Below are 55,272 nucleotides of genomic sequence, written 5' to 3' on the forward strand. Positions count from 1 at the left end.
GCGAGCAGGTGGCCATCGAAGCCGATGGCGTGGCCGCGGCCCTCAATGACGCTGACAGCGTGATCATCATCCCGGGCTACGGTATGGCGGTTGCGCAGGCGCAGCAGTCGGTCAGCGAACTGGTTCGCAAGCTGCGCGCCGCCGGGAAAGAGGTGCGGTTTGCAATCCACCCGGTCGCCGGTCGTTTGCCGGGGCACATGAACGTGCTGCTGGCCGAGGCCAAGGTGCCCTATGACATCGTGCTGGAGATGGACGAGATCAACGATGACTTCCCAGAAACGGATGTGGCCATCGTCATCGGCTCGAACGACATCGTGAACCCTGCGGCGCAGGAAGATCCCAACAGCCCCATTGCCGGGATGCCGGTTCTGGAATGCTGGAAGGCCAAGCAGGTTTTCGTATCCAAGCGTGGTCAGGGCACCGGGTATTCGGGCATCGAAAACCCGCTGTTCTTCAAGGAAAACACTCGCATGTTCTATGGCGATGCCAAAGCGTCGCTGGACAAGCTGCTGCCAATGATCGACTGATCTTAGGGGTACAATCAAATTGCAAAGGGCGCCTGCGGGCGCCCTTTTCTTGTTTATTGTTGGGGGGCTTCGCCCCCCATGATCCCCCCAGGATATTTTTGGCCAGATGAAGCAGACGGGGTGTGGTACATTGAGATCACACTGGAGGTCTGTGATGCAGAAGGTGAACGGAATTGGCGGAGTGTTCTTTCGCGCCAAAGACCCAGCGGCATTGAGCGCGTGGTATGAGAAACATCTGGGCGTCCATCATTATGATCCGGTGCCCTGGAAACAGCGGGAAGGGTATACGGTGTTTGCTCCGTTTGCCGAAGACACCGGGTATTTCGGGCGGGCCGAACAGCAATGGATGATTAACTTCCGCGTCGACGATCTGGCTGCCCTGACCGCGCAGCTGGAAGCCGCCGGGATTACGGTGGAAACCAATGCCGAATGGGACAGTGAGGTTGGTAAATTCGCCCGCATACACGATCCCGAGGGCAATCCCATCGAGCTCTGGCAGCCAAATCAATGAGATAGCGGGTTTGTATACCGTAGCACTCATGTAAGTATATGAAATAAAATGAGAATTGATGTATTGAACAAGTAACGTATAGTCCTTGTGGACTGTACGGAGCGATTTATGACACCTATCCAGGATCATCCCCTGCGTTTTGCGCTGGCCAATGAACTGCATGCGCGGCCGTTCCCGGTTGCGAAGGTGCCATGCACCGTGGCTTTCCTGGCGATCAAGAAACCGGATGACGCCGTTGGTCGGGATAAGGCCGAAGACATCGCTCATCTGACCGAGTTGCTCAATCGTCACGGCGCACCGCATCCGCAGCCTGCGGCCACGCATTACGCAGGCCAGATCGGACGCCACTGGCTGAAGTGGGAACAGCATACTGAGTTTGTGACCTACACGGCGATTACTCAGAACGTGAGTGACCGGCCCTTCAACCCGGCGGATTTCGAGGTCTTTCCTACCGACTGGTTGCAGAGCAGCCCTGGGCAGAGGGTGACCTCGGTCCTGATCCGTGTTGTGCCGCGCCCGGATGACGAACAGGTTGTGGCGTGCCTGTCCGACTGGTTCGAACCCGAAAGCCTGGCTGTTGCCCGTGTGCTTGATGACTCGGCCATTTGTGCAAGCGATTTTCGCATCGATCCCGCCGGGCACATGCGTTTCGCCTTGTTTGTGTCGGACGGAACCGGCGACAGGCGAACCGGGCGGATCATTCAGCGGCTGTGCGAAATTGAGATCTATAAGGCGGTGTCGATGCTCGGCTTCGCCAGGGTCAAAAGCCTGATGCCGCGCATTGGTGAGTTGGACAAAAAGCTGAGCGATCTGATGGTCGAGATGACGGATGGTGACAAACATCCCGATGATCTGCTGCTCCAGCTTTTGGCCACGTCGACGGAACTGGAAACCCTTTCGGCCCGGTGCGCATTCCGGTTTGGAGCCACCGGAGCCTATGAGGTCATCGTGAACCAACGGATCGAAGTTCTGCGCGAGGAGCGGTTTCAGGGCGGACAGACCTTTGCCGATTTCATGATGCGCCGGTACGACCCGGCCATTCGCACGGTGAAATCAACGGAAAAGCGCCTGCAGACCCTGTCGGACAGAGCGATCCGCGCGGGTGAGCTGCTTCGGACACGGGTCGATGTCGAACGCAGCGCACAAAATCAGGCGCTGCTGGAAAGCATGGACCGCCGCGCCGATCTGGCGCTGAGGCTGCAGCACACGGTTGAAGGGCTCTCGGTGGTTGCCATCAGCTACTACGCAGTGTCGCTGGTCAGTTATCTGCTGTATCCGGTGACACAGGCGGGCATCAGCAAGGGCATGTTGACCGCTTTGGTTACGCTGCCGATAGTGCTGGGCGTCTGGTTTGCAATCCGCCGTATTCGCCGCCGGTTAGAGTAGCGGCTTGCCAGCCCCGCAAAGCGGTGTAGAACGGATCGCGATCAGAGGTCGTTGAACCGGGGGTTTTCCAGTGATCGGAGTTGTTGCCGCTTGGCGCGTTGTGGCGGCCATGTTCATTCTGAACGGTGCCTTGTTTGGCATCTGGGCGTCTCGCATTCCGGCGGTGCGCGACCACCTGCACCTCAGCCACGAAGCGTTGGGCTATGGCCTTTTGTTCATGGCGGCAGGGGCGGTGATTTCGTTTCCCATCACCGGGCGGCTGACGGACCGGTTTGGCGCGGTTGCGGTGACGCGGGTGATCGCGGTTCTTTACACTTTGTCGCTGGTCCTGCTGGCGCTGGCGGACAGCTTTGCGTCCTTGGCGGTGTTTCTGTTCATCTTCGGCGCGTTTCACGGCTCGATGGATGTGGCGATGAATGCCTGGGCTGCCGAGGTTGAGCAACGTTTTGACAAGCCGCTGATGTCCTCGTTTCACGCGATGTGGAGCCTTGGGGCAGGGCTGGGCGCGGTCAGCGGCTTTGTGGCCGTACAGGTCCAACTGACCGTGTTGCAGCATTTTCTGGTGGCAGGCGGTTTTGTGGTTCTGTTTGCCTTGGCTTTGTCTTGGGTTCCGTGGACGTCGCGGCGGTCGGAGTCAGAACCGGGGTCGTTGTTTGCCTTACCCTCGGGCGCGCTGATCCTTGTCGGCGTCACCGCGCTGTGCGGCGCGTTGGGGGAAGGGGCCGTTGCGGATTGGAGCGCGGTATTCCTGCGCGACGCCATTGATGCCGCCGAAAGCGTGGCTGCGCTCGGCTATGCGGTGTTCTCGGTCGCAATGGTGGTCTGCAGGCTTGCCGGAGGGGTTGTTATCGCCCGGTTCGGCCCCGTCGCCTCGGCCCGGTTCGGAGGGGTCTGTGCGGCGTTGGGCGTGTTCTGTGTTGTGTCTGCGGGCGCGGTGCCGCTGGCTTTGCTTGGGTTTGGGATGATGGGTGTGGGCTATGCGGTGATCATGCCGCTGGCCTTCAGCCGCGCGGCCAACGACCCGAACGTGCCGCCCGGGCAGGCCATCGCCAGTGTCGCTACGCTCGGGTACGGCGGCTTGCTGATCGGGCCGCCCCTGATCGGGTTTCTGGCCGAGCTTTTGACCTTGCGACTGGCCTTTGCGGTTCTGCTGCCGCTGGCCGTTCTGATCGTAGTGTGCGTCGGCGCGCTGAGGCGCGCCGACTGAGTTTGTTTAGCGCCCGCGAATACGCGGGTCGAGCGCATCGCGCAGGCCATCGCCCAGATAGTTGACGCTCAGCACCGTCAGCGAGATCGCCAGACCGGGCCAGAACACGCGCTCGGGGTATTGCTGCAGGTAGTCGACGCCATCGAAGAGCAACCGGCCCCATGTCGGGAAGTCAGGCGGGAAGCCGAGGCCCAGGAAGGACAGCGCGCTTTCCGTGATGATCGCCGTGGCGATGCCCAGCGTGGCTGACACCATGATCGGAGACAGCACATTCGGCAGGATGTGCCGCGTGATGATCTGGCTGTTGCTGGTGCCGATGGACCGGGCGGCCAGAACAAACTCACGCTCTTTGATGGCCAGCACGTCCCCCCGCACGATCCGCGCGGTCGGCATCCACGAGGTGATGCCTATTGCGCAGACGATTAGGATGAAGATGCCGCGCTCAAGTCCGAAGGCCGCCGACAGCGGCTCGCGGAACAGCAGCATCATGACCAGCAGCAGCGGCAACAGAGGCAGCGCCAGGAACAGATCGGTCAGGCGCATCAGAGGGCCGTCCAGCCGTTTGAAGAACCCTGCCAGAACGCCGATGAACGAGCCTAGAAACAGCGCCAGCAGCATCGCGGTGATGCCAACTGAAACCGAGGTCTGACCGCCCGACATCATTCGCGCCATGATATCGCGGCCCAACTGGTCGGTGCCAAACGGGTGCGCCAGACTGGGCCCCTGATTGCGCGAGCGGATGTCGATCTGCGTCGGGTCGATGGTCCAGAGGTAGGGGCCAAGATACACGGCTGCGACGATGAAGACGAACAGGACCGCTCCGATCATCGCGCCCTTGTGGGTCTTGAACTGATCCCACACATCGCGCCACTGGCTGCGGGGCGGGGTGGTCAGTTCCTCCATCACGTCTGCTGTGGGCAATGCCGTCGAGGCCGGGGCCAGCCCTTCGTCGGGGACCAGGGTATCGGTACGATCATGATCAGTCATAGCGAATCCTCGGGTCCAGAATGCCATACAGCACGTCGGCGATCAGGTTGAACAGCACGATTAGCACGGCAAAGATGAAGGTCAGCGTCTGCACCATCGGCAGGTCGTTGGCCTGAATGGCCCCGATCAGCAACTGGCCGATGCCATTCACCTTGAATACCTGCTCGGTAATGATCGCGCCGCCGAAGATGGCCGGGATACCCAGCGCAATAACGGTGACGACAGGGATCATCGAGTTGCGCAGGACGTGGACCATGACGACGGTATATTCACTCAGACCCTTGGCGCGGGCGGTGCGAACGTAATCCTGATTGAGGTTGTCCAGCATCGAGGCGCGCATGAAGCGGCTTAGCTGCGCGGTGATCTGCAGGGCCAGAACCATGACCGGCATGATCATCTGCTTGAGCTGCACAACAAAGCTGTCCCAGCTATTCACCACATGGGTCGTGTCATAGATCGACGGGAACCAGCCCAGCTGGACCGAAAAGATCACGATCACCAGCACGCCCGAGAAGAACGGCGGAACCGAGAAGCCGACCATCGATACAAAGGTGCCCATCTGGTCGAACCACGAATACTGGCGATAGGCGGAATAGATGCCGATGGGCAGGGCGATCAGGATGGCGACCACATAGGCGGTGCCGACAACCCACAGGGTCTGCGGGATACGCTGAACGACGATGTCCATGACGGGCGAGCGGGTCTGCCACGAAATCACACGCAGGTCACCTTCGGAAAAGGTGGTGCCGAACATGGCGTCGATCAGAACCTGAGGTTCGATCCAGAAGAACTGCACGATCCATTTCCAGAACCGGATATGCATCGGCTGGCCGAGGCCAAGCGCCTCGCGCATCTTCTCTTTGACTTCGGGGGGGACGGTAAGCGGAACCTGCGCCATCGGATCGCCGGGGGCAAGCTCGAGCAGCAGGAAGATGACGAGGCTGATGAACAGCAGCGTGGGTACGGCCAGCACCAGTCGTCTGATGGTAAAATTGAGCATTAAGAGGCGCCTTTATATGCGTCTTCTTGTTGGGGTGGTGTGCAAAGGACTGCGCCCCGATATGGATCGGGGCGCAGATTTGCAAGGCTAAAGCTTAGGAACCGGTCTTGCGGTACCAGTCCGCAATGTTCCACAGCTCGCTGTCCCAAACATTCAGGACAACGCCACCCAGGGTGTTTGCGTGCGCCGACAGACGACCACGGTGAACCAACGGGATCATGCCGCCGTTCTGCACGATGATGTCGTTCAGCTTTTTCGCGATCTCGGCACGCTGCTCAAGACCTGCGGTTTCGGCCAGTTGACCGTGCAGCTTGTCGAATTCCTCGTTGCAGAAGCGGCTGATGTTTTCGCCCTGCCACTGGGATTCCGGTTTCGGAGCTTTGTCGCACAGACCGTTGCCCAGATAGGATTGCGGGTCGGTGCCGTTGAAGGTGTTGGCGTACATTTCAACGTCGGCATAGAACTTCTGGAACGTGTCGGGCGAGCCCGGATCACCACCGAAGAAGACCGATGCGTTGATGTTGCGCAGTTCCGAGTCGATGCCGATCTGGCTCCACCACTCCTTGATCAGCGCCTGGAAGTCCTGACGGACGGCGTTGGTCGAAGTCTGGTAGACCACTTTCAGCGGCACGCCGTCTTTTTCGCGGATGCCATCGCCATTGGTGTCAACGATGCCAGCTTCGTCCAGCAATGCGTTTGCGCCTGCGATATCCTGCGTGTCACAGGTCATCGAGGTCGAGTTGAACGCAGCCGGGGCCGGAACCCAGTTACAGGTCACTTTGCCTGCCTGACCATAACCGATTTCCACCAGCAGCGGACGATCGATGGCCATCGACATCGCCTTGTAAACCGCAGGGTCCGTCAGGAACGGGTGCGGATGCTTGGCCGTCGAACGCTCACCTTCCGGCAGGTCGGGCGAGGGGTTGGTCTGGTTCAGCATGATACGCTCGACCAGCGGGCCGAAGCCTGCAACCGGCGTGCCCTTGCCGCCTTCCTGCATCTGCGCGATCACTTCGGGCGCAAGCTGCAGGTTCCAGGCATAGTCAAACTCGCCGGTTTCCATAACCGCGCGGCCAGCCGCAGTCGCGTCGCCGCCGCCCTTGAAGGTCACGGTCGCAAACGCGGGTTTCGACGGGTCACGGTAGTTGTCGTTAGCCTTGAATGTGATCACGTCGTTCGGCTTGAACTCGGTGACCACAAAGGGCCCGGTGCCGATTGGGTTGAAGTTCTCGGTGGTGCATTCGGGTGCTTTTGCACCGACACAATCGGCGAACTGCGCGGCCTGAATGATCGGGCTTTCACCGCCCACAAACGGGCCGTAGGGGAACGGGGTGGGGGCGTCGAAGGTGACTTTGACGGTCAGATCGTCCACGGCCTCGACCGAGGTCACGCCTTCGAACTTGGTGACCTGCGCACAGCCGCCTTCGGGGTGCATGCAGTAATCGGCAGTGAATTTCACATCCGCCGAGGTGAACGGAGTGCCGTCTGACCAGGTGATTCCCGGCGCGATTTTCCAGGTGATCGAGGTCAGGTCTTCGCTGACGCCGCCATTCTCGACCGTCGGAATCTCGGACGCGAGGAACGGAACCATATTGCCGTCCTGGTCATAGCGGGCGAGCGGTTCAATCACCAGCGAGGCTGATTCCACATCCTTGGTGCCGCCCGACAAAAACGGGTTCAGGATCGACGGGGCCTGCCAATAAATAATGCTGACATTGCCGTCCGACCCGCGCTCGGCAAAGGCCATCGGGGCCATCGCCGTGCTTGCAATCGCACCAAGCAAAAGGGTTTTGATTTTCATCATACACTCCATGTTGGACACATCGGTGTCTCTGTATTCTCCGCGATGCCCGCGGATTTGGCGTTGCCGCTTTGGGCTTTAGGGTGTTGAAAAACAACGATAACGGCAGTCACACGAACGTGTATTCCGTCTTCTCCCCAAAACGGTTACGCGGCGTATCGAAACAGAGTTTTAGAAAATTGCAAGCCTTGCCTTCAGGAAAACCGGCAATGGGTTTGACTTTTCCCGCCCCCCCGCCTTAGCGTTTGGCACTCAAACCAAAAAGCCGCCAAGGGGAGAGCGCGCGTGCTGGATCAGCCTATTGCCCAGATCAAAAAACTGCGGGTCGAGTTTCAGACCAAGGACGGTCCGGTGGTCGGCGTCGAGGATGTCTCGTTCGAGGTGAATCCTGGCGAAACCGTATGTATCGTTGGCGAATCCGGGTCCGGCAAGTCGGTGTCCTCGCTGTCGCTGATGCGGCTGGTCGAGTTCGGCGGGGGCGAGATCGCGGGCGGGCAATTGTTGTTTGATCGCCGCGATGGCGACGAGATGAATTTGGCCGATGCCAATCAGGATCTGATGAAACAGATTCGCGGCAATGAGATCGGGATGATCTTTCAAGAGCCGATGACCGCGCTGAACCCGGTGTTCACCGTGGGTCGTCAGCTGACCGAGGGGCTGCGCATCCACAAGGATATGTCCAAGGCACAGGCCGAGGAGCGTGCGCTGGAACTGCTGCGACAGGTCCGCATCCCCGAGCCTGAGCGGCGGCTCAAGCAGTACCCGCACGAACTGTCCGGCGGGATGCGGCAGCGCGTCGTGATCGCCATGGCCATGGCCTGCGAACCGCGCCTGCTGATTGCGGATGAGCCCACAACCGCGCTGGATGTGACCATTCAGGCCGAGATTCTGGCGCTGATGGACCGTCTCAAGCGCGAAACCGGGACGGCGGTGATGTTCATCACGCACGACATGGCCGTGGTCGCGCAGATGGCCGACCGCGTGGTCGTGATGTTCCGGGGCAACAAGGTCGAAGAAGGTACCGTTAACGAAATCTTCGAAAACCCGCAGCACGATTACACCAAGGCGCTGCTGGCCGCAGTGCCCAAGCTGGGTGAAATGCAGGGCAAGGCCGCGCCCGAGCCGATGAAGCTGCTGGGCGCCGAAGGTCAGAACATCGCGCCTATTCCGGGCACCGAAGACGTGCTGTTGACCGTCAAGAACCTGACCACACGCTTCCCCGTCAAAGGCGGATTGCTGCGGCGGACCATTTCGAACGTGCACGCGGTCGAGGATGTGTCGTTCACCATCAACCGTGGTCAGACCCTCAGCCTTGTGGGTGAGTCGGGCTGCGGCAAGTCTTCGGCCGGGCGGTCGATCCTGCGGCTGGTCGAGCCGATGAAGGGTGAGGTCGATCTGGACGGCGTCGATATCATGAAGCTGGATCCGGCGGGCCTGCGTAAGGCGCGGCTGGACATGCAGATGATCTTTCAGGACCCGTTCGCCTCGCTGAACCCGCAGATGCAGCTGGTCGATCAGGTGGCGGAACCGATGCGCAACTACGGTGTCGCCTCGGGCTCGGAACTGCAGGATCGGGTGGCGCAACTGTTCGACAAAGTGCAACTGCCGCGCAACTTCATGCGCCGCTTCCCGCATGAGATGTCGGGTGGTCAGCGTCAACGGATCGCCATTGCCCGTGCGCTGGCCCTGAACCCCAAGTTGATCGTAGCGGATGAGGCGGTCTCGGCGCTGGACGTCTCGGTGCAGGCGCAGGTGCTGAATCTGATGATGGAACTGCAATCGGAACTGAGCCTCAGCTATCTGTTCATCAGCCATGACATGGCGGTGGTTGAACGGGTCAGCCACCATGTGGGCGTGATGTATCTGGGTCGGATCGTCGAATTGGGGCCCCGTGCGCGGGTGTTCGAGAACCCCCAGCATGCGTATACGCAGGCGCTGATGAAGGCGGTGCCGATTGCCGATCCGAACAAGCGCAAATCGGAAAAAGATTTGAATTTCAAGCCGATCCCGTCGCCAATTCATCCAATTGGCTACACCCCCGAACCCTCGCAATACAACGAGGTCGAACCGGGCCATTTTGTTCTGACCACCGACAGCGGGTACTAAGCCTCATGGCTGAACGCCTGTCTCCGCTTGAGATCATGACCAAGCTGATCTCATTTCCCACGGTCAGCCGCGACACCAACCTGCCGCTGGTGGATTGGGTCGAAGGCTATCTGGCCAGCCACGGGATCGAGGCGCATCGCTGGCCGGATCCCGATCAGCCCCACAAGGCCGCTTTGTTCGCGCATGTCGGTCCGTGGGACGAGGGCGCGATTGTCCTGTCCGGTCACACGGATGTGGTGCCGGTCGATGGTCAGCCGTGGGACACTGATCCCTTCGTCGTCACCGAGAAAGATGACAAGTATTTCGGGCGCGGCACCTGCGACATGAAAGGCTTTGACGCTCTGGCCATCTGGGCCCTGGTCGAGGCACATCACGCAGGCATCAAACGCCCCCTGCAACTGGCGCTGAGTTTTGACGAAGAGGTCGGCTGCACCGGTGCCCCACCGATGATCGAGGCGATGCAAGGGGTGCTGCCCAAGGGCTCTGCCGTGATTGTGGGTGAGCCGTCGGTGATGCAGGCCGTCACCGGCCACAAGGGCGGGTTCGGTTATGACACGCATATGGTTGGGTTCGAGGTGCATAGCTCGATCATGCACACCGGCGTCAACGCGATCATGGAGGCCGCGCCGCTGATCGACTGGGCCAACCGGCGCAATGCTCAGAACATGGCGGCGCAGCCTTCGGACATCGCGGCGGTGTTCGATCCGCCCTGGACGACGTGCCATGTGGGCATGATCGAAGGTGGTACCGCGCATAACATCACGGCCAAGGATTGCCGTTTCATGATGGATTTCCGCGTGGTGCCGGGCGAAAGCGCGGCCCAATGGCGCGCGGACTATCTGGAACAGGTGAAACTGGCCGAGGCCCGGATGCAGGCCGTTCACCCCGAGGCGCGCATCGATGTTACCGACCATTTCGCAGTGCCTGCCTTGGTGCCCGAGACCGAAGGTGAGGCCGAGATGCTGGTGCGCTCGCTCACCGGCGACAATGCCAGCCATGTGGTCAGCTATGGCACCGAGGCCGGGCAGTTTCAGGAGGCGGGCTATTCCGCCGTCATCTGCGGCCCCGGCGATATCGCGCAGGCCCATCAGCCAAATGAATTCATTACGATTTCTCAATTCAACGCAGGCCAAAAATTCATGGAACGTCTGGTAGAACGGCTCTGCGAATAACGCTCTGATCGGAGGTCAAAGATGCCCGTCAAGAACCGCCTCGCCGAAATGCATGGCGAGATCACCAAGTGGCGTCGTCATCTGCATATGCATCCCGAGCTGATGTATGACGTCGAAGAAACCGCGGGGTTTGTGGTCGACCGTTTGAAAGAGTTCGGCGTCGATGAGATCACGCCGGGGATCGGCAAGACAGGCGTTGTGGCGGTGATCAAGGGTCGGCAGGACACCCAAGGTAGGGTGATCGGGCTGCGGGCGGATATGGATGCGCTGCCGATCGAAGAAGCGACGGGGCTGGACTATGCCTCGACCGTTTCGGGCAAGATGCACGCCTGTGGGCATGACGGGCATACCTCGATGCTTTTGGGCGCGGCGCAATATCTGGCTGAGACGCGGAATTTCGACGGTACGGTGGTGTTGATCTTTCAACCCGCCGAAGAAGGTGGCGCAGGCGGTCTGGCCATGTGTCAGGACGGCATGATGGAGCGTTGGGGTATTCAGGAAGTCTACGGCATGCACAACATGCCGGGCCTGCCGGTCGGAGAATTTGCGATCCGGCCCGGCGCTTTGCTGGCCTCGTCCGATGAGTTTGAAATCGTCGTGACCGGCAAGGGCGGGCACGCCGCCGCACCACATGAAGCGGTCGATACCACGCTTGTGGCGTCGCATATTGTTGTGGCGCTGCAGTCGGTTGTGGCGCGTACCGTTGATCCGATCAAGCGCGTGGTGCTGACCGTTGGAACGTTCGAGACGGACAGCGTTGCCTCGAACGTGATTGCCCATACGGTACGATTGCGGGGCACTGTGCGGACGTTGGACCCGGAATACCGCAAGATTGCCGAGGACCGTGTGCGTCGGATCGCCGAGGATACGGCCTCGGCATTCGATGCCAACGCCAAGATGACATGGACGCCGGGCTATCCGGTGACGGTGAATTCGGACGACGAAACAATCTATGCCGCTGAGGCCGCGCAGGCCGTGGCGGGCAAGGTCAATGACAGCACCGATCCGATCATGCCGTCCGAAGATTTTGCCTACATGCTTGAAGAACGGCCCGGAGCCTACATCTTTATCGGAAACGGGGACACGGCCGCGTGCCATAACCCGGAATACAACTTTGACGACGACGCTATTCCCGCTGGGTGCAGCTGGTTTGCTGAACTGGTGGAACGACGATTGCCTGTCGCCTGATTTGGGAGGATCGGATGCCAATCAAGAATCGACTTGCCGAAATGCACGAGGAAATCACCGGTTGGCGGCGGGATATCCATCAACACCCCGAGATCTTGTATGAGACCCATCGCACCAGTGCTCTAGTGGCGGAAAAGCTGAAAGATTTCGGCTGCGATGAGGTTGTAACCGGCATCGGCCGCACCGGTGTTGTTGGTGTGATCAAGGGCAAGACCGACACGCAGGGCCGCGTGATCGGGTTGCGCGCTGATATGGACGCGCTGCCGATGCAGGAGCAGACGGGGCTGGACTATGCTTCCAAGACCGAAGGCGCCATGCATGCCTGCGGTCATGATGGGCATACGGCGATGGTGTTGGGCGCAGCGAAATACCTGTCCGAGACGCGGAACTTTGATGGCACGGCGATCGTGATCTTTCAGCCCGCCGAAGAGGGCGGCAATGGCGCCGAGGCGATGTGCAAGGACGGTCTAATGGATCGTTTTGGCATTCAGGAAGTCTATGCCATGCACAATGTGCCCGGTGTGCCGACCGGGCAGTTTGCCATCCGCTCTGGCCCATTGCTGGCCGCAGCGGATGAGTTCGATATTCATGTGGAAGGCCGCGGTGGTCACGCGGCCAAGCCGCAGGAGACCATTGATACAACCGTCATGCTGTCTCAGCTGATCGTCGCGCTGCAGACCATCGTGTCGCGCAACGCGGACCCGATCCTGCAGGCGGTTTTGTCGGTGACCTCTGTCGAGACCTCGTCCAAGGCGTTCAACGTGATCCCTCAGTCGGCGCAGGTGAGGGGCACGGTGCGGACCCATTCCAACGATATGCGCGACCTGATCGAAGCGCGGGTGACCGCGGTGGCCGAGGGCATCGCCGAGACATTCGGCGGCACGGTCAAAGTGACCTATACGCGCGGCGTTCCGGTGACGATCAATGCCGAGGAACAGACGGGGTATGCCGCCGAGGCCGCCGTTTCCGTGGGCGGCAACTGTGGCGAAGCGCCGATGGTGATGGGGGGCGAGGATTTCTCGTTCATGCTGGAAGAACGCCCCGGAGCCTTCATTGTGCTGGGCAATGGCGATAGCGCGGGCCTGCACCACCCCGAATACAATTTCAACGACGAGATCATCCCCATCGGATGCTCGTGGTTCGCAGAAATGGTCGAGCGCCGGATGCCGGCGGCTTGAAATAGGAGAGAGAAGAGATGCCAGTCAAAAACCGCTTTGCCGAGCTACAGGGCGAAATCACCGCGTGGCGACGGGACCTGCACGAGAACCCTGAAATTCTGTTTGAAACCCACCGCACCAGCGCGCTTGTTGCCGAGAAGCTGAAAGAGTTCGGCTGCGATGAGGTCGTCACCGGTATCGGTCGCACCGGCGTTGTGGGTGTCATCAAAGGCAAGTCGGATAGCAAGGGCAAGGTGATCGGCTTGCGTGCGGATATGGACGCGCTGCCCATCCATGAGGCGACCGGGTTGGACTATGCCTCAAAAACCGACGGAGCTATGCATGCCTGTGGGCATGACGGTCATACGGCGATGCTGTTGGGGGCGGCGAAATACCTGTCCGAGACCCGTAATTTTGACGGCACGGTTGTGGTGATATTCCAGCCCGCTGAAGAGGGCGGCGGCGGTGGTCGTGAGATGTGTGAAGACGGCATGATGGACCGCTGGGGTATTCAAGAGGTCTATGGGATGCACAACTGGCCGGGCAAACCGGTGGGCAGCTTCTCGATCCGGCCTGGCTCGTTCTTTGCCGCGACCGATCAGTTCGACATCACGTTCGAGGGGCGCGGCGGCCATGCGGCGAAACCGCATGAGACGGTGGATACCACGGTGATGACCGCGCAGGCGGTACTGGCGCTGCAAACCATCGCCTCGCGCAATGCGGATCCGATTGATCAGGTGGTGGTGTCGGTGACGTCGTTCGAGACATCCTCGAAGGCGTTCAACGTGATCCCGCAGACGGTGCAGATCAAAGGCACCGTGCGTACGCTGAGCAAGGAGATGCGCGATCTGGCTGAGCAGCGGATTAACGAGATCTGCAACGGGGTTGCCGCCACTTTCGGCGGCACGGCGGACGTCACATATATTCGCGGTTATCCGGTTATGGTGAACAGCGACGAGCAGACCGAATTTGCTGCGGGCGTGGCCCGGTCGGTGTCCGGTGACTGTGAAGAGGCGCCGCTGGTCATGGGCGGCGAGGATTTCGCCTTTATGCTGGAAGAGCGTCCGGGGGCCTATATTCTGGTTGGCAATGGCGACACCGCCATGGTGCATCATCCCGAGTACAACTTTAACGACGAGGCGATTCCAGCGGGATGCAGCTGGTGGGCTGAGATTGTGGAGCAGCTTATGCCGGCGGCTTGATCTTAGGGCAAGTGGGGGCTCTGCCCCCGCACCCCTGGGCTATTTTTAGACAGATGAAGTTGGATCCTGCGTTGGGTCGCTGAGGTCGAGCGATGTGCAGAGGGTGGTGATTACCTTGTTGAGTGCGTCTTTTTGAGTGTTGACGCAGGCGCGGGCCGCGTTGCGGGCCTGGGTGAAGGCTGTATCGTCTGATAGCCAGGTTTGAACGGTCTCTGCGAGGTCTTGCGCCGTGCGGACCTCGGTCGCGCCTCCGGTTGCGATGAGGGGGGCGAAGGTTTCGGCGAAGTTGAAGTAGCCTGTGCCGGTGATGACGGCAGCCCCGGCCTGTGCCGGTTCGAACGGGTTGTGGCCGCCGATTTCCTTTAGCGAGCCGCCCAGAAAGACGATCGGGCACAGCGCGTACCAGGTGCCGGTTTCGCCAAGCGTGTCGGCGACGTAGACTTGGGTGTCTGGCGTGATTTTGTGGCCTTCGGAACGGAAGGCCGTGGTCAGTTTGTTCTTTTTTAACAGAGCGGTGATTTCTCCGCGCCGCTCGGGATGGCGGGGGATCAGCAACAGCAGCAGGTCGGGCCAGCGTTCCAGAAGCTTGTTATGTGCTGTCAGAACGGTTTCTTCCTCGCCCGCGTGGGTGGAACTGGCGATCCAGACCGGTCTGTCGCCGATCTGCGGGCGTATGTCGTCGAGCGTGGTCTGGTCCACCGGCAAGGGGTCGGACATCGCCTTGAGGTTGGTGCCGGGTTTTACGCGCTCGGCGCGCGCGCCCATGGCCACAAGATTGGCGGCGGTTTTGTCGTTCTGAGTCAGGAACAGGCGAAAGCGGTCCAGAATGAAGCGTGCAGTTCTTGGGCGTTTCTTCCAACCTGTGACGGATTTGTCGGAAAGGCGGGCGTTCAGCAGGGCCAGCGGCACACCGCGCTTGTCGCTTTCGACGATCAGTTGCGGCCAGATCTCGCTTTCGACGAATATTCCGGCGTCCGGTTTCCAATGGTCCAGAAACCGCTGCACCGGCGCGGCAGAATCCAACGGCGGATATTGGTGGCGCGTTCGGGGCGGCAGGCGTTTTTCGATCAGCTTAGCTGACGTCGGCGTGCCCGAGGTGATCAGGAATTCGGCCTTCGGCAGGCGATCACCCAGCCGTTTGATCAGGCTCAGCACCGACAGGCTTTCGCCGACGCTGGCGGCGTGGAACCAGATCAACTGCCCATTAGGCCGCGGTGCGGTGGCGTGGCCGAGTCTTTCCCTCTGGCGTTCGGTCGATACCCCCGCGGCCAGCAGCTTGTTTCGAACGGTGCGCCATGCCAACGGTGTGGCCAGAGCCGTCAGGCCGCAATACAGATGGTAGAGCAGCGTCGGGTGACCTTGTCGGTCCGGCATCTTAGCCGCCCGTGTGACTCATGTGCCGACTCATTTTGCCGTCAACGCCCTGACGGGAATAGTCGAAGTCGTGGCCCTTGGGCTTGAGGTTGATTGCGGCGCGGATCGCATCTTCGAGCGGTTGTTCCGTCTCGGGATGATCACGCAGAGCACCGCGAAGGTCCGCCATGTCTTCCTGACCCAGGCACATAAACAGCTCACCCGTACACGTCAGGCGCACCCGGTTGCAGCTTTCGCAGAAGTTATGAGACAGCGGCGTGATGAAGCCGATCTTTTGGCCCGTCTCTTCAAGCCGAACATAGCGCGCGGGGCCGCCGGTGCGTTCGGCCAGATCGGTCACGGTATAGTGTTTTTCATACTCGGTCCGCACGTCTTCGAGAGACCAGTATTGATCCAGTCGATCCTCGTTGCCGATGTCGCCCATGGGCATGACCTCGATCCAGGTCAGGTCCATGTCGCGTTCGGCGCACCAACGGGTGATATGCGGAAGCTCTTCCTCGTTGAAGCCTTTCAGGGCGACGGCGTTGATCTTGATCCGAAGCCCGGCCTTTTGCGCCGCATCAATGCCGTTCAGTACCTGTTTCAGGCGACCCCAGCGAGTGATCTGGCTGAACTTGTTGTCATCCAACGTGTCCAGCGACACGTTCACCCGTCGCACCCCTGCGGCGTACAGGTCTTCGGAGAACCGATGAAGCTGCGAGCCATTGGTTGTCAGCGTCAGTTCTTTCAGCGCGCCGCTGTCCAGATGCCGGGTCATTGCGTTGAAAAACGTCATGATATTGCGGCGCACCAGAGGCTCTCCGCCGGTGATCCGAAGTTTTTCAACACCCATCTTCACAAAGGTCGAACACATCCGGTCCAGCTCTTCCAGCGTCAGCAGATCCTTTTTGGGAAGGAACTTCATATCCTCGGACATGCAATAGACACAGCGGAAATCACAGCGGTCCGTGACGGAGACGCGGAGATAGGTGATGGCGCGGGCGAACGGGTCGATAAGCGGAGCTGTCATGCGACATAGGTAAAGCTGGAACCCTTCTGCGGCAAGGGCGAACTGCGCTTTGGGCTGGTACAGATGCGCACAGGGCGGTAGGTTTCGGGTATGAGATATGCGCTTGTAGTTGTGTCGGTTTTCCTGGCCGGGTGTGATGCCGTGCGGTCTACAACGGATCGCGTGTTTGGTGGCGATGAGGTTGTGGTCGAGGAAACGCCGGTTGAGGCCGAAAGCACGGTTTACACCGAAACTCCGGTCGCGACGGCGAATTGGGTTGGTGCCAAGACGACCGTTGCCAGCTTGGGCGATCCGACGACACCGGGCCGCTGGATGCGGACGCCGCTGGTTGATACCGAAGTGACGGCGCGGGTTGTGGTGCCGCGGACCGGGGCGCAGGCCTATATCACTCTGGTTCCCGAACCGGGCCCCGAGGGTGGCGGCAGCCGGCTATCGCTGGACGCGATGCGGGCGCTGTTGGTACCGTTTGATGAATTGGTCGAGGTTGAGGTCTACGCCAACTGATCCTTCAGATATTTTCCGGCTTCGCGGCGGGCGAAGGGCTTCATGGCGTCTCCGTGTTCTTCCAGAAACGCAATCACGCGCGCAGGGTCATGCTTGGACAGTTCGCGCAGCCACCAAGCGATGGCTTTCTGAATGAACCATTCTCGGTCGGGGACATAGCCTGCGGCCCAACCCAAAATACGGTCACGCCGCTGCAGATCGTCGGGCTTGGGGTGGTTTTGCTTGGTCCAGGGCAGGGTGGCCACCAGCGCGGCGCGGCGGGTCCACATGTGATCGGACCCCGTCCACTGTTCGACCTGATCCAGACGCGCGGGATCGGCTGACAGCCGCTTTTGCATCGCCATGCAGGCGTGATCGGCCACGGCCCAGGCGTCGAAATCCGGCAGCCAGCTTTGCAGCAGATCCCACGCCGCCCCATCCGGTCGGATGCGCGCCTGCGTCAGCAGTTTGGCGGCAGCCACGCGGGCCTCGTGGATGTTGGTCAGCCATAGCGCGTCGGCGAGGGCCACCCGGTCAGCAATGTCCATATCCCGACGCCACGCCTTGGTCAGATCGTTCAGCACCGGGTTCGGGACGCCCAGATAAGGGCGGTCGACCTTGTGATAGGCCGCCACCTGCTCGGCGCGCTCAGCGTCGGCGTGGGCTTTGATCTGATCCAGATAGGCCTGCACGGCGGGTCACTCGACCGTCACGGATTTCGCCAGATTGCGAGGCTGATCCACATCGGTGCCCTTCGCGACCGCCGTGTGATAGGCCAGCAATTGCGCCGGGACCGAATACAGGATCGGGGCGAGGCTGGTGTGGATATGCGGCATCCGGATCGTGCTCCAGACGCCATCCTCGGCCTCTGCAATGCCGTCATCGTCTGACACAAGGATCACTTTGCCCTTGCGGGCCATCACCTCTTGCATGTTCGAAACGGTCTTGTCGAAGACCGCATCGCGCGGGGCCATGACGACAACCGGCATGTGCTTGTCGATCAGCGCGATGGGACCGTGTTTCAACTCGCCCGAGGCATAACCTTCGGCATGGATATAGCTGATTTCCTTGAGTTTCAGCGCGCCTTCCATTGCCAGCGGGTACATCAGGCCGCGTCCCAGAAACAGGACATCGCGTGCCTCGGACAGGCGCTGGGCGGCTTTGCGAATGGCGCGGTTCTGGTCCAGCGCACCGTTCAGGACCGAGGGCAGGCCGCGCAGAGCGGCGGCGTGATCGGCGATTTCTTCGTCGGTCAGCGTGCCACGCTCGGCAGCAGCCTTGAGGGCCAGCATCAGCAAAACGCTCAGCTGGCAGGTGAAGGCCTTGGTCGAAGCAACGCCAATCTCGACCCCGGCATGGATCGGCAGGGCAATATCGCTTTCCCGCGCAATCGAGCTTTCGGGGACATTGACGACCGAGACGATCTTGTCCGCCTTCCCCTCGCAATAGCGCAGCGCGGCCAGCGTATCGGCAGTCTCGCCGGACTGGCTGACGAACAGGGCCAGCGTGCGGTCGGTGATCGGAGGTTCGCGATAGCGGAATTCGCTGGCGATATCGACCTCGACCGGCAATTTCGCCAGTTGCTCGAACCAGTATTTCGCGGTCAGGCAGGCGTAGAACGCCGTGCCGCAGGCCACCATGGTCAGGCGGTCAAGTTTGGTGAAATCCAGATCGGTGTCCGGCAGAACCACGCGGTCGCCACCGGTCGGCAGGTACGAGCGGATCGCCTCGGCCACCACCACTGGCTGCTCGGCGATTTCCTTGGCCATGTAGTGCTTATGCTCACCCTTATCCGCGCGTGCGTGATCAAGCTTGATCTTACGCATCTCGCGGTTGGCCAACTCTCCCGCTTCGTTGCGGATTTCCAGCGAGGTGCGGGTCAGAACGGCCCGGTCGCCCTCTTCAAGGTAAGTGATCTGATTGGTCAGCGGGGCCAGAGCGATAGCGTCCGAGCCCACGTACATTTCTCCGTCACCGTGGCCGATGGCCAGAGGCGATCCCTTTCGCGCCGCCACGATCAGATCGTCCTGACCATCGAACAGGAAGGCCAGCGCGAAGGCCCCTTCCAACTTGTCGAGCGTCTTGAACGCAGCCTCGACCGGCGAAAGACCGGTTTTCATGTAATGCTCGGTCATCAGAGCGACGGTTTCAGTGTCCGTTTCGGTCTGAAACCCAACCCCGTGTTCGGCCAGTTCGGCGCGCAGCTCACGGTAGTTCTCGACAATCCCGTTGTGCACGACGGCTACGGGACCCGCCTTGTGCGGGTGCGCGTTGGTGACCGAGGGCGCGCCGTGGGTGGCCCAGCGGGTATGACCGATCCCGGATTTTCCGGGCAGCGGGTCATGCACGAGCAGGTCGCTTAGGTTTACCAGCTTGCCAACGGCCCGTCTGCGTCCCAGAGCGCCGTCGTTAACGGTTGCGATCCCGGCGCTGTCATAGCCGCGATACTCCAGCCGCTTCAGGGCCTCGACCAGAATGGGGGCGGCCTCGTGCTGCCCCAGTACACCAACAATTCCACACATGGTTCTCAGGCTCCTTTGTCGCGGCGAGCCTTTTTCGCCCTCAACATATCAAACAATTTACGCGCATAGCCCGGTTTGTTTTCCTGTTTGGCGCGTGCCACGGCCAACGCATTAGAATCAACATCCTTTGTCACAACAGTTCCGGTCGCCGTCATCGCGCCGTCACCCAGCGTCACCGGCGCGACCAGCATGGTGTTCGACCCGATAAAGACATTGTCCCCGATCACCGTGCGGTGTTTCATCACGCCGTCATAGTTGCAGGTGATCGTCCCCGCCCCGATATTCGTCGCGGCCCCGACCGAGGCATCACCGATATAGCTCAGGTGATTGACCTTTGCGCCTTCGGCAATTTCGGCGTTTTTGATTTCCACAAAATTGCCGATCCGCGCGTTTTCCGCCAGTTCCGCACCCGGACGCAGGCGGGCGTAGGGGCCGACGATGGCGCCTCGGCTGACGTGGCATCCTTCCAGATGCGAAAATGCCCGGACGGTTGCGCCGCTTTCGACGGTGACGCCGGGGCCGAAGACCACATTGGGCTCGATCACGGTATCCCGACCGATCACAGTGTCTGCAGCCAGATAGACCGTTTCTGGATCCATCAGCGTTACGCCCAGATCCAGCAGTTCCGCACGCGCCCGGTTCTGGAAAACAGCATCCGCCGCAGCCAGATCGGCGCGGGAATTCACGCCCAAAGTCTGTGCCTCATCACAGGCGACGACAGTGACGTTCAGCCCCCGATTGCGGGCGATTTCAACCACGTCAGGCAAGTAATACTCGCCAGACGCGTTGTCATTTCCAACCTCCTCAATGAGCGACATCAGCACCTGCGCGTCACAGGCCAGAAGGCCAGAGTTGCAAAGGGTTATCGCGCGTTGCTCATCCGTAGCGTCCTTGAATTCGACAATCCGTTCCAACGTGTCGCCGTTCATCACTAGACGACCGTACCGAGCAGGATCGGCGGCCTCGAACCCCAGGATGACCAGATCGTTCTCGGCCCGTGCCTCGATCATCCGTTCCAGAGTGTCGGGCTGCAGAAAAGGCGTGTCGCCGTACAGGACAACGACATCGCCCTTGAACCCCTCCAGCGCGTCCCGCGCTTGGGCAACCGCGTGGGCGGTTCCCAGTTGTTCCTCCTGCACCGCGATCCGGGCGGTTTCGTCTTCGGCCTCTGCGACCTTCGCCACCGCTTCGGACCCATGACCGGTGACGATCACGGTGCGCTCGGGCGACAGGACGGAACCGGCGCGCATCGCATGGACCAGCATCGGGGTCTGGGCGATGGGATGCAGGACTTTTGGGATATCCGAATTCATCCTGGTGCCTTTTCCGGCGGCAAGGATGACAAGGGCAGTGGTCATGAAATCGTTTTCTCTTTGTGTTTTCTTGCCGTCCGTTTTATCCGCTGAGGGCAAAGGCGCAAGCGGTTCGGGCATCAAACAAGATTGCCGTTTGCAACATCTTTTGGCGGGAACCTGCCGAGCAAGGAGGCAAAATGCGCACGGTCATCTTCGATTTGGACGGCACTTTGGCGGATACGTCCGGCGATTTGATTGAGGCCGCGAACCATTGCTTCCGCCATATGGGCCATGGCGATGTGCTGGTGCATGGGCAGGATGCAGCCGTGGCTGTGCGAGGCGCTCGTATGATTTTGACCCAAGGGCTGAAGCGGGTCGGGGCTTATGATCCGGATAGGGTCGAAGCATACTTTCCCGTGTTTCTTGAGGCCTATTCGAAGGCCATCGACACCCACACAGAATTTTACCCCGGCGCGCTGAGTGCGGTTGAGGCTTTGAAATCCGCCGGATACGGCGTCGGTATTTGCACCAACAAGCCCGAGGCTCTGGCGGATCAATTGCTGACGCAGATGGGCGTGCGCGATCAGTTTGCGTCGCTCGTGGGGGCCGACACGCTGCCGGTGCGCAAGCCCGATCCCGAACCGCTGCGCGAGGCCGCGCGTCGTGCCGGGGGGCACCCGGACCTGTGCGTGCTGATCGGCGATTCCGATACTGACCGCAATACGGCCCGCGCGGCGGGGGTGCCCTCGGTACTGGTGACATTTGGCCCGTCGGGCGCTGACATGGCTGCGCTGGAGCCTGAGGCGCTGTTGCATCACTTCGATGATCTGCCAGGTATGATCACCGGGCTGATCGGTGCGGCTGCATGATCTCTTGACCCGGACGGGGTTGGGCCTCAGAACGGGCCTATGACCGAGACATTCACTGGCAGTTTCACCCAACAGGAACCCATCCCCGACGAAGCGATCGAGGCCGCTTTGGCCGTGATGCGCCACGGGCGGCTGCATCGTTACAACGTGGCCCCTGGGGAGTTGGGCGAAACCGCATTGCTGGAGCAGGAATTTGCCGCCCAGATGGGCGCGAAATACTGTCTGGCGGTATCGTCTGGGGGCTATGCGCTGGCCACCGCATTGCGGGCCGTCGGGGTGAAGCCGGGTGAGCCGGTTCTGACCAACGCCTTCACGCTGGCTCCGGTGCCGGGGGCCATCGCCTCGGTCGGGGCCAAGCCGGTTTTTGTTGGGGTGACGGAAAGCCTGACCATTGATCTGGACGATCTGGAGGACAAGCTGGATCAGGCGCGCGTTCTGATGTTGAGCCATATGCGTGGGCATCTCTGCGACATGGACCGACTGATGCAGATCTGTGATGCCGCCGGTGTGACCGTGATCGAGGATTGCGCCCACACGATGGGCGCTGCGTGGCGTGGGCAACTGTCCGGGCGGCAGGGGGCCATCGGGTGCTATTCCTGCCAGACCTACAAACACGTTAACTCGGGTGAGGGTGGTCTGCTGATCACCGATGACGAGGAACTGGCGGCGAAGGCAACGATGCTGTCCGGGTCCTATATGTTGTACGAACGCCATCTGGCCGCGCCGGGGCCGGAGGTGTTCGAGCGGATCAAATACACCACACCGAATGTCTCGGGTCGCATGGACAATCTGCGGGCGGCAATCCTGCGCCCTCAACTGCGCGATCTGGACCGGCAGGTTGCGCGCTGGAACGAGCGCTATGCAGAGATCGAACAGGGGCTGCGCGACACGCCGGGCCTGACCGTTGTGGCGCGGCCCGAGGCGGAGACTTTTGTCGGCTCATCCATCCAGTTCCTTTTGCTGGACTGGTCGCCTGAGCGGATCGGAGATGTGATCAAACGCTGCGCAGCCCGTGGGGTCGAATTGAAATGGTTCGGCGGGGCCGAGCCGACCGGCTTCACCTCGCGTTACGACAGTTGGCGTTATGCGGACAGCGCGCCCATGCCTGCAAGCGACCGGATTCTGACGGCGATCATGGATATGCGGGTACCGCTGACCTTTTCGCTTGAGGATTGCCGCCTGATTGCCCGGATCATTCGCGCCGAGGTAGGCGCGGTCTATCAGTCGTAGTCCAGCGGAGTGCGCCTGCGGCGCACGCTTTATGAGCAAAAGCCGCCCTTTCGGGGCGGCTTTTTCGATTTTGTAACGCTCATTGACCGACTCGGTTTGCGCTGATATCTAGTTATTGAACACTTGTTCATTAATGCCGGAGAGGGAGGCGCGGATGTTCACGGCGGTGATGCAATTCGATCTTGGAGAAGACGTGAACGCGTTGCGCGAGATGGTGCACCGCTGGGCTCAGGAGCGGGTCAAGCCGATGGCGGCTGAGGTCGACAAGTCCAACGCGTTTCCCAATGGGCTTTGGCGCGAGATGGGCGATCTGGGTTTGCTGGGCGTCACGGTACCGGAAGAATATGGCGGCGCGGGTATGTCCTATCTGGCCCACACAATAGCGGTTGAGGAAGTGGCACGCGCTTCGGCCTCGGTATCCTTGTCCTATGGGGCGCATTCAAACCTCTGTGTGAACCAGATCAAGTTGAACGGCACGCCTGAGCAGAAGGCGAAATATCTGCCGCGTCTGATCTCGGGTGAGCATGTTGGGGCTTTGGCGATGTCCGAAGCCTCGGCTGGGTCCGACGTGGTGTCGATGAAGCTAAGGGCGGAAAAGCGGAACGATCACTATCGCCTGAACGGCAACAAATACTGGATCACCAATGGGCCGGATGCCGACACGCTGGTGGTTTACGCCAAGACCGACCCGGACGCCGGGTCGCGCGGGATCACGGCGTTTCTGATCGAGAAAGAGATGACCGGGTTTTCCACCTCACCCCATTTCGACAAGCTGGGTATGCGGGGGTCGAACACCGCCGAGCTGATTTTCGAAGATGTCGAAGTGCCGTTCGAAAACGTGCTTGGGGAAGAGGGCAAAGGCGTTGCCGTTCTGATGTCAGGGCTGGATTACGAACGCGTGGTTCTGGCCGGGATCGGCACCGGTATCATGGCCGCCTGTCTAGATGAGGTCATGCCGTATCTGGCCGAACGCAAGCAGTTCGGCCAGCCCATCGGTAACTTCCAACTGATGCAGGGCAAGGTCGCCGATATGTACACGGCCATGAACTCGGCCCGCGCTTACGTCTATGAGGTCGCCAAGGCCTGTGACCGGGGCGATGTAACCCGTCAGGATGCGGCTGCGTGCTGTCTCTATGCCTCTGAAGCGGCGATGACGCAGGCCCATCAGGCGGTGCAGGCGATGGGCGGGGCCGGGTTTTTGGCCGATGCTCCGGTCAGCCGTATCTTTCGCGATGCCAAGCTGATGGAAATCGGCGCAGGCACCAGCGAGATTCGCCGGATGCTGATCGGCCGGGAACTGATGAGCGAAATGCTCTGACAGAAAACGCCCCGCGGTCGAGGAAAACCTGCGGGGCGTTCAAGGCGAAGGATCAGAAGCGATGGACGTAGGAAACGCCGACCAGCCACGGATCAATTTCGGCAGTGCCAAGATCGGCACCGTTCAGCTTGACGTCCGAGTCGATGTCGAACCAGCGGACGTTCAGGCGTACAGCGCCGTTGTCGGTGACCTGATAGTCCAGACCGGCCTGCAGCGCGATGCCAACGGAGTTTTCCAGTTCAAGTCCCGGCAGTTCTTCGTCGAAGAAGATGGTGTAGTTGATACCTGCACCGACATAGGGCTTCCACGCGCTGTTCGTCGGGAAGTGATAGTTCAGCGACAGGGTCGGCGGCAGGTGGTCGACGCTGCCCGCGTCAACACTGCCACCCAGCGTGATGTCATGGGTATACGGGGTCGAGGCCAGAAGTTCGATCCCGAGATTGTCGCGAACGAAGTATTCGACGGTGAAGATCGGGCGGGTATCCGAGTCGACTTCGACGCTGAGGCCATTGTTCAGCGTTCCGTTGTCGGATTTGGGCTCCAGATAGCCGACACCGACACCAACGGTCCAGTCACCCTGCGATTGGGCGAATGCGGGTGCGGCCAGTGCGGCCAAAGCGGCGGACAGGGTCAAAGCGGCGAGTTGCTTGGTCATATTCATGCCTTTGCTTCTGTTGATGTCCCTGAAGTCGCAGGGGTGGAGCGGTCAAACCCTGATCTGCATCAATTTTGCGTCAGGTGCCTGAGTGCGGCCTCATCCGGAAGCGTCTGGAAAACAAGGGAAATCCGCTGTGCTAAGCGCTAGACGCATACCGGGTTTGCGCCCTGATGGCAGCTGGGACGTTCCGGACCGGCTGAATATGGCCCGGCAATGCCTGGATCACGCGCCTGACAAGGTGGCGCTGATTGATCTGACCGGGGATGCGGAGCGCCGCGTGACTTACGCAGAGCTCACCCGGATGGTGGACGGCATTGTCCGTGCTCTGCAGGACAAAGCCCAGCCGGGGGATCGGATCGGTGTGCTGCTCAGCCAGTCCCCATGGTGCGCGGCGGCGCATCTGGCGATCTGGAAGATCGGTGCGATTTCGGTGCCTTTGTTCAAGCTGTTCAAGCAAGATGCGCTGGCCTCTCGTGTCGGTGACGCGGGCGCGCGGCTGGTGCTGACCGATGCCGAGGGCGCGGCGCTGCTGGGAGAGCTGGCCCGGCCGCTGATCGTGGATGAAATCGGTGAAGACGGCGCGGCGGTGCCCTTTGCCGAGACCGGGCCCGAAGATCCGGCGGTGCTGATCTATACCTCGGGCACCACGGGCAGCCCCAAGGGCGCGCTGCATGGGCACCGGGTTCTGACCGGTCATTTGCCGGGTGTTTCGATCAGCCACAATCATCTGCGTCCGGGTGATTGCCTATGGGCACCCGCAGACTGGGCCTGGATTGGAGGGCTGTTTGACGTGTTGATGCCCGGTCTGGCGCTGGGCATCCCGGTGGTCGCGGCGCGGCTCGAGAAGTTCTCGCCCGAGGCTTGCGCCGATGTGGTGGCGCGCGGCGGCGTGCGGAATGTGTTTTTCCCGCCCACCGCGCTGCGGATGCTGAAGGCGGCGGATCAGGCCATCCCCGGTCTGCGCTCGGTCGCATCGGGGGGTGAGCCTTTGGGGGCAGAGATGCTGGCCTGGGGGCGGCAGGCGTTTGGCCTTACGATCAACGAGTTCTACGGTCAGACCGAATGCAACATGGTCGTGTCTTCCTGCGCCGAGGATTTCCCGGTGCGCCCCGGTTGCATAGGCAAACTGGTGCCGGGGCACGAGGTTGCGGTGATCGACAACGACGGCCAGCCTACGGATGAAGAGGGCGATGTTGCGATCCGGCGCGGCTCGGCCTCGATGCTGTTGGAATACCGGAACCGGCCCGAGGAGACTGCGCAGAAGTTCCGGGGCGACTGGCTGATCACCGGCGACCGTGGGGTGTGGGAGGGCGACTATCTACGCTTCGTGGGCCGCGACGACGATGTGATCACCTCCGCCGGATACCGCATCGGCCCGGCCGAAATCGAAGATTGCCTGCTGACACACCCGGCGGTGGCAAACGTGGGCGTGGTTGGCAAGCCAGACCCGCTGCGGACTGAGATCGTGAAAGCCTATGTGGTGCTGAAGCCGGGGGCCGAAGCGACGGGCGCGGAGTTGCAGGCGTGGGTCAAGGACCGTTTGGCGCAGTATTCTTATCCTCGTGAGGTGGCGTTTTTGGACGAACTGCCGATGACGGTGACGGGGAAAGTTGTTCGCAAGGCATTGAAAGCGCGGGCGGCGGCGGAGTTCAGAGAATGAAACATTTGATGTTCGCCCTTTCTCTCACCTTTGCAAGTGTTTGCACGGCGCAAGCAGACAACTCGGGCAATCCGATCAGTGTTTTGGAATGGATAAACGGTTGCGCGCTTTTAAGCCAACCTGACAATGGAATGATCATGGATACCAACTGTATCAGTATCGCCGTCGACTATTGCACAATTGGCCGCATCGTCGAAGAACGAGCTCAATGTATTGTCGAACTTTCCAAGCATGTCGATGCACTTTCGACGGAAATCAAAAACACTGTGCCTCAGAGTATTGGCGAGTCTGGCAGGGCGGCATGTAGCTACGAGCGAAAATACTTCCAGTTGATCGCGGGGGTTTTCGATGTTTGCGATGCATCCCCTAGCGAAGAAATTCCCCCAGACGCGTGGTGCGAAATGTACTTGAACGCTGGGAACTGGGTGCAATGGCGACACTTGCAAAGACTTGCACAGGGGGCAGATCAATGAAACTCACATCCAAAGCCATGCCCACCTCTGAGGGCTTCAAGTCAAACCGAACCGCCCATCTCGACGCGTTGGCGCAGATATCCGCCGCCGCCGAAGCGGCCCGCATTGGTGGGGGCGAGAAATCCCGCGCGCGGCATGAATCTCGGGGCAAGATGCTGCCTCGGCGTCGGGTGGCGAACCTGCTGGACCCGGGGTCTCCGTTTCTCGAAATCGGCGCGACGGCGGCGCATGGGATGTATGGTGATGCCGCGCCTTGTGCTGGGGTGATCGCAGGCATTGGCCGGGTGCAGGGGCGTGAGGTTATGGTGGTCTGCAACGACGCCACCGTGAAGGGCGGCACCTATTATCCAATGACGGTCAAGAAACACCTCCGCGCGCAGGAGATTGCCGAGGAAAACCATCTGCCCTGCATCTATCTGGTCGATAGTGGCGGCGCGAACCTGCCCAATCAGGATGAGGTCTTCCCCGACCGCGACCACTTTGGCCGCATCTTCTTCAATCAGGCGCGGATGAGCGCGAAGGGGATTGCTCAGATTGCTGTCGTGATGGGGTCGTGCACGGCGGGCGGGGCCTATGTGCCCGCGATGTCGGATGTGACGATCATCGTCAAAGAGCAGGGGACGATCTTTCTGGCCGGACCACCTCTGGTCAAGGCCGCGACCGGAGAAGTGGTCAGCGCCGAGGATTTGGGCGGTGGCGACGTGCACACGCGTCTGTCCGGTGTGGCGGATTATTTGGCCGAGGATGACACCCACGCGCTGGCCTTGGCGCGTCGGGCCGTTGGATCGTTGGGCGGTGCCGGGCTGAAGCCCGGCCTACAGTTCGAGACGCCCGAGGACCCGGCCTATGACCCCGAGGAAATCCTGGGCGTTGTTCCCGCCGACCTGCGCACGCCCTACGACATTCGCGAGGTGATTGCGCGACTGGTCGATGGCTCTCGGTTCGATGAGTTCAAGCCGCGCTTTGGGGAAACGCTGGTGACTGGTTTTGCCCATGTCAAAGGCTGCCCGGTCGGGATCATCGCCAACAACGGTGTGCTGTTTTCCGAAGCCGCGCAGAAGGGCGCGCATTTTGTCGAACTTTGTTCGCAGCGCAAGACGCCGCTTGTGTTCCTGCAGAATATCACCGGGTTCATGGTGGGCCGGAAATACGAGAATGAGGGCATTGCGCGGCATGGGGCCAAGATGGTGACAGCCGTGGCGACGACATCTGTGCCGAAGATCACCATGCTGGTGGGTGGTTCCTTCGGGGCTGGCAACTACGGCATGGCGGGGCGAGCGTATCAGCCTCGGTTCCTGTGGACCTGGCCGAATTCGCGGATTTCGGTGATGGGCGGAGAGCAGGCAGCGGGCGTTCTGGCTACCGTCAAGCGCGACGGGATCGAACGGCAAGGTGGCACATGGTCGGCCGAGGAAGAGGCCGAGTTCAAACGCCCGACACTGGAGATGTTCGAGGAACAATCGCACCCGCTCTATGCCTCGGCGCGGTTGTGGGACGATGGCATCATCGACCCACGCAAGTCGCGCGATGTGCTGGCCCTGTCGCTAAGTGCTGCATTGAATGCCCCGATTGAGGAGACACGTTTCGGCGTGTTCAGGATGTGATGATGGCATTCTCTGCCAAAGTTGAAGATGTGTTCTCCATTTCCGGAAAGGGAACCGTACTGTGGTTAACGGCGGTAGTGGGAGAGCCGTCGGAAGGTGATGTGTTTGACACGGAAATAGGAGAGGCGACTGTTCTCGCAATCGGTAAGCCTGGGATCCGCAATCGTGCTTGTCTTACTGAAAAAGAGGTTCCCCCGTACGGAGGCATTCTGACAGATTTGCCGATGCCAGAGACAAAGTTGCTCCATAAGACGGTCATTCAAACAGTTGAGGAAGCACGATGAACCTCAGTCTAGAACAAGTGATTGCTCGCTATCCCGGTGCGCAGACATTCAAGTTCGGCGATAGCGCGGCCCTCAGCGCCGCGCTTCTGGCTTTGGTGCGATCAGGCCGGAAGACAGCAACCTGCGGCGCTTTGCGAGACTATCCCGAAGGCAGCGCGGACACGCCGGCTGTGGGGCGGCGGGACATCGCTTTGGAGTGGGACGACCGACCGGCGCTGGTGATTGAAACGGTTGAGGTTTCGATCTGCCGGTATTGCGATGTGAACGAGGATTTTGCGTTGGCCGAGGGCGAGAATGAGACGCTTGAAGGGTGGCGTGAAGATCACCGCCGGTATTTCGAGCGAAATGGCGGGTTTGATCCCGAGATGGAATTGCTCTGCGAGCGGTTCCGGCTGGTAGAGGATTTGGCGGAGAGAATTGATGTTCAATAAGATCCTGATTGCCAACCGGGGTGAGATTGCCTGCCGCGTCATGGAAACCGCCCAGAAGATGGGCGTGTCCTGCGTGGCGGTTTATTCCGATGCGGATGCCTCGGCCAAGCATGTGCAGATGGCGGATGAGGCCGTGCATATCGGCGGCGCGGCCCCGGCTGAGAGCTATTTGAAGGGCGACGTGATCATACGGGCGGCGCTGGATACGGGCGCGCAGGCGATCCATCCCGGCTATGGGTTTCTGTCCGAGAACCCGGATTTTGTGGATGCTGTCGAAGCTGCAGGCCTGACCTTCATCGGGCCCTCGGCGGAGGCGATCCGAAAGATGGGCCTCAAGGACGCGGCTAAAGTGCTGATGGAGGACGCGGGCGTTCCCGTCGTGCCCGGCTATCATGGCGACAATCAGGATCCCGAACATCTGGCCGGGGCTGCGGATACCATCGGCTATCCGGTCCTGATCAAGGCCGTCGCCGGAGGCGGTGGCAAGGGTATGCGGCTGGTCGAACGGCCCGAGGATTTCTCGGCGGCCTTGGACAGTGCGCGCGGTGAGGCCAAGACGGCCTTTGGCAATGACGCCGTGCTGGTCGAGAAATTCGTCGCCAAGCCTCGCCATATCGAGGTGCAGGTGTTCGGCGATGGCATCCGAGCGGTGCATCTGTTCGAACGCGATTGTTCCCTGCAGCGGCGACACCAGAAGGTGATCGAAGAGGCCCCGGCCCCCGGCATGACCGCAGAAATGCGCGCGGCGATGGGGCAGGCGGGCGTGCGCGCGGCTGAGGCGATTGGCTATAAAGGCGCGGGGACGGTTGAGTTCATCGTCGATGCCTCGGACGGGCTGCGCCCGGACCGGTTCTGGTTCATGGAGATGAACACGCGTCTGCAGGTCGAACATCCCGTGACCGAGGCGATCACGGGCGTCGATCTGGTGGAATGGCAGCTGCGCGTTGCGGCAGGGGAAAGCCTGCCGAACCAGCAAAGCGATTTGTCGATCAGCGGGCACGCCTTTGAGGCGCGGCTGTATGCCGAGGATGTGCCCAAGGGTTTTCTGCCTGCAACCGGTCTGCTGACGCATTTGCGTTTTCCGACAGGATGCCGCGCCGATAGTGGCGTACGGGCCGGGGATACGATCAGCCCGTGGTATGATCCGATGATCGCAAAGGTGATTGTGCACGGGCCGACACGCGCGGTGGCGCTTGAGACGCTGCATCGGGCGCTTGGGGAAACCGAAGTGGGCGGGACGGTGACAAATCTGGCCTTTCTCGGGGCTTTGACGCGGCATTCGGGCTTTGGTTCGGGCGACGTGGATACGGGCCTGATCGGTCGTGACTTGGACGCACTTATGCGCCCAGCCGAGGTTCCTGACGTCAGTTTCGTAGTCGCCGCGATGCATGCGCTTGGGCTGGTGGACACGAATGCTGAGACCGGTTTCACCTTATGGGCACCGCTGCATCGTGCCGTGCAATTGCTGCATGGCGAAAACGTTGTCGATCTGGATGTTCAGGTCGAAGGTCCGAACCGGCAAATTTGGCAGATCGGTGAAACAATGCTGGTGGCCGAGCGGCGCGACGGGGTTTGGCGCATTGAGGGTCGGCGCATGCCGAATGTAGAATGTGCCGCGTCCAAAATCACCGTGTTTCTGGACTATGGACAGGAGTTTGAAATCGTCGACCCTCTGGACCGAGATGCCACCGCGGCGGGGGATACCAATGTGATCGAGGCCCCGATGCCCGGTCTGGTCAAGGCGGTGTTCGCCACTGCTGGTCAGACCGTTAAAGAGGGCGACCGGCTGGCCATTCTGGAGGCCATGAAGATGGAACATTCCCTGCTGGCCGCGCGCGACGGCGTTGTGGCCGAGGTACTGGCGCAGGACGGCGCGCAGGTCGAGGCCGGGGCGGCCTTGGTCCGGTTGGAAGAGGATTGACCTGTCCCGGCGGCATATTGCGTGGCACAGTCGGTATATCCGTATTTGGAACGAGAAGAAGCCGGGGAGGCGCGCGCTGATGAAAGAACGGGTTGAGATATTCGAAGTCGGGCCGCGCGACGGTCTGCAGAACGAACAGCGCGAGATTCCTGTGGCCGAGAAGGTGGCGCTGGTCGATTGCCTCAGCCGCGCGGGGTTCAACCGGATTGAGGTGGCCAGCTTTGTCTCCCCAAAATGGGTGCCGCAGATGGCGGGTAGTGCCGAAGTTCTGGCCGGCATCACCCGGGCCGAGGGCGTGCGCTATGCGGCGTTGACGCCGAACATACGTGGGTATGAGGATGCGCTGGCGGCCAAAGCGGATGAAATCGCGGTGTTTGCCTCGGCCTCCGAGGGGTTTTCGAAAGCCAACATCAACGCGACGATCGCCGAATCTATCGACCGGTTTGTGCCGATCCTTGAAGCCGCGCGCCATATTGATCTGCCGGTCCGTGGCTATGTCTCTTGCGTGACCGATTGCCCCTATGACGGGCCGACACCGCCCGAAATGGTGGCCGAGGTGGCGGACGCTCTGTTTGCCCATGGCTGCTATGAGGTTTCGCTGGGCGATACGGTCGGGCAGGGCACGCCGGACAAGATTGCGCATATGCTGCTGGCGGTGCGCGAACGGGTGCCGGTGACGCGGCTGGCCGGGCATTTCCACGACACAAACGGGCGGGCGATCGACAATATTGATGCCTCGCTGGCGCTGGGCGTTCGGGTGTTTGATGCCGCCGTCGGGGGGCTGGGGGGGTGTCCTTTTGCGCCTGGTGCTGCCGGGAATGTGGCCACCGAAGCGGTTGCCGCGCATCTGGAGCGGCTGGGATATGAGACCGGTCTGGATGCCGGAGTTCTGGAAGAAGCCGCGCAGATGGCGCGGTTTATGAGGGGCTGACATGTTTGAAACCATCACTGTGGCCGCCGATGAACGCGGGGTTGCGACCCTGACCCTGAATCGGGCTGAAAAGCACAACGCGATGTCGGCGCTGATGATCGCAGAGCTGACGCAGGCGGCAGCGCAGTTGGGGCAGGACGAAGCTGTTCGGGCCGTGGTTCTGACCGGAGCGGGCAAGACCTTTTGCGCCGGGGGTGATCTGGGCTGGATGCGCGACCAGATGGCCGCAGATTCGGCCACTCGGTTTACCGAGGCGCGCAAGCTGGCGGAAATGCTGCAGGCGCTGAACACGATGCCGAAACCGCTGATTGGCGCTCTTCAGGGGAACGCATTTGGCGGTGGCGTCGGGATGGCGGCGGTCTGTGACATTGCCATCGGAGTGGACACGCTGAAAATGGCCCTGACCGAGACACGTTTGGGTTTGATTCCCGCAACCATCGGGCCTTATGTGACCGCAAGGATGGGCGAGGCCAAGGCCCGCCGCGTGTTCATGTCGGCGCGCCTGTTCGATGCTGCAGAAGCCGTCGATCTGGGTTTGCTGGCCAAGGCAGTGCCCTCAGATGCGTTGAAGGACGCGGTCGAACACGAAATACACCCGTATTTGACCTGTGCACCGGGGGCTGTGGCCTCGGCCAAAACACTTGTGCAAAGCTTGGGTCCTCGGATTGACGACGGCGTGATCGACCAGACCATTCAGGCACTGGTTGCGCGCTGGGAAACCGAAGAAGCGCGTGAAGGGATCGCTGCATTCTTCGAAAAACGTAACCCCAAGTGGAATAACAAAGATTAACTTTGCCCAACTAATCCCGGGTTAGCCCGACTGCAGGTGATTCCTCTGAACGCTGTCAAGCCCAGGATTGATGCGGTGCGCGCTTGTGTTCGGTTGACCCTCTGACCCCGCGCGGATAGAGAATGGCCAGTCAACACGCCAATTGACGGCGCGCCCATAAGCGGGCTGCGCAGGAAAGGAGCTTTACGTGGAAGACCTGCTGCGGGAATACCTCCCGATTCTGGTGTTTCTAGCCGTGGCCATCGGCCTTGGAATCGTCCTGATTCTGGCGGCTGTCGTTCTGGCTGTCCGCAATCCGGACCCCGAAAAGGTCAGCGCGTATGAATGCGGATTTAACGCGTTCGACGATGCCCGGATGAAATTCGACGTCCGCTTTTACCTCGTCTCGATCCTTTTCATCATCTTCGATCTGGAAATTGCCTTTCTGTTCCCCTGGGCCGTGGGCTTCCGCGACATCAGCGATGTGGGATTCTGGTCGATGATGGTGTTCCTGGCGGTGCTGACCATCGGCTTTGCCTATGAATGGAAGAAGGGGGCCTTGGAATGGGAGTGATGACTGGCTCAAACACCGCCGGCGTCGACAAGGAAGTCGCCACCCAGGCCCTGAATGCGGAACTGCAGGACAAAGGGTTCCTGCTGACCTCGACCGAGGACATTATCAACTGGGCGCGCACCGGGTCGCTGCACTGGATGACATTCGGTCTGGCCTGCTGCGCGGTTGAGATGATGCACACCTCGATGCCGCGCTATGATGCGGAACGGTTTGGTATCGCCCCGCGGGCCTCTCCGCGTCAGTCGGACGTGATGATCGTGGCCGGAACCCTGACCAACAAGATGGCCCCGGCGCTGCGCAAGGTCTACGACCAGATGCCCGAGCCGCGCTATGTGATCTCGATGGGGTCCTGTGCCAATGGCGGAGGGTACTATCACTACTCGTATTCCGTCGTGCGTGGTTGTGACCGGATTGTTCCGGTGGATATCTACGTGCCCGGCTGCCCTCCGACCGCCGAGGCGCTGCTGTATGGTCTGATGCAGTTGCAACGTAAAATTCGCCGCACCGGGACGATTGTCCGATGAGTGCTGCTGTGATCAGGCGCTGGGAAGCCATTGTCGCTCGGGATGATGTTCAGGGCTGGATCGAGACCTTTCGTGCTCGAGCTTTGCCCGGAATGCGCGCTTTGGACGGGTTCATGTCGGTTTCGTTCTTAGTCAGACGCGTGCAGGACCCCTGTCACGTTGTCGTGCTGACAAAATGGCGCGATATGGCGGCTATCGCGGAATACGCTGGCCAAAACGCCGAAAAGACGGTCATGCCTGATTTTATGGCGAAGTTTTTCAAGTCATACGATGCCGAAGCGACGTTTTATGACGAGGTTCTTCAGGAGGGACGCGATGAGTGAAGCACTCAAGGAACTCGGCGCGCAGCTTGAACTGAAACGGGCCGATTGCGTTCTGTCCTGGGATGTCACCCATGGTGAGTTGAACGTGGATGTGGCCCCGTCGAACCTCGTGGAATTTGTCGAGTTCCTGCGGTCCGATCAGAACTGCAAGTTCTCGAGCCTTGTGGATATTACTGGCGTTGACTACCCCGAACGGGCCAAGCGGTTCGACGTGGTCTATCACTTCCTGTCGATGTATCAGAACCAGCGTATCCGCCTGCGGGTCTCGATCCGTGAAGAGGACATGGTGCCGTCGATCACCGACGTGCACCCCTCGGCCAACTGGTTCGAGCGTGAGGTGTTCGACATGTTCGGCATCCTGTTCTCGGGCCATCCGGACCTGCGGCGCATCCTGACCGACTATGGTTTCCGTGGCCACCCGCTGCGCAAGGATTTCCCGACCACCGGCTATACCGAGGTCCGCTATGACGAGGCGCAAAAGCGCGTGGTCTACGAACCCGTGTCGCTGGTGCAGGAATACCGTCAGTTCGATTTCATGTCCCCGTGGGAAGGTGCGAACTACATCCTGCCCGGGGATGAGAAGCAGGAGAGCGAGTAATGGGCGGCATCTGGTGGTTGATCCTGTCGGCGCTGACCATCATCCCGATGGTGAAGATTTTGCCGTTTTTCGGGATCAACAAATACTGGTGCCTTCTCTGTCTGGTCCCGTTCGGCACAATCGCGTTGCTGTGGTGGGTCGGGCTGAAATTACAGGAACTGGAGCGCCGCTGAGATGGTGACAATGCTGGGGGAACTGATCGCGCTGGGTGCGCTGGGGGTCCTGCTGGCAGGGGCCGCGGCCAAGGCGGTCGAGGCGGAAAAGGTCCGGGTTCGGGCCGAAGCGAAGAAGAATAAGCGGGGGCGTTGATGGACGGCTCAAGATACGATGACGGCAGCACGGACGCGCTGAGCGGAGAACAGAAGATCCGCAATTTCAACATAAACTTCGGCCCGCAACACCCTGCGGCGCATGGGGTTCTGCGTCTTGTGCTAGAGCTGGACGGCGAGATTGTCGAACGGTGCGACCCGCATATCGGCCTGCTGCACCGTGGTACCGAAAAGCTGATGGAAAGCCGGACCTACCTGCAGAACCTGCCGTATTTCGACCGTCTGGATTACGTGGCGCCGATGAACCAGGAACATGCCTGGTGTTTGGCCATCGAAAAGCTGACCGGTGTCGAGGTGCCGCGTCGGGGCTCACTGATCCGGGTTCTGTATTCCGAGATCGGGCGCATTTTGAACCACCTGCTGAACATCACCACGCAGGCGATGGACGTGGGCGCGCTGACCCCGCCGCTGTGGGGGTTCGAAGAACGCGAAAAGCTGATGGTGTTCTATGAGCGCGCCTGTGGTGCCCGTCTGCACGCGGCTTATTTCCGCCCCGGTGGTGTGCATCAGGACCTGCCGCCGGAACTGCTGGACGATATCGAGGCGTGGAGCCACGAGTTCCCCGCGGTCATGGATGACATTGATGGGCTGCTGACCGAGAACCGCATCTTCAAGCAGCGCAACGCCGATATCGGCATCGTGACCGAGGATGACATCCAGAAATATGGCTTCTCGGGCGTGATGGTGCGCGGGTCAGGTCTGGCCTGGGACCTGCGCCGCGCGCAGCCCTATGAATGCTATGACGAATTCGAATTCCAGATCCCCGTCGGCAAAAACGGCGACTGCTACGACCGTTATCTGGTGCGGATGGAAGAGATGCGCCAGTCGCTGAACATCATCCGTCAGGCCATCGCCAAAATCCGCGAATGCCCCGGAGACGTTCTGGCGCGCGGCAAGATCACTCCGCCGAAACGGTCGGACATGAAAACCTCGATGGAAAGCCTGATCCATCACTTCAAGCTTTACACCGAAGGCTTCCACGTCCCTGCGGGCGAGGTCTACGCCGCCGTCGAGGCCCCCAAGGGCGAGTTCGGCGTTTATCTGGTCGCCGACGGCACCAACAAACCCTACCGCGCCAAACTGCGCGCGCCGGGCTATCTGCACCTGCAAGCCATGGACCACGTCGCCGGAGGGCACCAACTGGCCGACGTTGCGGCGATTATCGGCACCATGGACGTTGTTTTTGGGGAGATTGACCGGTGAGGCCTTTTCTCTTTTCAGCCGCCATCATATCCGTGGCCAGCGCGAGCTTCGCTCAAAATGGTTGGGTGATGTCAACAGATGGGAGTGCGGGCGGCACTTCGGAATGTGCGATTTATATCCAAGAACTTTTGGAGGGCTTTACGGACGAGGGTTCTGCCGCGCTCTACGACCCAAACTCTCCAGAAGCAAAAATTGAGTTCTGCAAAAGCCGATTGAGTTATGCCGAGCGCTCACTTGCTCAGGCGCTGTCGGATTTTGAGTATTCGGTCAGCATCTCTGTCAAGGGCGTTGCTCCCCATAATCTGGGCACCGAATGTACACTGAATTCAACTCGCAAAGCTGAAATCAAACTCGAAGGGCCGACCGAATAATGCTCCGCCGTCTTCACCCCGAACAACCCGACAGCTTCGCCTTCACCGCTGCCAACCAGCAATGGGCCGAAGCGCAGATCACCAAATACCCTGAGGGTCGGCAAGCCAGTGCGGTGATCCCTCTGCTGTGGCGTGCGCAGGAACAAGAGGGCTGGCTTAGCCGTCCGGCGATTGAATCGGTCGCCGACATGCTGGGCATGGCCTATATCCGCGTGCTTGAGGTCGCCTCGTTCTACTTCATGTTCCAACTGCAACCGGTTGGCTCGGTGGCGCATATTCAGGTATGTGGAACGACCTCCTGCATGATTTGCGGGGCCGAGGATTTGATTGCGGTCTGCAAGGACAAGATCGCTGCCAAGCCGCATGAGCTCTCCGCCGATGGCAAGCTGAGCTGGGAAGAGGTGGAATGCCTCGGCTCTTGCACCAACGCGCCGATGGCGCAGATCGGCAAGGATTATTACGAGGACCTGACGGCTGAGAGCTTTGGCAAGATCATTGATGATCTGGTGGCGGGCAACGTGCCGACGCCGGGCCCGCAGAACGGGCGTTATGCGGCGGAGCCGTTGAAAGGGCTCAGCAGCCTGACGAAGTATGAGGCTGGGAAACCTCAGTATAATGCCAGCGTCCAACTGGCGACCGATCTGGGCGATACGGTCAAGCGCATCGACGGGACCGAGGTGCCGATCCTGACCCCGTGGCTGGGTAAGGATGGCAAGGCGGCGGCGACCAAGGCGGCTCCGAAACCGCCCAAGGCGCCTGCGCCTGCGAAACCTGCCGTGAAGCAGGCAGAGGAAGCGAAGGCCAAGCCGGAACCTGAAGAGGTAAAGGAAGACAAGCCCAAGACGTTGCCCGAGGCACGCGGTGGCTTGCCGGACGACCTGAAGTTGCTGAAAGGGGTGGGGCCGAAACTGGAAGAGACCCTCAACGGTCTGGGCTTTTTCCACTATGATCAGATCGCCTCGTGGACGCCTGCGCATGTGGCTTGGGTTGATGCTCGGCTGAAGTTCAAAGGCCGGATCGAACGCGACGGCTGGATCGAACAGGCCGCCAGACTTGCAGTGGGTGATGAGACAGAGTTTGCCAAACGTGCCAAGGAAGAAGGCACGTATGATGAACAGGCGGACAAAGACTAAATGAAAGGTGCCCAGCGGGGCATCGGGATGAGATGGACAAGGACAAGCAACTGGCTATAGCCCGCAAGGGCCGTCATATCGGCATCGTCATCGCCGTGACGATGCTGCTTTGGCTTGCCATGTCCTTTATAGGCCCGCAGCTTGGGCTGCCGGGCCGGTACGCACTGCTTTTTGATTTTGCCGCTCTGGCAGGATTCATCTATGCGGGCGTCAACATTTTTCAACTCTGGCGCATGCGTCAGGATAGCTGAAGGTAACACGCGATGCTGAAGGATCAGGACCGGATCTTTACCAACATCTACGGGATGCATGAGCGTACTCTGCGCGGTGCGCAGGCCCGCGGGCATTGGGACGGCACCGCTGGCCTGATCGAGAAAGGGCGCGACTGGATCATCCAGACGATGAAAGATTCCGGTCTGCGCGGTCGCGGCGGCGCGGGCTTTCCGACCGGTCTGAAATGGTCGTTCATGCCAAAGGAAAGCGATGGTCGCCCGGCCTATCTGGTTGTGAACGCGGACGAATCCGAGCCCGGCACCTGTAAAGACCGCGAGATCATGCGCCACGATCCGCACACGCTGATCGAGGGTTGCCTGATCGCCTCTTTCGCGATGAATGCGCATACCTGCTACATCTACCTGCGCGGCGAATACATTCGCGAGCGTGAGGCGCTGCAGGCCGCGATTGATGAGGCGTATGACGCCGGTCTGTTGGGCAAGAACGCTGCTGGCTCGGGCTGGGATTTCGATCTGTTCCTGCATCACGGGGCCGGGGCTTACATTTGTGGTGAGGAAACGGCACTGCTGGAAAGCCTTGAAGGCAAGAAAGGCATGCCGCGGATGAAACCTCCGTTCCCGGCGGGGGCGGGGCTTTATGGCTGCCCGACCACGGTGAACAACGTGGAATCCATCGCCGTTGTGCCGACCATCCTGCGCCGGGGCGCGGATTGGTTCGCGGGCTTTGGCCGCCAGAACAACGCAGGCACCAAGTTGTTTGCGATTTCCGGCCACGTAAACAACCCTTGTGTGGTCGAAGAGGCGATGTCGATCCCCTTCGAGCAGCTGATCGAGACCCATTGCGGAGGTATTCGCGGCGGCTGGGACAATCTGCTCGCGGTGATCCCTGGCGGGTCCTCGGTGCCGTGTGTACGCGGCGAGAATATGCGCGACGCGATCATGGATTTTGACCACCTGCGCAATGATCTGGGCTCGGGCCTTGGAACGGCTGCGGTGATCGTGATGGACAAGTCTACCGATATCATCAAGGCGATCTGGCGTCTGTCCAAGTTCTACAAGCACGAAAGCTGCGGCCAGTGCACGCCTTGCCGGGAAGGTACCGGCTGGATGATGCGGGTGATGGACCGTCTGGTGCGGGGCGAGGCCGAGTTGGAAGAGATCGACATGCTGTTCGACGTGACCAAACAAGTCGAAGGCCACACGATCTGCGCCCTCGGCGATGCAGCGGCCTGGCCGATCCAGGGCCTGATCCGGAACTTCCGCGAAGAGATCGAAGATCGGATCAAGGCGCAGAAATCGGGCCGCACAGGCGCAATGGCGGCGGAGTAAGGGCGATGGACGCATTGGCTGCATATTCCCACGCAATCGCCTCGGTCGTGATATTCACGCTGATTGTCATGCTGTTGGCCCCGTTTTCGGCGCTGGCGAAGCAGGGCAAAGGGTTGGCTCCGGGGGCGACGCCGGAACAGGATTACGCAGATCGGGCCTATCGCCTGAACCGCGCCTATCTGAACGGAACCGAAACGCTGCCTGCATTTCTGGCGGTGGTGGTTGCAGCGATCGTGATGGGGGCAAGCCCGTTTTGGGTGAACCTGCTGGCCTCAGTCGCGCTGCTGGCGCGGTTGGCCATGCTGGTGGTTCACATCCGCGGGATCGGAAAGCCGAATAGCGGGTTGCGTTCGGTCCTGTATGTGCTGGCCTGGGCCTGCATGTTTTTGATGGGGCTTATTGCCTTGGTGGCGGCGTTTTGATGTTGAGAAACGGAACATACCTTTTGCGCGCCGGAAAGCCTGTGGCCGCGGCTCTCGCTTTGGTGCTTGTAACTGCCTGTGGTCTGATCAAACCGTCCGAGGACCGGATTTTGTTTGACGGCAAGTCCTTCCGGGCCAAGGCCAAGGTTGTGGACAAGAAAAAGGCACCGACCGATTTTACCGTGGTCGTCAATGGCGTCTCCGCCTCACTGGACGGCGCGCGCGAGGCGGGCCGGTACGAGGGGACCAAGTTCTGCATCCAGAATTTTGGGTCGTCCCGCATCGCGTGGAAAGTCGGGCCGGATACTGAGCCTCAGAACCTTCAGATCAGCGATAACAAGCTGACATTTGCGGGAACCTGTCAACGACCATGAGCCGCGCAGTTGCATATCATGACGTTTTCGGGCGGTTGCTATCGCATAGCACACCGGCTGGCCTTTGTTTTGGGACATCCAAAACGAAAGGAACGATCATGTCTGTTGCAAAAACGCTCGCCCTGGCCGCGTTGATGACCTTGCCCGCCGCCGCGCAGGCCAAACCTCCTTTGAGGGATGTCAAAGAGATTGACAACGAACTCTACTACATCGCCATCGCAAATGAGATTTCCGAGGTTTGCCCGTCGATCAGCGGGCGTCGGTTGAAGGCGATTAGCGTGATGTGGGGCTTGCGGTCCAAAGCGAACAATCTGGGGTATTCGGACACCGAAATCCGAAACTACGTGGAATCCGACGCCGAAAAGGACCGGATGCGCGCCAAGGGCGAGGCGTATCTGGCGCAAAACGGTGCGTCCTACGACAACCCGGAAACCTTCTGCACGCTGGGGCGGAAGGAAATCGAAAGAAACAGCGCCATCGGCGTGTATTTGAGGGCGAACTAGGCGATGTCTGACCTCCGCAAGATCAATATCGACGGGCAGGAAATCGAAGTCGATGGTGCGATGACCCTGATCCAGGCGTGCGAGCAGGCCGGGGTCGAGGTGCCGCGTTTCTGCTATCACGAACGCCTGTCGATTGCCGGGAACTGCCGGATGTGTCTGGTCGAGGTTGTGGGCGGCCCGCCCAAACCCGCCGCCTCCTGCGCCATGCAGGTGCGCGATCTGCGCCCGGGCCCCGAGGGGCAGGCGCCGGTGGTCAAGACGAACTCGCCCATGGTCAAGAAGGCCCGCGAAGGCGTGATGGAGTTCTTGCTGATCAACCACCCGCTGGATTGCCCGATCTGCGATCAGGGCGGCGAATGCGACCTGCAGGATCAGGCGATGGCCTATGGTTTGTCGGGGACGCGGTTCAAGGAAGCCAAGCGTGCGGTGGACGATCTGGATCTGGGGCCGCTGGTCGGCACCGCGATGACCCGTTGCATCAGCTGCACCCGCTGCGTGCGCTTCACCACCGAGGTCGCCGGGATCACTCAGATGGGTCAGACCGGGCGGGGCGAGGATGCCGAGATCACCTCGTATCTGAACCAGACGCTGGATTCGAACCTGCAGGGCAACATCATTGACCTGTGCCCGGTTGGGGCGCTGACGTCGAAACCTTACGCCTTTACCGCGCGGCCTTGGGAGTTGACCAAGACCGAGAGCATCGACGTGATGGACGCCTTGGGCTCGAACATCCGCGTGGATACCAAGGGGCGCGAAGTGATGCGGTTCCTGCCGCGCAACCATGATGGCGTGAACGAGGAATGGATCAGCGACAAGACGCGTTTTGTCTGGGACGGTCTGCGCCGTCAGCGACTGGACCGACCTTACGTGCGCGAGAATGGCAAGCTGCGCCCCGCCACCTGGCCCGAGGCGTTGGGCAAAGCCGCTGAGGCGCTGAAAGGAGCGGAGAAGCCCGCTGGGATCGTCGGCGATCTGGTTCCGGTCGAAGCAGCCTTTGCGTTGAAGCAGATGATCGAAGGGCAGGGCGGCGTCGTCGAATGCCGCACCGATGGGGCCAAGCTGCCCGCTGGCAACCGGGCGGCTTATGCCGGGACCGCTGCCATCGAAGACATCGACACCGCCGAGCGGATCGTGCTGATCGGCACCAACCCGCGCGACGAAGCGCCGGTTCTTAACGCGCGTATCCGCAAGGCTTGGATACATGGGGCTGAGGTCGCTCTGGTCGGGCCTGCGGTCGATCTGACTTACACCTACCACCACGTGGGCGATGATCGCGCGGCGCTGAAACAGGTCGTCGACATGGGCGGCGATGACGAGATCAAGGGCAAACGCTCGCTGGTCATCGTGGGGCAGGGTGCGCTGCAAGAGGCCGACGGGGCCGCTGTTCTGGCTGCCGCTCAAGCCGTTGCCGCGAATACCGAAAGCGGTCTGATCGTTCTGCACACCGCTGCGTCGCGCGTCGGTGCGATGGATGTGGATGTGACCAACGAAGGCGGCATGGATGCGGTTTCGGCGGCGGATGTGATCTATAACCTCGGCGCCGATGAGGTCGAAATCGGCGAAGGCGCGTTCGTGATTTATCAGGGCAGCCACGGCGACCGGGGTGCGCACCGCGCCGATGTGATCCTGCCAAGCGCGGCTTACACCGAGGAAAACGGCTTGTTCGTGAACACCGAAGGCCGCCCGCAATTGGCGATGCGCGCCGGGTTCGCTCCGGGTGAGGCCAAGGAAAACTGGGCTATCCTGCGCGCATTGTCGGCGGAACTGGGCGCGACGCTGCCCTATGACTCGCTGGCGCAGTTGCGCACGGCATTGATCGAGGCGGTGCCGCATCTGGCCCGCGTCGACGAGGTGATAGAGAATGAGGTTCAGCCGCTTGAGGCCGGGGCGCTGGGCGAGGCCACCTTCCGTACTGCGGTCAAGGATTTCTACCTGACCAACCCGATTGCCCGCGCCTCGCAACTGATGGCCGAGCTGTCGGCGCAGGCCAAAGCGCTGAACGCAGACAGGATCGCCGCAGAATGATCCGCCCCGCTGACATATTCAAGACGACCCACGGTGTGAGGACCAATGGCTGAATTCTTTAACACCCCAGGTGGCATCGCCATCATCATCCTGGCGCAAGTGCTTGCAGTGGTTGCGTTTGTGATGGTCTCGCTGTTGTTCCTTGTCTACGGCGACCGCAAGATCTGGGCCGCCGTCCAGATGCGCCGCGGCCCCAACGTTGTGGGCGTCTACGGCATTCTGCAATCGGTCGCCGACGCATTGAAATACGTGGTCAAAGAGGTCGTGATCCCGGCTGGTGCAGACCGCTCGGTGTTCATTCTGGCCCCGATGACCAGCTTTGTTCTATCGCTCATCGCCTGGGCGGTGATCCCGTTCAACGATGGCTGGGTTCTATCCGACCTGAACGTGGCCGTGCTGTACGTTTTCGCCGTCTCCTCGCTTGAGGTTTATGGCGTCATCATGGGCGGCTGGGCCTCGAATTCGAAATATCCGTTCCTGGGGTCTCTGCGTTCTGCAGCGCAGATGATTTCCTACGAGGTTTCAATCGGTCTGATCATAATCGGCGTGATTATCTCGACCGGTTCGATGAATTTTGGCGACATCGTGCGGGCGCAGGACAGTTCGTTCGGGTTCTTCGGCTGGTACTGGTTGCCCCATTTCCCGATGGTCTTCCTGTTTTTCATTTCGGCCCTGGCCGAAACCAACCGCCCGCCATTCGACTTGCCCGAGGCGGAATCGGAATTGGTCGCCGGGTATCAGGTGGAGTATTCCGCCACCATGTTCCTGCTGTTCATGGCCGGCGAATACATCGCCATCTTCCTGATGTGCGCCCTGATTTCGCTGCTGTTCTTCGGTGGCTGGCTGTCCCCGATCCCGGGTCTGCCGGATGGCGTGCTGTGGATGGTCGCCAAGATGGCGTTCTTCTTCTTCATCTTCTCGATGGTCAAGGCCATCACGCCCCGCTACCGCTATGACCAACTGATGCGTCTGGGTTGGAAAGTGTTCCTGCCCTTCTCGCTGGCCTGGGTGGTCTTCGTGGCCTTTGCGGCGAAATTCGAATGGTTCTGGGGCATTTTCGCCCGGTGGAGCGTAGGAGGCTGATCATGACTCAAATCGACTATACCCGCGCTGCCAAATACTTTCTTCTGCAGGATTTCTGGGTCGGCTTCAAACTGGGGATGAAGTATTTCTTCGCCCCCAAGGCCACCATCAACTACCCGCATGAAAAGGGCCCTCTGTCCCCGCGGTTCCGGGGTGAGCACGCTCTACGTCGTTACCCGAATGGCGAGGAACGCTGCATCGCCTGCAAACTGTGCGAGGCGATCTGCCCCGCGCAAGCCATCACCATCGACGCCGAACCGCGCGAAGACGGCAGCCGCCGCACCACGCGCTATGACATCGACATGACCAAATGCATCTATTGCGGCTTCTGCCAAGAGGCCTGCCCGGTCGATGCCATCGTCGAAGGCCCGAACTTTGAATTCGCCACGGAAACCCGCGAAGAGCTGTTCTATGACAAGCAAAAACTGCTGGACAACGGCGAACGCTGGGAAGCCGAGATCGCCCGGAATCTGGAAATGGACGCGCCGTACAGATGACTGACACGCCGACAAACCCGTTTGAGTTGATGATGAAGCAGGCTCAGGACATGGCCAAGGCGATGAACCCGGCGATGGAGAATTTCTCGCCCAAAGGGTTCGAGAACCTGTGGCCGACCATGCCCAAAGAAGTCATGGAGATGATGTTCGGCAACACCGTCAACAAGGACGGGCTGGACGCCAAGACCCGCCTGCTGCTGACGCTGGCCGGGCTGACCTGTCAGGGCGCGCAGGCCGATACCGCCGTGCGTCAGACGGTGCGTCATGCTCTGGAAGCCGGGGCAAGAAAACAAGAGATCGTGGAAACGATCGGTCAGATGTCGGTTTTTGCCGGCATCCCGGCCATGACCCGCGCGCTGGATCTGGCGCAAGAGGTCATGGGCGATAACGAGGATGTGGATCAATGACCGTCTTTGCCTTCTACCTGTTTGCCATCAGCGCCATTACCGGCGGGCTGTTCACGGTGATCAGCCGCCAGCCGGTGCACTCGGTGCTGTGGCTGATCCTGTCCTTCCTGTCCTCGGCGGGGCTGTTCGTGCTGCTGGGGGCCGAGTTCGTGGCGATGCTGCTGATCATCGTCTATGTCGGCGCGGTCGCGGTGCTGTTCCTGTTCGTGGTGATGATGCTGGATGTGGACTTTGCCGAACTCAAGGCCGAGATGGCACGCTATATGCCGCTGGCCCTGCTGATCGGTCTGGTCATCCTGATGCAGTTCGTCATGGCCTTTGGCGCATGGGACAGCGCGCAGGGTGCTGCGGCCAATCTGGCGCAGCCGGTCCCGGCAGACCGCCACAATACCGAGGCGCTGGGCGTCATCCTTTACGATCAATACTTCCTTCTGTTCCAACTGGCGGGTCTGATCCTGCTGGTGGCCATGATCGGCGCCATTGTTTTGACGCTGCGCCACCGTCGAGACATCAAGCGTCAGGACATCGTCGGCCAGATGATGCGCGACCCGGCCAAGGCGATGGAGTTGAAGGACGTGAAACCGGGGCAGGGGTTGTGAGAAATCGTAACGTCATAGGACTTTCGGTCCTCTTGGCCTTCATGTCTGTGTCGGCGATGGCTGATTGTGTTCACGGTCATTGTGAACCAGTCAAACCCATTTTTCACTACGACAAACCTGCCAAAGTTAATGAAGATTGCAGCTTCGCAGACGCAGGTAATGGATGGGAATCAGATTTTTCCGGTACTGCGGCGAAGGATATAGGCGGTGGTCGTGTTGGCCAGCGATGGGTTTTAAGTGCCGCCTGCGTTCGCAGTGAGAGCGTTGTAGTTGTGGATTGCAACAGTAGTGAATTCATCCGAATTCAGGGCGTTTGTACTCCACCAAATTCTGAGTATCCGGAAACTCTTGGTTTATATTCAGCGGATCTTTTGTATCAACCTCACGGGCGACTGAGATTGAGTTCCACGATAACGATTCAAGATTTGGCTCAGTTGTCGAAGTGGGCAGACTATGTCCATTGGACAGATTTCGAAGGCACTTTTAGCCGGGTCAAACGCAAAAATCGGATCAATCCTTTTTGCGGCTGCAAACTCTACTACCCCGACTCGCCAGGAGCGAAGCTATGATCGGACTTGAACACTATCTTACGGTCGCGGCGACGCTGTTCGTCATCGGCATCTTCGGTCTCTTCTTGAACCGCAAGAACGTCATCATCCTGCTGATGAGCATCGAACTGATGCTGCTGGCGGTGAACATTAACCTCGTGGCGTTCTCCAGCTTCCTCGGCGATCTGGTCGGACAGGTGTTTACGCTGTTCGTGCTGACCGTTGCGGCGGCCGAGGCGGCGATTGGTCTGGCCATTCTGGTCTGCTTCTTCCGCAACCGTGGCACCATCGCGGTTGAAGACGTCAATATGATGAAGGGCTAAGAGAACTATGGAAACCACCATCCTCTTTGCCCCGCTGGTAGGCGCGCTGATCTGCGGTTTTGGCTGGCGCTTCATCGGCGAGAAGGCAGCTATGTGGACCGCGACGGGTCTGCTGTTTCTGGCCTGTCTGTTGTCTTGGATCGTGTTCTTCACTTTCGACGGGGTGACCCAGCAAGTTGAGATCATGCGCTGGATCGAGAGCGGCTCGCTGTCGACAAGTTGGGCCGTCCGTCTGGACCGGCTGACCGCGATCATGCTGATCGTGGTGACGACCGTCTCGGCGCTCGTGCACCTTTATTCCTTCGGCTACATGGATCACGACCCGCAATGGCGCAAGGGCGAGAGCTATAAGCCGCGTTTCTTCGCCTATCTGTCCTTCTTCACTTTCGCCATGCTGATGCTGGTGACGGCGGATAACCTGGTGCAAATGTTCTTCGGTTGGGAGGGCGTGGGTGTCGCCTCGTACCTGCTGATCGGCTTCTATTATCGCAAACCATCGGCCAATGCAGCGGCGATGAAAGCGTTCATCGTCAACCGTGTCGGTGACTTTGGCTTTGCGCTTGGCATCTTTGCGCTGTTCTTCCTGACCGACAGCATCAACTTTTCGGACATTTTCGCCTCGGCCTCGTTTCTGTCAGAAACGCAGTTGCATTTCCTGTGGGGCGAGTGGACTGCAGTTGAGGTGATCTGCGTCCTGCTGTTCATCGGCGCGATGGGTAAATCGGCGCAGTTGATCCTGCACACATGGTTGCCGGACGCGATGGAAGGCCCGACGCCGGTGTCGGCCCTGATCCACGCTGCGACCATGGTGACGGCGGGTGTGTTCCTTGTCTGCCGCATGTCTCCGTTGATGGAGTTCGCTCCGGGTGCGACCGGGTTCATCACCTTCCTTGGGGCCTCGACCGCATTCTTTGCGGCGACCGTGGGTCTGGTGCAGACCGACATCAAACGCGTCATTGCGTATTCGACCTGTTCTCAGTTGGGGTATATGTTCGTGGCCGCTGGCGTCGGGATGTACTCGGCCGCGATGTTCCACCTGCTTACGCACGCATTCTTCAAGGCGCTGTTGTTCCTCGGGGCCGGTTCGGTGATCCACGCGATGCATCACGAGCAAGAGATGACCGAGTATGGCGGTCTACGTAAGAAAATCCCCTATACCTTCTGGGCGATGATGATCGGTACGCTGGCCATCACTGGCGTCGGTATCCCGCTGACTCAGATCGGTTTCGCCGGGTTCCTGTCCAAGGACGCGATCATCGAAAGCGCCTTTGCCGGTGGCACCGGGTATGCGTTCTGGATGCTGGTGATCGCGGCTGCGTTTACCTCGTTCTACAGCTGGCGTCTGATCTTCCTGACCTTCTATGGTGAGGCACGGGGCGACAAGCATACGCATGATCACGCGCATGAAAGCCCGATGTCCATGCTGGTCCCGCTGGGCGTCCTGTCGCTGGGTGCGGTTTTTGCGGGCATGATCTGGTACGGCAACTTCTTTGGCCATGCGGACAAGGTCGGCAAGTTCTATGGCATTCCGGTCGCTGAGGCCTCGGAACATGCCGAGGGCGGAGATCACGCGGCGGATACGGCGCATGACGCCCATGGTGACGATGACCACGGTGACGCCCATGCGGATGACGGCCATGCTGAGAAAGATGCCCATGGCGATCATCACTATGTCTTTGCTGGTGAACCGGGTGAGGGCGCGATTTACATGGGCCCCGAAAACCATGTTCTGGACGATGCCCATGCGGCTCCGGTCTGGGTCAAGGTCTCGCCCTTTGTGGCCATGCTGCTGGGCTTTGTGGTGGCTTATTGGTTCTATATCGTGAACACGTCGCTTCCGGCGCGTCTGGCACAAAACCAGCGTCCGCTGTACCTGTTCCTCAAGAACAAGTGGTACTTTGACGAAATCTACGATGCGATCTTTGTCAAACCCACCCTGGCTGTCGGGCGGTTCCTGTGGAAACGCGGTGATGGCAATACGATCGACGGCTTCCTGAACGGGGTTGCGATGGGCGTGGTGCCCTTCTTCACCCGCCTCGCAGGCAAAGCTCAGACCGGTTACATCTTTACTTACGCCTTCTGGATGGTCTTGGGCATCGCCGCCCTTGTCACCTGGATGTCTATCGGCGGAGGCGCACACTAATGGACAATATCCTATCTATTGTCACCTTCATCCCCGCCATTGCCGCAGGCATTCTGGCCCTGTTCCTGCATGGCGACGATGCCGCCGCACAGCGCAATGCCAAATGGATTGCCCTGCTGGCAACGACTGTGACCTTTCTGGTTTCCATCGGCATCTATACGGGCTTTGACCCCTCGAACACCGGGTTCCAGATGGTGGAAGAAGGTGAGTGGCTGCTGGGTCTGAAATACAAGATGGGCGTGGACGGGATCAGCGTTCTGTTTGTGCTGCTGACCACCTTCATCATGCCGCTGACCATTCTGGCCAGCTGGCAGGTGACGGACCGTGTCAAGGAATACATGGTGGCCTTCCTGCTGCTGGAAACGCTGATGCTGGGCGTGTTCATGGCGCTGGATCTGGTGTTGTTCTACCTGTTCTTCGAGGCAGGCCTTATCCCGATGTTCCTGATCATCGGCATCTGGGGCGGCAAGGATCGTATCTACGCCAGCTTCAAGTTCTTCCTGTATACTTTCCTCGGCTCGGTTTTGATGCTGGTGGCGATGGTCGCGATGTACGCGGATGCTGGCACCACGGATATCGAGGCGCTGATGCTCCATCACTTCTCGTCCGAAGGGTTCAGCGTGCTGGGCATCTATATCGTCGGCGGCATGCAGACACTGATGTTCCTGGCATTCTTTGCGTCCTTTGCGGTGAAAATGCCGATGTGGCCGGTGCATACTTGGTTGCCGGACGCACACGTGCAGGCCCCGACGGCGGGTTCGGTGGTGCTGGCGGCGATCCTGCTGAAGATGGGCGGTTACGGCTTCCTGCGGTTCAGCCTGCCGATGTTCCCTGTGGGCTCGGCGGTGATGACGGATCTGGTGCTGTGGATGTCGGCCATCGCCGTTGTCTACACCTCGCTTGTGGCGCTGGTGCAGGAGGATATGAAGAAGCTGATCGCCTATTCCTCGGTCGCGCATATGGGTTTTGTGACCATGGGCATCTTCGCAGCGAACCAGCAGGGCATCGATGGCGCGATCTTCCAGATGCTCAGCCATGGGTTCATCTCGGCGGCGCTGTTCCTGTGTGTCGGCGTGATCTACGACCGGATGCACACCCGCGATATCGAGGCTTATGGCGGTCTGGTGATCCGCATGCCCGCCTATGCGCTGGTTTTCATGCTGTTCACCATGGCGAATGTGGGCCTGCCGGGCACGTCCGGGTTCATCGGCGAATTCCTGACCCTTATGGGGGCCTTCCAGGTCAACACCTGGGTGACGGCTGTGGCCGCGACAGGCGTGATCTTCTCGGCCGCTTATGCGCTGTGGTTGTACCGCCGCGTCGTGTTTGGCGATCTGATCAAGGAAAGCCTGAAAGCGATGACCGACATGAGCTCACGCGAGCGGCTGATCTTTGCGCCGCTGATCATCATGACCATCCTGTTGGGGGTCTACCCGTCGCTGGTGACGGATGTGATCGGCAACTCGACCGCCGCGCTGATTTCGAACTATGACACGGCTCTGGCCGCGGCTGAGGCCGCGACTCAGACGGCCGCCTCGCATTAAGGGAGCTTTGGAGGCATGATCCAGGCTGATCTCACAATAATCCTGCCGGAAATCGTTCTGGCCGTGTATGCGATGGCCGCTCTGATCGGGGCTGTCTACACTACCAAGGACGCGCTTGCGCCGGTTCTGGTCTGGACCACGGCGGGGCTGATGGCGCTGCTGTCGTTCTGGATTGCCACCAATGGAGGCGGGACCAACGTGGCTTTCAACGGCATGTTCGTCGATGACGGCTTCTCGCGTTTTGCCAAAGTCGCGATCCTGCTGTCCGCCGCTGCCGTTCTGCTGATGAGCCAGGATTACATGGCGCGCCGCGATTTGCTGCGGTTCGAATATCCGTTACTGGTGGCTCTGGCCGCTGTGGGCATGATGATGATGGTCAGCGCAGGCGATCTGATGTCGCTTTACATGGGGCTGGAGCTGCAATCCCTGTCGCTCTACGTCGTTGCTGCCCTGCGCCGCGACAGCGCGAAATCGACCGAGGCTGGTTTGAAATACTTCGTGCTGGGCGCGCTCAGCTCGGGCCTGCTGCTGTATGGTGCCTCGCTGGTCTATGGCTTTACCGGCACCACGCTGTTCTCGGGCATCATCGCGACGGTGCATCACGGAGACGTCTCTCTGGGCCTGCTGTTCGGCCTGATCTTCCTGATCTCGGGCCTGGCCTTCAAAGTGTCCGCCGTACCGTTCCACATGTGGACGCCGGACGTGTACGAGGGCTCGCCCACCCCGATCACCGCCTTCTTCGCCACCGCGCCGAAAGTCGCCGCGATGGCCTTGTTTGCGCGTCTGATGCATGATGCGTTTGGTGGTATCATCAAGGACTGGCAGCAGGTGATCGTTCTGCTCTCGGTTCTGTCGATGTTGTTGGGGGCTGTGGCCGCGATTGGCCAGCGCGACATCAAACGCCTGATGGCGTTCTCGTCGATTGCCCATATGGGCTACGCGCTGATTGGGTTGGCTGCAGGGACCGAGATGGGCGTCAAGGCGATGCTGATGTATCTAGCGATCTACGTGACCATGAATATCGGCACCTTTGCCTTTATCCTGATGATGGAGCGTGACGGCAAGCCCGTCACCGATATCGACGCGTTGCGGCAATATTCCAAACGCGATCCGGGCAAGGCGCTGGCGGTTCTGATCCTGATGTTCAGCCTTGCGGGCGTGCCGCCGATGCTGGGCTTTTTCGCCAAGTTCGGCGTCTGGCAGGCCGGTGTCAGCGCGAGCCTGACCGGGTTGGTGATCGTTTCGGCCATCGCTTCGGTCATCGGTGCGTTCTACTATCTGCGGATCGTGTTCTACATGTATTTCGGCGAGGAAAACGAGGACCCGATCGAAACCCACTCGACCCCGGTTCTGTGGGTCGCCCTGATGGGATCGGCCGCGCTTATGCTGATCGGCATTTTCTACCAGTTCGGCGTCGAAGGTGCGGCGGCGGCGGCGGCGGCCACACTTGTCAACTGATGTTCTGAAACGTCCAAAACAGGGGGCTCGGTCTTTGGATCGGGCCTTTTTGACATGAGCGATTGGCCCCAAGGCTACGGCCTGCATGTGTTGCAAGAGGTTGACAGCACCCTGAACGAAGCCGCGCGCCTTGCGCCCACGGCCCAAGGCCCGGTCTGGATCATGGCGCATCACCAGACCGCCGCGCGCGGGCGGCGCGGGCGGGCGTGGGAGAATCCCAAAGGCAACCTGGCCGCGACCCTGCTGATGCGCCCGCAGGGCGAACCGGAACAGGCCGCGCTGCGCAGTTTCGTAGCCGCTTTGGCGCTGTTCGATGCCTGTGTCGCCGTGACCGGGCGTGCGGCGGGCCTATCGCTGAAATGGCCCAATGACGTGTTGCTGAATGGCGGCAAGCTGGCCGGTATCCTGCTGGAAAGCACCGGGCAGGGGCGGGGCGTGACACATCTGTCCATCGGCATCGGTGTGAACCTGTCCGAAGCACCCCCGGCGGACATGGTCGAACTCGGCGCGGTCCGTCCTGTATCGCTGCTGTCCGAGGCCGGTGCCCACGCAACGCCCGAGGATTTTTTGACCGAACTCGCCGCCGCCTATGCCGGTTATGAGACGCAATTCACCACCTATGGGTTCGAGCCGATCCGAACCGCTTGGCTGTCCCGCGCCGCCCGGTTGGGTGAGGTGATCACCGCCCGGACCGCAGCGTCCGAAACCGTCGGCACTTTCGAAACGGTGGACGCCGGGGGCAACCTTATCCTAAACACCGCAAAAGGCCGCGTCAGCATACCGGCCGCGGATGTGTTTTTCTAAAGGGGGCCCGGATGCTTCTGGCCATCGACTGCGGCAATACAAATACCGTGTTCTCGATCTGGGACGGTGAGTCATTTCTGTGCACCCTGCGCACCTCGACCCACCACGCGCGCACGGCGGATGCCTATTTCACCTGGTATTCGACGCTGGTGAAGCACTACGGGATTGAGGCGGACATCAAGGATGTAATCATCGCCTCGACCGTCCCAAGGGTTGTTTTCAACCTGCGCATTTTTTCAGATCGCTTCTTTGGCTGCAGGCCGCTGGTCGTGGGCAAGCCTGATTGTCTGCTGCCTGTTCCGCCCCGCGTCGATGACGGCACGGTGCCCGGGCCGGATCGTCTGGCCAATGCGGTGGCCGCTTTTGACCGCCACGGCGGCAATGTGGTTGTGGTGGACTTTGGAACCGCAACCAACTTTGACGTTGTTGCTGCTGACGGGGCCTATATCGGTGGGATCATCGCGCCGGGTGTGAACCTCAGCCTTGAGGCGCTGCATCAGGGCGCGGCTGCCTTGCCGCATATCGACATCACCCGGCCTGAAAAGGTGATCGGCACAAATACGGTTGGCTGTATCCAATCCGGCGTGTATTGGGGGTATTCCGGTCTGATCGAAGGGCTGATTGCCCGCATCAGGGCCGAGTTGGGAATGCCGATGAAAGTCGTTGGAACCGGCGGGCTGGCCCCTTTGTTCGATCAGGCGGACGTGGGGTTCGACGTTATCGAAGATGATCTGACGATGCACGGTCTGACCGTGATCCATCGTTACAACAAGGAAAATGGCTCAACATGAGCAGTGAAAGACTGATCTACCTGCCGCTGGGCGGAGCAGGCGAAATTGGCATGAACGCCTATGTCTACGGCTATGGAAAGCCGGGGCAGGAACGGCTGATCCTTGTGGATCTGGGTGTGACCTTCCCCGACATGGACACCACGCCGGGGGTGGACCTGATCCATGCCGATATCTCGTGGCTGCAGGAACGTGCCGACCGGCTTGAGGCTGTTTTCGTCACCCACGCCCACGAAGATCACGTGGGGGCCGTGGCACATTGCTATGACGCACTTGGTGCGCCGGTTTACGCCCGCGCCTTCACTGCCAATATTGCTCGTCGGAAGATGGAAGAGCATGGCCATCCTGAAAGTTCGGTTCAGACAGTTTCGGCCTGGCCCGAGCAGGTCTCGGTCGGGCCTTTCACGGTCGGGTTCTTGCCGGTTTCGCATTCGATCCCCGAAAGCGCGGCGCTGGTTATCGACACTCCGGCGGGGCGGATCGTGCATTCGGGCGACTTCAAGCTCGACGCCAACCCCATGGTGGGTGAGCCGTTTGACCCTGATCTGTGGACCGAGGTCGCCAAGAGTGGCGTCAAAGCGCTGGTCTGTGACAGTACGAACGTGTTCTCGCCGCATGAGGGACGCTCGGAATCCGAGGTCGGCCCCGAGATTACCAATCTCGTCGAAAACGCCGAGGGGATGGTGGTGGCAACCACATTCGCCTCAAACGTGGCACGGGTGAAAACGCTGGCCGAGGCGGGTCAGCGGGCCGGGCGCTCCGTCGTTCTGCTGGGCCGTGCAATGCGCCGGATGATCGAGGCAGCGACGGAAACGGGCATCCTGTCGGACTTTCCCAAGGTGATCAGTGCCGAAGAGGCAGTGGAGTTGCCGCGCCAGAACCTGATGCTGATCGTCACCGGCAGCCAGGGCGAACGCCGCGCCGCAAGTGCGCAACTGGCGCGCGGCAAGTATCGCGGGATCGAGTTGAAAGAGGGCGATCTGTTCCTGTTTTCCTCGAAAACCATTCCCGGCAATGAACGCGGTGTGATTTTCATCATCAATCAGCTCAGTGAAAAGGGCGTGGATGTGGTGGATGACAGCTCGGGGCTGTATCACGTCTCGGGTCATGCCAACCGGCCCGATCTGGAAAAGGTGCATGCGCTGGTCGATCCGCAAATGGTAATCCCGATGCACGGCGAACACCGCCACCTGCGCGAACATGCCAAATTGGCCGAGGCCGGGGGCCGCACCGGCATTCTGGCCGTGAATGGCACCATGCTGGACCTGACTGGCAACGCGCCGCGGGTTGTGGATTACGTCGAGACGGGCCGGACCTATCTGGATGGCTCCGTCAAAGTGGGCGCGCTGGATGGCATCGTCCGTGACCGTATCCGTATGGCGTTGAACGGCCATGTTACGGTCACGGTCATTCTGGATGATGAGGATGAGCCGCTTGGCGAACCCTGGTGCGATACGATGGGTCTGCCCGAGATAGGCTCGTCCCGCGCCGCGCTTGTTGAGGTGCTGGAGGAGGACCTGAACCAGTTCCTGATGCGTGCTGACGCCAAAACTCTGCGCGACGACGACAAGCTGGAGGAGGCGATGCGCCGGATCGTGCGCCAGACCGCCAAAGCGGAGATCGGCAAAAAGCCCGAAGTGACCGTGGTGATCAGCCGGATGAAGTGACCGCTCAGTCCGCCTGCGGCATCGGATAGCCCCTGAGGCGCAGGAACAGGTTCTGCTCGTCTTCGTTCTTGTAGAAGGGGACGGAGTCGGGGGCCTCCGGGGTCGTCACACGCGCTGCGATTTCGGCCAGAACGACCTCGGTTATGAAGGGCAGGTCGAAATCCCGCGCCCGGTCGAGTTTGACCCATTGCAGATGCGACAGTTCGTCCGAAGCGTGGCTGAAATCATCCAGATCGCCCTGAATCGCGCTGGCGTCGACCAAAAAGAAACGGGCATCAAAGCGGCGAGGGCGACCGGGCGGAGTTATGGCGCGGAAAACGAATTGCAACGACTCAGCTGAGGGCAAGAACCCAAGCGCGGCGAAGCTGGCCCAGTCGCCAGGGGCGTCGACTTGC

General features: G+C 60.4%; 58 protein-coding genes (2 of these 58 running past the window's edge). 48 read left to right on the forward strand and 10 right to left on the reverse strand.

Annotated elements, in window-relative coordinates:
• From ACR0JN_RS01660 to ACR0JN_RS01675, 4 genes are all read left to right on the forward strand, one after another.
• Positions 1-527, forward strand: partial view of an NAD(P)(+) transhydrogenase (Re/Si-specific) subunit beta gene (locus ACR0JN_RS01660; protein WP_480816523.1) — the 3' end only. Its footprint begins 925 nt before the window's first position; 527 of the gene's 1,452 nt are visible here — the last part of the coding sequence; the start codon falls outside the window, past its left edge; its stop codon occupies positions 525-527.
• A 154-nt stretch (positions 528-681) separates the two neighbouring features.
• A complete protein-coding gene (locus ACR0JN_RS01665; RefSeq protein ID WP_480883743.1) occupies positions 682-1,038 on the forward strand; it encodes a VOC family protein in 357 nt (118 codons plus the stop codon).
• 108 nt (positions 1,039-1,146) lie between these two features.
• On the forward strand, positions 1,147-2,424 hold the full coding sequence (locus ACR0JN_RS01670) for a DUF3422 family protein (protein WP_480883745.1): 1,278 nt from the start codon (positions 1,147-1,149) through the stop codon (positions 2,422-2,424).
• Between the two features lie 70 nt (positions 2,425-2,494).
• Complete coding sequence (locus tag ACR0JN_RS01675) at positions 2,495-3,631, forward strand: MFS transporter (RefSeq protein ID WP_480883747.1); 1,137 nt, start codon at positions 2,495-2,497, stop codon at positions 3,629-3,631.
• A gap of 6 nt (positions 3,632-3,637) precedes the next feature.
• Here the strand turns inward: ACR0JN_RS01675 and ACR0JN_RS01680 are convergent, their stop codons facing one another.
• The 3 genes from ACR0JN_RS01680 to ACR0JN_RS01690 all read right to left on the reverse strand — a co-directional run bounded on the left by ACR0JN_RS01680 (position 3,638) and on the right by ACR0JN_RS01690 (position 7,419).
• Positions 3,638-4,618 carry an ABC transporter permease gene (locus ACR0JN_RS01680; protein ID WP_480818550.1) on the reverse strand — a complete coding sequence of 327 codons (981 nt, stop codon included), beginning with the start codon at positions 4,616-4,618 and terminating at the stop codon, positions 3,638-3,640.
• Positions 4,611-5,618, reverse strand: coding sequence for an ABC transporter permease (locus tag ACR0JN_RS01685; protein WP_170710197.1), 1,008 nt, complete (start codon positions 5,616-5,618; stop codon positions 4,611-4,613). Before ACR0JN_RS01685 ends, ACR0JN_RS01680 begins: the two co-directional genes overlap by 8 nt.
• 94 nt (positions 5,619-5,712) lie before the next feature.
• Complete coding sequence (locus tag ACR0JN_RS01690) at positions 5,713-7,419, reverse strand: peptide ABC transporter substrate-binding protein (RefSeq protein WP_480883749.1); 1,707 nt, start codon at positions 7,417-7,419, stop codon at positions 5,713-5,715.
• 285 nt (positions 7,420-7,704) lie between these two features.
• Between ACR0JN_RS01690 and ACR0JN_RS01695 the strand changes: the two genes are divergently transcribed.
• Genes ACR0JN_RS01695 through ACR0JN_RS01715 form a run of 5 tightly spaced genes read left to right on the forward strand, consistent with a single transcriptional unit; the run spans position 7,705 to position 14,244 of the window.
• Complete coding sequence (locus ACR0JN_RS01695; RefSeq protein WP_480883750.1) at positions 7,705-9,525, forward strand: ABC transporter ATP-binding protein; 1,821 nt, start codon at positions 7,705-7,707, stop codon at positions 9,523-9,525.
• Positions 9,526-9,530: 5 nt separating this feature from the next.
• Positions 9,531-10,697, forward strand: coding sequence for an acetylornithine deacetylase (argE, locus tag ACR0JN_RS01700; protein ID WP_480883752.1), 1,167 nt, complete (start codon positions 9,531-9,533; stop codon positions 10,695-10,697).
• A 21-nt stretch (positions 10,698-10,718) separates the two neighbouring features.
• Positions 10,719-11,885, forward strand: a complete 1,167-nt coding sequence (locus ACR0JN_RS01705; protein WP_480883754.1) for a M20 aminoacylase family protein — start codon at positions 10,719-10,721, stop codon at positions 11,883-11,885.
• Between the two features lie 14 nt (positions 11,886-11,899).
• The gene (locus tag ACR0JN_RS01710; RefSeq protein ID WP_480883755.1) at positions 11,900-13,063 is read left to right on the forward strand and encodes a M20 aminoacylase family protein; all 1,164 of its coding nucleotides are present in this window, start codon (positions 11,900-11,902) and stop codon (positions 13,061-13,063) included.
• Positions 13,064-13,080: 17 nt separating this feature from the next.
• A complete protein-coding gene (locus ACR0JN_RS01715) occupies positions 13,081-14,244 on the forward strand; it encodes a M20 aminoacylase family protein (RefSeq protein WP_480883757.1) in 1,164 nt (387 codons plus the stop codon).
• Between the two features lie 45 nt (positions 14,245-14,289).
• Here ACR0JN_RS01715 and ACR0JN_RS01720 read toward each other — a convergent pair whose 3' ends face one another.
• Entirely contained in the window at positions 14,290-15,618 is a 1,329-nt protein-coding gene (locus tag ACR0JN_RS01720) for a 3-deoxy-D-manno-octulosonic acid transferase (RefSeq protein WP_480883759.1), read from the reverse strand.
• A gap of 1 nt (position 15,619) precedes the next feature.
• Complete coding sequence (moaA, locus tag ACR0JN_RS01725; protein WP_480883760.1) at positions 15,620-16,627, reverse strand: GTP 3',8-cyclase MoaA; 1,008 nt, start codon at positions 16,625-16,627, stop codon at positions 15,620-15,622.
• A gap of 90 nt (positions 16,628-16,717) precedes the next feature.
• On the opposite strand from moaA, the gene ACR0JN_RS01730 reads away from it, so the two are divergent.
• The gene (locus ACR0JN_RS01730) at positions 16,718-17,131 is read left to right on the forward strand and encodes a hypothetical protein (RefSeq protein ID WP_480883762.1); all 414 of its coding nucleotides are present in this window, start codon (positions 16,718-16,720) and stop codon (positions 17,129-17,131) included.
• On the opposite strand, the gene ACR0JN_RS01735 is transcribed toward ACR0JN_RS01730, so the two are convergent.
• The 3 genes from ACR0JN_RS01735 to glmU are packed head-to-tail and all read right to left on the reverse strand — an operon-like array spanning position 17,119 to position 20,990.
• Entirely contained in the window at positions 17,119-17,802 is a 684-nt protein-coding gene (locus ACR0JN_RS01735; RefSeq protein ID WP_480883764.1) for a DNA alkylation repair protein, read from the reverse strand. The two genes, ACR0JN_RS01730 and ACR0JN_RS01735, sit on opposite strands and share 13 nt — an antisense overlap.
• A gap of 6 nt (positions 17,803-17,808) precedes the next feature.
• On the reverse strand, positions 17,809-19,632 hold the full coding sequence (gene glmS, locus ACR0JN_RS01740; protein WP_480883766.1) for a glutamine--fructose-6-phosphate transaminase (isomerizing): 1,824 nt from the start codon (positions 19,630-19,632) through the stop codon (positions 17,809-17,811).
• 5 nt (positions 19,633-19,637) lie between these two features.
• On the reverse strand, positions 19,638-20,990 hold the full coding sequence (gene glmU / locus ACR0JN_RS01745; protein WP_480883768.1) for a bifunctional UDP-N-acetylglucosamine diphosphorylase/glucosamine-1-phosphate N-acetyltransferase GlmU: 1,353 nt from the start codon (positions 20,988-20,990) through the stop codon (positions 19,638-19,640).
• 134 nt (positions 20,991-21,124) lie between these two features.
• On the opposite strand from glmU, the gene ACR0JN_RS01750 reads away from it, so the two are divergent.
• The 3 genes from ACR0JN_RS01750 to ACR0JN_RS01760 all read left to right on the forward strand — a co-directional run bounded on the left by ACR0JN_RS01750 (position 21,125) and on the right by ACR0JN_RS01760 (position 24,344).
• On the forward strand, positions 21,125-21,796 hold the full coding sequence (locus tag ACR0JN_RS01750; protein ID WP_480883770.1) for an HAD-IA family hydrolase: 672 nt from the start codon (positions 21,125-21,127) through the stop codon (positions 21,794-21,796).
• A 39-nt stretch (positions 21,797-21,835) separates the two neighbouring features.
• Positions 21,836-23,026: a DegT/DnrJ/EryC1/StrS family aminotransferase gene (locus tag ACR0JN_RS01755; RefSeq protein ID WP_480883771.1), complete on the forward strand. Its 1,191-nt coding sequence runs from the start codon at positions 21,836-21,838 to the stop codon at positions 23,024-23,026.
• A gap of 154 nt (positions 23,027-23,180) precedes the next feature.
• Positions 23,181-24,344 carry an isovaleryl-CoA dehydrogenase gene (locus ACR0JN_RS01760; protein ID WP_480883773.1) on the forward strand — a complete coding sequence of 388 codons (1,164 nt, stop codon included), beginning with the start codon at positions 23,181-23,183 and terminating at the stop codon, positions 24,342-24,344.
• 52 nt (positions 24,345-24,396) lie between these two features.
• Here the strand turns inward: ACR0JN_RS01760 and ACR0JN_RS01765 are convergent, their stop codons facing one another.
• Complete coding sequence (locus ACR0JN_RS01765) at positions 24,397-24,999, reverse strand: OmpW/AlkL family protein (RefSeq protein ID WP_480818554.1); 603 nt, start codon at positions 24,997-24,999, stop codon at positions 24,397-24,399.
• Positions 25,000-25,204: 205 nt separating this feature from the next.
• Here ACR0JN_RS01765 and ACR0JN_RS01770 point away from each other — a divergent pair, with 205 nt between their 5' ends.
• The 35 genes from ACR0JN_RS01770 to ACR0JN_RS01940 all read left to right on the forward strand — a co-directional run bounded on the left by ACR0JN_RS01770 (position 25,205) and on the right by ACR0JN_RS01940 (position 54,877).
• Positions 25,205-26,662 (forward strand): AMP-binding protein, encoded by a 1,458-nt coding sequence (locus tag ACR0JN_RS01770; RefSeq protein ID WP_480883774.1) that lies wholly within the window; start codon positions 25,205-25,207, stop codon positions 26,660-26,662.
• Positions 26,659-27,135, forward strand: coding sequence for a hypothetical protein (locus ACR0JN_RS01775; RefSeq protein ID WP_480883776.1), 477 nt, complete (start codon positions 26,659-26,661; stop codon positions 27,133-27,135). The genes ACR0JN_RS01770 and ACR0JN_RS01775 overlap by 4 nt, the downstream gene beginning before the upstream one ends.
• Positions 27,132-28,739 (forward strand): carboxyl transferase domain-containing protein, encoded by a 1,608-nt coding sequence (locus ACR0JN_RS01780; protein ID WP_480883778.1) that lies wholly within the window; start codon positions 27,132-27,134, stop codon positions 28,737-28,739. The genes ACR0JN_RS01775 and ACR0JN_RS01780 overlap by 4 nt, the downstream gene beginning before the upstream one ends.
• 2 nt (positions 28,740-28,741) lie before the next feature.
• Positions 28,742-29,023: a hypothetical protein gene (locus tag ACR0JN_RS01785; protein ID WP_480883780.1), complete on the forward strand. Its 282-nt coding sequence runs from the start codon at positions 28,742-28,744 to the stop codon at positions 29,021-29,023.
• Positions 29,020-29,454, forward strand: a complete 435-nt coding sequence (locus tag ACR0JN_RS01790; protein WP_480883782.1) for an ASCH domain-containing protein — start codon at positions 29,020-29,022, stop codon at positions 29,452-29,454. Before ACR0JN_RS01785 ends, ACR0JN_RS01790 begins: the two co-directional genes overlap by 4 nt.
• A complete protein-coding gene (locus ACR0JN_RS01795) occupies positions 29,444-31,375 on the forward strand; it encodes an acetyl/propionyl/methylcrotonyl-CoA carboxylase subunit alpha (RefSeq protein WP_480883783.1) in 1,932 nt (643 codons plus the stop codon). The genes ACR0JN_RS01790 and ACR0JN_RS01795 overlap by 11 nt, the downstream gene beginning before the upstream one ends.
• A gap of 79 nt (positions 31,376-31,454) precedes the next feature.
• Positions 31,455-32,306: a hydroxymethylglutaryl-CoA lyase gene (locus tag ACR0JN_RS01800; RefSeq protein WP_480883785.1), complete on the forward strand. Its 852-nt coding sequence runs from the start codon at positions 31,455-31,457 to the stop codon at positions 32,304-32,306.
• 1 nt (position 32,307) lies between these two features.
• The gene (locus ACR0JN_RS01805) at positions 32,308-33,096 is read left to right on the forward strand and encodes a crotonase/enoyl-CoA hydratase family protein (protein ID WP_480883786.1); all 789 of its coding nucleotides are present in this window, start codon (positions 32,308-32,310) and stop codon (positions 33,094-33,096) included.
• A 187-nt stretch (positions 33,097-33,283) separates the two neighbouring features.
• Positions 33,284-33,649 (forward strand): NADH-quinone oxidoreductase subunit A, encoded by a 366-nt coding sequence (locus ACR0JN_RS01810; protein WP_480818527.1) that lies wholly within the window; start codon positions 33,284-33,286, stop codon positions 33,647-33,649.
• Complete coding sequence (locus ACR0JN_RS01815) at positions 33,640-34,173, forward strand: NuoB/complex I 20 kDa subunit family protein (protein WP_138842137.1); 534 nt, start codon at positions 33,640-33,642, stop codon at positions 34,171-34,173. The genes ACR0JN_RS01810 and ACR0JN_RS01815 overlap by 10 nt, the downstream gene beginning before the upstream one ends.
• Positions 34,170-34,496, forward strand: a complete 327-nt coding sequence (locus tag ACR0JN_RS01820; RefSeq protein WP_480883788.1) for an antibiotic biosynthesis monooxygenase — start codon at positions 34,170-34,172, stop codon at positions 34,494-34,496. Before ACR0JN_RS01815 ends, ACR0JN_RS01820 begins: the two co-directional genes overlap by 4 nt.
• Positions 34,489-35,094, forward strand: a complete 606-nt coding sequence (locus ACR0JN_RS01825) for an NADH-quinone oxidoreductase subunit C (RefSeq protein WP_480883790.1) — start codon at positions 34,489-34,491, stop codon at positions 35,092-35,094. Before ACR0JN_RS01820 ends, ACR0JN_RS01825 begins: the two co-directional genes overlap by 8 nt.
• Positions 35,094-35,267 (forward strand): hypothetical protein, encoded by a 174-nt coding sequence (locus ACR0JN_RS01830; RefSeq protein WP_010442775.1) that lies wholly within the window; start codon positions 35,094-35,096, stop codon positions 35,265-35,267. The genes ACR0JN_RS01825 and ACR0JN_RS01830 overlap by 1 nt, the downstream gene beginning before the upstream one ends.
• Before the next feature lie 10 nt (positions 35,268-35,277).
• Positions 35,278-35,403, forward strand: a complete 126-nt coding sequence (locus ACR0JN_RS01835) for a hypothetical protein (protein WP_480818524.1) — start codon at positions 35,278-35,280, stop codon at positions 35,401-35,403.
• Positions 35,403-36,626: an NADH-quinone oxidoreductase subunit D gene (locus ACR0JN_RS01840; RefSeq protein ID WP_480883792.1), complete on the forward strand. Its 1,224-nt coding sequence runs from the start codon at positions 35,403-35,405 to the stop codon at positions 36,624-36,626. Before ACR0JN_RS01835 ends, ACR0JN_RS01840 begins: the two co-directional genes overlap by 1 nt.
• Positions 36,623-36,997 carry a hypothetical protein gene (locus tag ACR0JN_RS01845; protein WP_480883794.1) on the forward strand — a complete coding sequence of 125 codons (375 nt, stop codon included), beginning with the start codon at positions 36,623-36,625 and terminating at the stop codon, positions 36,995-36,997. Before ACR0JN_RS01840 ends, ACR0JN_RS01845 begins: the two co-directional genes overlap by 4 nt.
• On the forward strand, positions 36,997-38,130 hold the full coding sequence (gene nuoE / locus ACR0JN_RS01850) for an NADH-quinone oxidoreductase subunit NuoE (RefSeq protein WP_480883796.1): 1,134 nt from the start codon (positions 36,997-36,999) through the stop codon (positions 38,128-38,130). The genes ACR0JN_RS01845 and nuoE overlap by 1 nt, the downstream gene beginning before the upstream one ends.
• Before the next feature lie 32 nt (positions 38,131-38,162).
• A complete protein-coding gene (locus ACR0JN_RS01855; RefSeq protein ID WP_480818520.1) occupies positions 38,163-38,381 on the forward strand; it encodes a DUF5337 domain-containing protein in 219 nt (72 codons plus the stop codon).
• Positions 38,382-38,393: 12 nt separating this feature from the next.
• Positions 38,394-39,692: an NADH-quinone oxidoreductase subunit NuoF gene (gene nuoF, locus ACR0JN_RS01860; RefSeq protein ID WP_480818519.1), complete on the forward strand. Its 1,299-nt coding sequence runs from the start codon at positions 38,394-38,396 to the stop codon at positions 39,690-39,692.
• Positions 39,693-39,697: 5 nt separating this feature from the next.
• Positions 39,698-40,114, forward strand: coding sequence for an MAPEG family protein (locus ACR0JN_RS01865; protein ID WP_480883798.1), 417 nt, complete (start codon positions 39,698-39,700; stop codon positions 40,112-40,114).
• A gap of 41 nt (positions 40,115-40,155) precedes the next feature.
• Positions 40,156-40,488, forward strand: coding sequence for a hypothetical protein (locus tag ACR0JN_RS01870; protein ID WP_480818517.1), 333 nt, complete (start codon positions 40,156-40,158; stop codon positions 40,486-40,488).
• A gap of 98 nt (positions 40,489-40,586) precedes the next feature.
• Positions 40,587-40,991, forward strand: coding sequence for a DUF5333 domain-containing protein (locus tag ACR0JN_RS01875; protein WP_480818516.1), 405 nt, complete (start codon positions 40,587-40,589; stop codon positions 40,989-40,991).
• Positions 40,992-40,994: 3 nt separating this feature from the next.
• Positions 40,995-43,016 carry an NADH-quinone oxidoreductase subunit NuoG gene (gene nuoG / locus ACR0JN_RS01880; RefSeq protein WP_480883800.1) on the forward strand — a complete coding sequence of 674 codons (2,022 nt, stop codon included), beginning with the start codon at positions 40,995-40,997 and terminating at the stop codon, positions 43,014-43,016.
• A gap of 45 nt (positions 43,017-43,061) precedes the next feature.
• On the forward strand, positions 43,062-44,099 hold the full coding sequence (gene nuoH / locus ACR0JN_RS01885; protein WP_480818514.1) for an NADH-quinone oxidoreductase subunit NuoH: 1,038 nt from the start codon (positions 43,062-43,064) through the stop codon (positions 44,097-44,099).
• A gap of 2 nt (positions 44,100-44,101) precedes the next feature.
• Positions 44,102-44,596, forward strand: a complete 495-nt coding sequence (gene nuoI / locus ACR0JN_RS01890) for an NADH-quinone oxidoreductase subunit NuoI (RefSeq protein WP_480593135.1) — start codon at positions 44,102-44,104, stop codon at positions 44,594-44,596.
• Positions 44,593-45,003 (forward strand): carboxymuconolactone decarboxylase family protein, encoded by a 411-nt coding sequence (locus tag ACR0JN_RS01895; protein ID WP_480883802.1) that lies wholly within the window; start codon positions 44,593-44,595, stop codon positions 45,001-45,003. Before nuoI ends, ACR0JN_RS01895 begins: the two co-directional genes overlap by 4 nt.
• Positions 45,000-45,602 (forward strand): NADH-quinone oxidoreductase subunit J, encoded by a 603-nt coding sequence (locus ACR0JN_RS01900; protein ID WP_480767735.1) that lies wholly within the window; start codon positions 45,000-45,002, stop codon positions 45,600-45,602. Before ACR0JN_RS01895 ends, ACR0JN_RS01900 begins: the two co-directional genes overlap by 4 nt.
• Positions 45,603-45,658: 56 nt before the next feature.
• Positions 45,659-46,171 carry a hypothetical protein gene (locus ACR0JN_RS01905; RefSeq protein ID WP_480883804.1) on the forward strand — a complete coding sequence of 171 codons (513 nt, stop codon included), beginning with the start codon at positions 45,659-45,661 and terminating at the stop codon, positions 46,169-46,171.
• Positions 46,168-46,473 (forward strand): NADH-quinone oxidoreductase subunit NuoK, encoded by a 306-nt coding sequence (gene nuoK, locus ACR0JN_RS01910; RefSeq protein WP_005984024.1) that lies wholly within the window; start codon positions 46,168-46,170, stop codon positions 46,471-46,473. The genes ACR0JN_RS01905 and nuoK overlap by 4 nt, the downstream gene beginning before the upstream one ends.
• A gap of 7 nt (positions 46,474-46,480) precedes the next feature.
• A complete protein-coding gene (gene nuoL / locus ACR0JN_RS01915) occupies positions 46,481-48,616 on the forward strand; it encodes an NADH-quinone oxidoreductase subunit L (protein ID WP_480883806.1) in 2,136 nt (711 codons plus the stop codon).
• Positions 48,616-50,160 carry an NADH-quinone oxidoreductase subunit M gene (locus ACR0JN_RS01920; RefSeq protein WP_480883808.1) on the forward strand — a complete coding sequence of 515 codons (1,545 nt, stop codon included), beginning with the start codon at positions 48,616-48,618 and terminating at the stop codon, positions 50,158-50,160. Before nuoL ends, ACR0JN_RS01920 begins: the two co-directional genes overlap by 1 nt.
• 15 nt (positions 50,161-50,175) lie before the next feature.
• A complete protein-coding gene (gene nuoN, locus ACR0JN_RS01925) occupies positions 50,176-51,618 on the forward strand; it encodes an NADH-quinone oxidoreductase subunit NuoN (RefSeq protein WP_480883810.1) in 1,443 nt (480 codons plus the stop codon).
• A 54-nt stretch (positions 51,619-51,672) separates the two neighbouring features.
• The gene (locus ACR0JN_RS01930) at positions 51,673-52,422 is read left to right on the forward strand and encodes a biotin--[acetyl-CoA-carboxylase] ligase (protein WP_480883812.1); all 750 of its coding nucleotides are present in this window, start codon (positions 51,673-51,675) and stop codon (positions 52,420-52,422) included.
• A gap of 11 nt (positions 52,423-52,433) precedes the next feature.
• Complete coding sequence (locus tag ACR0JN_RS01935) at positions 52,434-53,213, forward strand: type III pantothenate kinase (protein WP_480883814.1); 780 nt, start codon at positions 52,434-52,436, stop codon at positions 53,211-53,213.
• The gene (locus ACR0JN_RS01940) at positions 53,210-54,877 is read left to right on the forward strand and encodes a ribonuclease J (RefSeq protein ID WP_480883816.1); all 1,668 of its coding nucleotides are present in this window, start codon (positions 53,210-53,212) and stop codon (positions 54,875-54,877) included. Before ACR0JN_RS01935 ends, ACR0JN_RS01940 begins: the two co-directional genes overlap by 4 nt.
• Before the next feature lie 4 nt (positions 54,878-54,881).
• On the opposite strand, the gene ACR0JN_RS01945 is transcribed toward ACR0JN_RS01940, so the two are convergent.
• Positions 54,882-55,272, reverse strand: partial view of an NUDIX hydrolase gene (locus ACR0JN_RS01945; RefSeq protein WP_480883818.1) — the 3' portion only. Its footprint extends 311 nt past the window's final position; only the last 391 of its 702 coding nucleotides appear in the window; its start codon lies beyond the right edge, outside the window — the gene reads right to left on this strand; its stop codon occupies positions 54,882-54,884.

Source organism: Ruegeria sp. G12 (assembly GCF_056533565.1).

Bases quoted from the DNA above. Each gene is read 5' to 3' on its own strand.
- ACR0JN_RS01680 (WP_480818550.1), bottom strand. From the start codon at position 4,618: ATGACTGATCATGATCGTACCGATACCCTGGTCCCCGACGAAGGGCTG.
- ACR0JN_RS01825 (WP_480883790.1), top strand. From the start codon at position 34,489: ATGAGTGAAGCACTCAAGGAACTCGGCGCGCAGCTTGAACTGAAACGG.
- nuoE (WP_480883796.1), top strand. From the start codon at position 36,997: ATGCTCCGCCGTCTTCACCCCGAACAACCCGACAGCTTCGCCTTCACC.
- ACR0JN_RS01715 (WP_480883757.1), top strand. From the start codon at position 13,081: ATGCCAGTCAAAAACCGCTTTGCCGAGCTACAGGGCGAAATCACCGCG.
- ACR0JN_RS01770 (WP_480883774.1), top strand. From the start codon at position 25,205: ATGGCCCGGCAATGCCTGGATCACGCGCCTGACAAGGTGGCGCTGATT.
- ACR0JN_RS01710 (WP_480883755.1), top strand. From the start codon at position 11,900: ATGCCAATCAAGAATCGACTTGCCGAAATGCACGAGGAAATCACCGGT.
- nuoL (WP_480883806.1), top strand. From the start codon at position 46,481: ATGGAAACCACCATCCTCTTTGCCCCGCTGGTAGGCGCGCTGATCTGC.
- ACR0JN_RS01905 (WP_480883804.1), top strand. From the start codon at position 45,659: ATGGCTGATTGTGTTCACGGTCATTGTGAACCAGTCAAACCCATTTTT.
- ACR0JN_RS01685 (WP_170710197.1), bottom strand. From the start codon at position 5,618: ATGCTCAATTTTACCATCAGACGACTGGTGCTGGCCGTACCCACGCTG.
- nuoG (WP_480883800.1), top strand. From the start codon at position 40,995: ATGTCTGACCTCCGCAAGATCAATATCGACGGGCAGGAAATCGAAGTC.
- ACR0JN_RS01855 (WP_480818520.1), top strand. From the start codon at position 38,163: ATGGACAAGGACAAGCAACTGGCTATAGCCCGCAAGGGCCGTCATATC.
- ACR0JN_RS01815 (WP_138842137.1), top strand. From the start codon at position 33,640: ATGGGAGTGATGACTGGCTCAAACACCGCCGGCGTCGACAAGGAAGTC.
- ACR0JN_RS01875 (WP_480818516.1), top strand. From the start codon at position 40,587: ATGTCTGTTGCAAAAACGCTCGCCCTGGCCGCGTTGATGACCTTGCCC.
- ACR0JN_RS01730 (WP_480883762.1), top strand. From the start codon at position 16,718: ATGAGATATGCGCTTGTAGTTGTGTCGGTTTTCCTGGCCGGGTGTGAT.
- nuoF (WP_480818519.1), top strand. From the start codon at position 38,394: ATGCTGAAGGATCAGGACCGGATCTTTACCAACATCTACGGGATGCAT.
- nuoN (WP_480883810.1), top strand. From the start codon at position 50,176: ATGATCCAGGCTGATCTCACAATAATCCTGCCGGAAATCGTTCTGGCC.
- ACR0JN_RS01720 (WP_480883759.1), bottom strand. From the start codon at position 15,618: ATGCCGGACCGACAAGGTCACCCGACGCTGCTCTACCATCTGTATTGC.
- ACR0JN_RS01665 (WP_480883743.1), top strand. From the start codon at position 682: ATGCAGAAGGTGAACGGAATTGGCGGAGTGTTCTTTCGCGCCAAAGAC.
- ACR0JN_RS01865 (WP_480883798.1), top strand. From the start codon at position 39,698: ATGGACGCATTGGCTGCATATTCCCACGCAATCGCCTCGGTCGTGATA.
- nuoH (WP_480818514.1), top strand. From the start codon at position 43,062: ATGGCTGAATTCTTTAACACCCCAGGTGGCATCGCCATCATCATCCTG.
- ACR0JN_RS01935 (WP_480883814.1), top strand. From the start codon at position 52,434: ATGCTTCTGGCCATCGACTGCGGCAATACAAATACCGTGTTCTCGATC.
- ACR0JN_RS01790 (WP_480883782.1), top strand. From the start codon at position 29,020: ATGAACCTCAGTCTAGAACAAGTGATTGCTCGCTATCCCGGTGCGCAG.
- nuoI (WP_480593135.1), top strand. From the start codon at position 44,102: ATGACTCAAATCGACTATACCCGCGCTGCCAAATACTTTCTTCTGCAG.
- ACR0JN_RS01900 (WP_480767735.1), top strand. From the start codon at position 45,000: ATGACCGTCTTTGCCTTCTACCTGTTTGCCATCAGCGCCATTACCGGC.
- ACR0JN_RS01705 (WP_480883754.1), top strand. From the start codon at position 10,719: ATGCCCGTCAAGAACCGCCTCGCCGAAATGCATGGCGAGATCACCAAG.
- glmU (WP_480883768.1), bottom strand. From the start codon at position 20,990: ATGACCACTGCCCTTGTCATCCTTGCCGCCGGAAAAGGCACCAGGATG.
- ACR0JN_RS01780 (WP_480883778.1), top strand. From the start codon at position 27,132: ATGAAACTCACATCCAAAGCCATGCCCACCTCTGAGGGCTTCAAGTCA.
- ACR0JN_RS01920 (WP_480883808.1), top strand. From the start codon at position 48,616: ATGGACAATATCCTATCTATTGTCACCTTCATCCCCGCCATTGCCGCA.
- ACR0JN_RS01795 (WP_480883783.1), top strand. From the start codon at position 29,444: ATGTTCAATAAGATCCTGATTGCCAACCGGGGTGAGATTGCCTGCCGC.
- ACR0JN_RS01800 (WP_480883785.1), top strand. From the start codon at position 31,455: ATGAAAGAACGGGTTGAGATATTCGAAGTCGGGCCGCGCGACGGTCTG.
- ACR0JN_RS01930 (WP_480883812.1), top strand. From the start codon at position 51,673: ATGAGCGATTGGCCCCAAGGCTACGGCCTGCATGTGTTGCAAGAGGTT.
- ACR0JN_RS01765 (WP_480818554.1), bottom strand. From the start codon at position 24,999: ATGACCAAGCAACTCGCCGCTTTGACCCTGTCCGCCGCTTTGGCCGCA.
- ACR0JN_RS01805 (WP_480883786.1), top strand. From the start codon at position 32,308: ATGTTTGAAACCATCACTGTGGCCGCCGATGAACGCGGGGTTGCGACC.
- glmS (WP_480883766.1), bottom strand. From the start codon at position 19,632: ATGTGTGGAATTGTTGGTGTACTGGGGCAGCACGAGGCCGCCCCCATT.
- ACR0JN_RS01820 (WP_480883788.1), top strand. From the start codon at position 34,170: ATGAGTGCTGCTGTGATCAGGCGCTGGGAAGCCATTGTCGCTCGGGAT.
- nuoK (WP_005984024.1), top strand. From the start codon at position 46,168: ATGATCGGACTTGAACACTATCTTACGGTCGCGGCGACGCTGTTCGTC.
- argE (WP_480883752.1), top strand. From the start codon at position 9,531: ATGGCTGAACGCCTGTCTCCGCTTGAGATCATGACCAAGCTGATCTCA.
- ACR0JN_RS01775 (WP_480883776.1), top strand. From the start codon at position 26,659: ATGAAACATTTGATGTTCGCCCTTTCTCTCACCTTTGCAAGTGTTTGC.
- ACR0JN_RS01690 (WP_480883749.1), bottom strand. From the start codon at position 7,419: ATGAAAATCAAAACCCTTTTGCTTGGTGCGATTGCAAGCACGGCGATG.
- ACR0JN_RS01760 (WP_480883773.1), top strand. From the start codon at position 23,181: ATGTTCACGGCGGTGATGCAATTCGATCTTGGAGAAGACGTGAACGCG.
- ACR0JN_RS01670 (WP_480883745.1), top strand. From the start codon at position 1,147: ATGACACCTATCCAGGATCATCCCCTGCGTTTTGCGCTGGCCAATGAA.
- ACR0JN_RS01840 (WP_480883792.1), top strand. From the start codon at position 35,403: ATGGACGGCTCAAGATACGATGACGGCAGCACGGACGCGCTGAGCGGA.
- ACR0JN_RS01895 (WP_480883802.1), top strand. From the start codon at position 44,593: ATGACTGACACGCCGACAAACCCGTTTGAGTTGATGATGAAGCAGGCT.
- ACR0JN_RS01755 (WP_480883771.1), top strand. From the start codon at position 21,836: ATGACCGAGACATTCACTGGCAGTTTCACCCAACAGGAACCCATCCCC.
- ACR0JN_RS01830 (WP_010442775.1), top strand. From the start codon at position 35,094: ATGGGCGGCATCTGGTGGTTGATCCTGTCGGCGCTGACCATCATCCCG.
- ACR0JN_RS01940 (WP_480883816.1), top strand. From the start codon at position 53,210: ATGAGCAGTGAAAGACTGATCTACCTGCCGCTGGGCGGAGCAGGCGAA.
- ACR0JN_RS01835 (WP_480818524.1), top strand. From the start codon at position 35,278: ATGCTGGGGGAACTGATCGCGCTGGGTGCGCTGGGGGTCCTGCTGGCA.
- ACR0JN_RS01785 (WP_480883780.1), top strand. From the start codon at position 28,742: ATGGCATTCTCTGCCAAAGTTGAAGATGTGTTCTCCATTTCCGGAAAG.
- moaA (WP_480883760.1), bottom strand. From the start codon at position 16,627: ATGACAGCTCCGCTTATCGACCCGTTCGCCCGCGCCATCACCTATCTC.
- ACR0JN_RS01750 (WP_480883770.1), top strand. From the start codon at position 21,125: ATGCGCACGGTCATCTTCGATTTGGACGGCACTTTGGCGGATACGTCC.